Source organism: Archangium sp. (genome assembly GCF_036277355.1).
GTDB lineage: Bacteria > Myxococcota > Myxococcia > Myxococcales > Myxococcaceae > Archangium.
This window is the reverse complement of record NZ_DASUNC010000035.1, coordinates 1-56596: the sequence shown is the minus strand read 5'-3', so window position 1 is coordinate 56596 and position 56596 is coordinate 1. Positions and strand designations below refer to the sequence as shown.

General features: G+C 70.8%; 47 protein-coding genes (1 of these 47 cut by a window edge). 34 read left to right on the top strand and 13 right to left on the bottom strand.

What is annotated here, in order from left to right; all coding sequences use genetic code 11:
- Window positions 1-697 carry the 5' portion of a GTPase family protein gene (locus tag VFZ09_RS08765; protein ID WP_329727048.1) on the bottom strand. It extends 593 nt beyond the left edge of the window, so the window shows 697 of its 1290 coding nt (coding positions 1-697); the start codon lies at window positions 695-697; its stop codon lies beyond the left edge, outside the window.
- A 146-nt stretch (window positions 698-843) separates the two neighbouring features.
- Here VFZ09_RS08765 and VFZ09_RS08760 point away from each other — a divergent pair, with 146 nt between their 5' ends.
- From VFZ09_RS08760 to VFZ09_RS08740, 5 genes are all read left to right on the top strand, one after another.
- Window positions 844-1530 carry a hypothetical protein gene (locus VFZ09_RS08760; protein WP_329727047.1) on the top strand — a complete coding sequence of 229 codons (687 nt, stop codon included), beginning with the start codon at window positions 844-846 and terminating at the stop codon, window positions 1528-1530.
- Window positions 1531-1571: 41 nt separating this feature from the next.
- Window positions 1572-2162, top strand: coding sequence for a Wall-associated protein precursor (locus VFZ09_RS08755; protein WP_329727046.1), 591 nt, complete (start codon window positions 1572-1574; stop codon window positions 2160-2162).
- Window positions 2163-2178: 16 nt separating this feature from the next.
- Window positions 2179-2829: a double-CXXCG motif protein gene (locus VFZ09_RS08750; RefSeq protein ID WP_329727045.1), complete on the top strand. Its 651-nt coding sequence runs from the start codon at window positions 2179-2181 to the stop codon at window positions 2827-2829.
- 40 nt (window positions 2830-2869) lie between these two features.
- Window positions 2870-3142 (top strand): hypothetical protein, encoded by a 273-nt coding sequence (locus tag VFZ09_RS08745; protein ID WP_329727044.1) that lies wholly within the window; start codon window positions 2870-2872, stop codon window positions 3140-3142.
- 134 nt (window positions 3143-3276) lie between these two features.
- Window positions 3277-3909, top strand: coding sequence for a hypothetical protein (locus VFZ09_RS08740; protein ID WP_329727043.1), 633 nt, complete (start codon window positions 3277-3279; stop codon window positions 3907-3909).
- Here VFZ09_RS08740 and VFZ09_RS08735 read toward each other — a convergent pair.
- Window positions 3842-5266 (bottom strand): wax ester/triacylglycerol synthase family O-acyltransferase, encoded by a 1425-nt coding sequence (locus VFZ09_RS08735; protein WP_329727042.1) that lies wholly within the window; start codon window positions 5264-5266, stop codon window positions 3842-3844. The genes VFZ09_RS08740 and VFZ09_RS08735 overlap by 68 nt on opposite strands.
- A 192-nt stretch (window positions 5267-5458) precedes the next feature.
- Between VFZ09_RS08735 and VFZ09_RS08730 the strand changes: the two genes are divergently transcribed.
- On the top strand, window positions 5459-6043 hold the full coding sequence (locus VFZ09_RS08730; RefSeq protein ID WP_329727041.1) for a hypothetical protein: 585 nt from the start codon (window positions 5459-5461) through the stop codon (window positions 6041-6043).
- 185 nt (window positions 6044-6228) lie between these two features.
- Entirely contained in the window at window positions 6229-8631 is a 2403-nt protein-coding gene (locus VFZ09_RS08725; protein ID WP_329727040.1) for a PAS domain S-box protein, read from the top strand.
- Between the two features lie 7 nt (window positions 8632-8638).
- Here the strand turns inward: VFZ09_RS08725 and VFZ09_RS08720 are convergent, their stop codons facing one another.
- Window positions 8639-11428 carry a PAS domain S-box protein gene (locus tag VFZ09_RS08720; RefSeq protein ID WP_329727039.1) on the bottom strand — a complete coding sequence of 930 codons (2790 nt, stop codon included), beginning with the start codon at window positions 11426-11428 and terminating at the stop codon, window positions 8639-8641.
- A gap of 116 nt (window positions 11429-11544) precedes the next feature.
- Between VFZ09_RS08720 and ppsA the strand changes: the two genes are divergently transcribed.
- From ppsA to VFZ09_RS08705, 3 genes are read left to right on the top strand one after another with little or no spacing between them, the layout of a single operon-like run.
- Entirely contained in the window at window positions 11545-13884 is a 2340-nt protein-coding gene (gene ppsA / locus VFZ09_RS08715) for a phosphoenolpyruvate synthase (RefSeq protein ID WP_414640682.1), read from the top strand.
- Between the two features lie 49 nt (window positions 13885-13933).
- Entirely contained in the window at window positions 13934-15931 is a 1998-nt protein-coding gene (locus VFZ09_RS08710) for a CHAT domain-containing protein (RefSeq protein ID WP_329727037.1), read from the top strand.
- A complete protein-coding gene (locus VFZ09_RS08705) occupies window positions 15928-19320 on the top strand; it encodes a hypothetical protein (protein WP_329727036.1) in 3393 nt (1130 codons plus the stop codon). The genes VFZ09_RS08710 and VFZ09_RS08705 overlap by 4 nt, the downstream gene beginning before the upstream one ends.
- A gap of 21 nt (window positions 19321-19341) precedes the next feature.
- Here VFZ09_RS08705 and VFZ09_RS08700 read toward each other — a convergent pair whose 3' ends face one another.
- The 3 genes from VFZ09_RS08700 to VFZ09_RS08690 all read right to left on the bottom strand — a co-directional run bounded on the left by VFZ09_RS08700 (window position 19342) and on the right by VFZ09_RS08690 (window position 22991).
- Window positions 19342-20001, bottom strand: a complete 660-nt coding sequence (locus tag VFZ09_RS08700) for a hypothetical protein (RefSeq protein ID WP_329727035.1) — start codon at window positions 19999-20001, stop codon at window positions 19342-19344.
- Window positions 19998-20888, bottom strand: a complete 891-nt coding sequence (locus VFZ09_RS08695; protein ID WP_329727034.1) for a hypothetical protein — start codon at window positions 20886-20888, stop codon at window positions 19998-20000. Before VFZ09_RS08695 ends, VFZ09_RS08700 begins: the two co-directional genes overlap by 4 nt.
- Window positions 20889-21002: 114 nt before the next feature.
- Window positions 21003-22991, bottom strand: coding sequence for a C1 family peptidase (locus VFZ09_RS08690; RefSeq protein WP_329727033.1), 1989 nt, complete (start codon window positions 22989-22991; stop codon window positions 21003-21005).
- Window positions 22992-23071: 80 nt separating this feature from the next.
- Between VFZ09_RS08690 and VFZ09_RS08685 the strand changes: the two genes are divergently transcribed.
- On the top strand, window positions 23072-25357 hold the full coding sequence (locus VFZ09_RS08685) for a heavy metal translocating P-type ATPase (RefSeq protein ID WP_329727032.1): 2286 nt from the start codon (window positions 23072-23074) through the stop codon (window positions 25355-25357).
- Between the two features lie 11 nt (window positions 25358-25368).
- On the opposite strand, the gene VFZ09_RS08680 is transcribed toward VFZ09_RS08685, so the two are convergent.
- From VFZ09_RS08680 to VFZ09_RS08670, 3 genes are all read right to left on the bottom strand, one after another.
- Window positions 25369-26976 carry an NAD(P)/FAD-dependent oxidoreductase gene (locus tag VFZ09_RS08680; RefSeq protein WP_329727031.1) on the bottom strand — a complete coding sequence of 536 codons (1608 nt, stop codon included), beginning with the start codon at window positions 26974-26976 and terminating at the stop codon, window positions 25369-25371.
- 32 nt (window positions 26977-27008) lie between these two features.
- Window positions 27009-28466, bottom strand: coding sequence for a glutaredoxin family protein (locus VFZ09_RS08675; RefSeq protein WP_329727030.1), 1458 nt, complete (start codon window positions 28464-28466; stop codon window positions 27009-27011).
- Between the two features lie 96 nt (window positions 28467-28562).
- Window positions 28563-29348: a TIGR00730 family Rossman fold protein gene (locus VFZ09_RS08670; protein ID WP_329727029.1), complete on the bottom strand. Its 786-nt coding sequence runs from the start codon at window positions 29346-29348 to the stop codon at window positions 28563-28565.
- A gap of 97 nt (window positions 29349-29445) precedes the next feature.
- Between VFZ09_RS08670 and VFZ09_RS08665 the strand changes: the two genes are divergently transcribed.
- From VFZ09_RS08665 to VFZ09_RS08610, 12 genes are all read left to right on the top strand, one after another.
- Window positions 29446-31812, top strand: a complete 2367-nt coding sequence (locus VFZ09_RS08665; protein WP_329727028.1) for an FtsX-like permease family protein — start codon at window positions 29446-29448, stop codon at window positions 31810-31812.
- A gap of 19 nt (window positions 31813-31831) precedes the next feature.
- Window positions 31832-33043: an efflux RND transporter periplasmic adaptor subunit gene (locus VFZ09_RS08660; RefSeq protein ID WP_329727027.1), complete on the top strand. Its 1212-nt coding sequence runs from the start codon at window positions 31832-31834 to the stop codon at window positions 33041-33043.
- A 196-nt stretch (window positions 33044-33239) separates the two neighbouring features.
- A complete protein-coding gene (locus tag VFZ09_RS08655) occupies window positions 33240-34376 on the top strand; it encodes a 4Fe-4S dicluster domain-containing protein (protein WP_329727026.1) in 1137 nt (378 codons plus the stop codon).
- Between the two features lie 13 nt (window positions 34377-34389).
- A complete protein-coding gene (locus tag VFZ09_RS08650) occupies window positions 34390-34851 on the top strand; it encodes a cyclic nucleotide-binding domain-containing protein (RefSeq protein ID WP_329727025.1) in 462 nt (153 codons plus the stop codon).
- Complete coding sequence (locus VFZ09_RS08645) at window positions 34848-35663, top strand: FAD/NAD(P)-binding protein (RefSeq protein ID WP_329727024.1); 816 nt, start codon at window positions 34848-34850, stop codon at window positions 35661-35663. Before VFZ09_RS08650 ends, VFZ09_RS08645 begins: the two co-directional genes overlap by 4 nt.
- A 1-nt stretch (window position 35664) precedes the next feature.
- Window positions 35665-36441 carry an oxidoreductase gene (locus tag VFZ09_RS08640; RefSeq protein ID WP_329727023.1) on the top strand — a complete coding sequence of 259 codons (777 nt, stop codon included), beginning with the start codon at window positions 35665-35667 and terminating at the stop codon, window positions 36439-36441.
- Complete coding sequence (locus VFZ09_RS08635) at window positions 36431-37726, top strand: Ni/Fe hydrogenase subunit alpha (protein WP_329727022.1); 1296 nt, start codon at window positions 36431-36433, stop codon at window positions 37724-37726. Before VFZ09_RS08640 ends, VFZ09_RS08635 begins: the two co-directional genes overlap by 11 nt.
- The gene (locus VFZ09_RS08630; RefSeq protein ID WP_329727021.1) at window positions 37723-38205 is read left to right on the top strand and encodes a hydrogenase maturation protease; all 483 of its coding nucleotides are present in this window, start codon (window positions 37723-37725) and stop codon (window positions 38203-38205) included. The genes VFZ09_RS08635 and VFZ09_RS08630 overlap by 4 nt, the downstream gene beginning before the upstream one ends.
- The gene (locus VFZ09_RS08625) at window positions 38198-38539 is read left to right on the top strand and encodes a hydrogenase maturation nickel metallochaperone HypA (RefSeq protein ID WP_329727020.1); all 342 of its coding nucleotides are present in this window, start codon (window positions 38198-38200) and stop codon (window positions 38537-38539) included. Before VFZ09_RS08630 ends, VFZ09_RS08625 begins: the two co-directional genes overlap by 8 nt.
- Window positions 38540-38542: 3 nt before the next feature.
- The gene (gene hypF / locus VFZ09_RS08620) at window positions 38543-40864 is read left to right on the top strand and encodes a carbamoyltransferase HypF (RefSeq protein WP_329727019.1); all 2322 of its coding nucleotides are present in this window, start codon (window positions 38543-38545) and stop codon (window positions 40862-40864) included.
- Window positions 40865-40931: 67 nt separating this feature from the next.
- Window positions 40932-41402 (top strand): DUF4265 domain-containing protein, encoded by a 471-nt coding sequence (locus VFZ09_RS08615; protein WP_329727018.1) that lies wholly within the window; start codon window positions 40932-40934, stop codon window positions 41400-41402.
- Between the two features lie 263 nt (window positions 41403-41665).
- Window positions 41666-42454 (top strand): hypothetical protein, encoded by a 789-nt coding sequence (locus VFZ09_RS08610; protein WP_329727017.1) that lies wholly within the window; start codon window positions 41666-41668, stop codon window positions 42452-42454.
- 27 nt (window positions 42455-42481) lie between these two features.
- Here VFZ09_RS08610 and VFZ09_RS08605 read toward each other — a convergent pair whose 3' ends face one another.
- Together VFZ09_RS08605 and VFZ09_RS08600 are read right to left on the bottom strand one after the other, a co-directional pair.
- The gene (locus tag VFZ09_RS08605; protein ID WP_329727016.1) at window positions 42482-43057 is read right to left on the bottom strand and encodes a hypothetical protein; all 576 of its coding nucleotides are present in this window, start codon (window positions 43055-43057) and stop codon (window positions 42482-42484) included.
- Window positions 43054-43314, bottom strand: a complete 261-nt coding sequence (locus tag VFZ09_RS08600) for a hypothetical protein (protein ID WP_329727015.1) — start codon at window positions 43312-43314, stop codon at window positions 43054-43056. Before VFZ09_RS08600 ends, VFZ09_RS08605 begins: the two co-directional genes overlap by 4 nt.
- A 109-nt stretch (window positions 43315-43423) precedes the next feature.
- Here VFZ09_RS08600 and VFZ09_RS08595 point away from each other — a divergent pair, with 109 nt between their 5' ends.
- From VFZ09_RS08595 to VFZ09_RS08580, 4 genes are read left to right on the top strand one after another with little or no spacing between them, the layout of a single operon-like run.
- Complete coding sequence (locus VFZ09_RS08595; protein WP_329727014.1) at window positions 43424-43675, top strand: HypC/HybG/HupF family hydrogenase formation chaperone; 252 nt, start codon at window positions 43424-43426, stop codon at window positions 43673-43675.
- Window positions 43672-44784, top strand: a complete 1113-nt coding sequence (gene hypD / locus VFZ09_RS08590) for a hydrogenase formation protein HypD (protein WP_329727013.1) — start codon at window positions 43672-43674, stop codon at window positions 44782-44784. Before VFZ09_RS08595 ends, hypD begins: the two co-directional genes overlap by 4 nt.
- On the top strand, window positions 44763-45812 hold the full coding sequence (hypE, locus tag VFZ09_RS08585) for a hydrogenase expression/formation protein HypE (RefSeq protein WP_329727012.1): 1050 nt from the start codon (window positions 44763-44765) through the stop codon (window positions 45810-45812). The genes hypD and hypE overlap by 22 nt, the downstream gene beginning before the upstream one ends.
- A 27-nt stretch (window positions 45813-45839) precedes the next feature.
- The gene (locus VFZ09_RS08580) at window positions 45840-46901 is read left to right on the top strand and encodes a medium chain dehydrogenase/reductase family protein (RefSeq protein ID WP_329727011.1); all 1062 of its coding nucleotides are present in this window, start codon (window positions 45840-45842) and stop codon (window positions 46899-46901) included.
- 25 nt (window positions 46902-46926) lie between these two features.
- Here the strand turns inward: VFZ09_RS08580 and VFZ09_RS08575 are convergent, their stop codons facing one another.
- Both VFZ09_RS08575 and VFZ09_RS08570 read right to left on the bottom strand, forming a co-directional pair.
- Complete coding sequence (locus VFZ09_RS08575; RefSeq protein WP_329727010.1) at window positions 46927-47895, bottom strand: CBS domain-containing protein; 969 nt, start codon at window positions 47893-47895, stop codon at window positions 46927-46929.
- Window positions 47896-48036: 141 nt separating this feature from the next.
- The gene (locus tag VFZ09_RS08570; protein ID WP_329727070.1) at window positions 48037-48453 is read right to left on the bottom strand and encodes a LiaF transmembrane domain-containing protein; all 417 of its coding nucleotides are present in this window, start codon (window positions 48451-48453) and stop codon (window positions 48037-48039) included.
- Here VFZ09_RS08570 and acsA point away from each other — a divergent pair.
- From acsA to VFZ09_RS08535, 7 genes are all read left to right on the top strand, one after another.
- On the top strand, window positions 48379-50445 hold the full coding sequence (gene acsA / locus VFZ09_RS08565; RefSeq protein WP_329727009.1) for an acetate--CoA ligase: 2067 nt from the start codon (window positions 48379-48381) through the stop codon (window positions 50443-50445). The genes VFZ09_RS08570 and acsA overlap by 75 nt on opposite strands.
- The gene (gene pdhA, locus VFZ09_RS08560; RefSeq protein ID WP_329727008.1) at window positions 50442-51440 is read left to right on the top strand and encodes a pyruvate dehydrogenase (acetyl-transferring) E1 component subunit alpha; all 999 of its coding nucleotides are present in this window, start codon (window positions 50442-50444) and stop codon (window positions 51438-51440) included. The genes acsA and pdhA overlap by 4 nt, the downstream gene beginning before the upstream one ends.
- Complete coding sequence (locus tag VFZ09_RS08555) at window positions 51437-52450, top strand: alpha-ketoacid dehydrogenase subunit beta (protein WP_329727007.1); 1014 nt, start codon at window positions 51437-51439, stop codon at window positions 52448-52450. Before pdhA ends, VFZ09_RS08555 begins: the two co-directional genes overlap by 4 nt.
- Window positions 52443-53579: a dihydrolipoamide acetyltransferase family protein gene (locus VFZ09_RS08550; RefSeq protein WP_329727006.1), complete on the top strand. Its 1137-nt coding sequence runs from the start codon at window positions 52443-52445 to the stop codon at window positions 53577-53579. Before VFZ09_RS08555 ends, VFZ09_RS08550 begins: the two co-directional genes overlap by 8 nt.
- Entirely contained in the window at window positions 53576-53833 is a 258-nt protein-coding gene (locus tag VFZ09_RS08545; RefSeq protein ID WP_329727005.1) for an acyl carrier protein, read from the top strand. Before VFZ09_RS08550 ends, VFZ09_RS08545 begins: the two co-directional genes overlap by 4 nt.
- 23 nt (window positions 53834-53856) lie before the next feature.
- Window positions 53857-54600, top strand: a complete 744-nt coding sequence (locus VFZ09_RS08540; RefSeq protein ID WP_329727004.1) for an ABC transporter ATP-binding protein — start codon at window positions 53857-53859, stop codon at window positions 54598-54600.
- A 276-nt stretch (window positions 54601-54876) separates the two neighbouring features.
- On the top strand, window positions 54877-56379 hold the full coding sequence (locus VFZ09_RS08535; protein ID WP_329727003.1) for a serine hydrolase: 1503 nt from the start codon (window positions 54877-54879) through the stop codon (window positions 56377-56379).
- Window positions 56380-56596: the final 217 nt, after the last annotated feature.

Here is a 56596-nt window from a genome sequence, read left to right as displayed (position 1 = left end):
CGAGCTCGCCGCGCAGCTCGGGGCGGGAGCGGATCTTGTCGCGCAGCTGGCGCTCGGCGGCCTCGACGTGGCGGAGCTTCTCCTGGAGCTCGGCGGGGTCCTGCGACTCGGAGAGGTGGAGGTCGGTGCGCTTGGGCTCGAGCAGATCGCAGTGGGTGACGACGCCGAGGAGGGGAGGGCGCAGGCCGTGGGCCTGCTCGACGGCGGAGGCGATTCGCGTGAGGACCTCGAGGTCGGCGTCGATGGCGGAGTCGACCTCGGAGGCCTTGATGAGGAAGAGGAGGGCGTCGGGGGCCTTGCGGCGGACCTCGGCGAGGATGGAGTCGAGGGGGGTGTCGGCGGCGTCATGCTCCTCGGGGCGGGAGCCCTCCTGGAGGCCGCGGGTGTCGAGGATGGAGAGGGTGCCGAGCTCGCCCTGGACATCGAACCAGCGGCCCTGGCCGGTCTGGGCCTTGACGTGACCGACCTCGGCGACGCGGGCGCCGAAGAAGGCGTTGATGAGGGAGGACTTGCCGGCGCCGCGGCGGCCCACGAGGACGAGGTTGGGCGAGCGCTGTTCGAGCAGCAGGGCGCGCAGGTGGGCGATCTTCTGGCGGATGTCGCGGGCGAGCGGATCCGGGACGCGGTCGAGCATCTCCTCGAGGCGGCGGATCGTCTCGGAGATTTCGAGGAACGTGGGTTCGGTGGGGTGGGCCATGGGTGCTCCTCGGAGATGGCCATGACATACGGAGGAGGGGAGTCTCCTGCAATGGACCCCTCCTCGCTTTTGGCGAAGTCCTGATAGAGGAAGCGGCGGCTCCCACGCTCCCCCATCATGCGCACCCGGAAACGAACGATTTCGTCATGACCGTTGATGTTGCCAACCCCCAGCGTTTCTTCGTGCTGACAGAGGGGGCAGTCGGCTCCCGTTACGAGACCTGGGTCGACACCGTCGAGCCCGACAATCTCGCGGATGCGCCTCACTGCCCACGGTGTGGTGACGTCATCGGGATGCTGATCTGGCTTCCTCCCTACAGGGTCGAGTTGGAGCTGTACGGGCAGGAGCTCGGCGATTACATGCGCGGCCCTGGATACGAGCGGCTCATCTCCGAGCGGTTCGCGGACGCCTTCCGGGCGGAGGGGCTCACCGGGCTGGAGGGCTTCCACCCCGTGGAGGTCCTCCGGGTGCGTCGCAGGGGGAAGAAGGCGCTCAAACCCCTGACCGTACCCCGCTACTACGTCGTCTGGCCGTGCTTCGGACGAGGAGCAGTGGACGTGGTGCTCAACCGGGTGCGCGTCTCCAAGCCCCCCACCTGCACCGAGTGCCGCTCGACGGGCATTGATGCCATCCATGGCTTCGTCCTGGAGCCGGGGACGTGGAGTGGAGAGGACATCTTCCGCCCTCGAGGTATGCAGGGCGACATCGTCGTCTCCGAGCGCTTCAAGTCCTTCGTCGAGCGGCACGGGCTGACGAACATGGTGCTCACACCCACCGAGCAGTTCGTGTGGGATCCCGGCAAGCGAGGACCCGCCCCCCTGCCCACGACGTGAGCCTCCACGAAGTGCCTGATTCCGTCTGAAGGAGAAGCCTCATGCTTTCGAGTCTGCTGATGGTGTTGCTGACGCAGGTCATGTTCTGCACGCCCGGAGAGATGTCGGTGGTGTGCCATTGCAAGCAGGGCATGGTGAGTGCGTGCGTGACACTCGTCACGGAGGACGCGGTAAGGGCCGCGCAGGTATTGGTCGAGGTTCAGGACGAGCTGGAGGCGCTGGAGCAGGCCTCGCCGATGTCGGGGAAGGGGGACGAGAAGAAGAAGCAGAAGAAGCGGGAGCTTCAGGCTGCGGCGGAGTCCTTGTCCCAGTCGCTGGGGTCCTCGGAGCCGCCCCAATGCAAGGGCCAGGAGCATCACCTCATCTCCCGGCCCATTGCGAAGGCGCTCGATCGGCATTCCGTGCTCAAGGGTCTCTACAAACCTCGGGACCCGCGCTTCAAGACGCGGGCCAAGGACGAGGAGTCGCACTGCGGCTATCAGCAGTGGCACCGCGATGTGGACGAGGAGGTCGTCAACTGGCTCAACAGGAACTCCAAGGCCACGTCCCAGGAGTTCATGGACAAGTTGCGCGAAATCTACAGCCGCCCTGAGATGCTAGCGAGGTTCCCTGATGGTCTCCGAATCCTCTGAGTCCCCACGTTTCTTCGTGCTGACAGAGGGGGCTCTCTGGTCCCGCTATGATGCCGATGTCGACAAGGCCGAGCCCGTCAACCTCGGGGATGCACCTCGCTGCCCAAAGTGCGGCACCTTCATCGGGCTGTTGAAGTGGCTTCCACCCTACCGGGTCGAGTTGGAACTGCATGGGGAGGAGCTCGGGGACTTCATCAAGTGCTCGGCGTATGACCTGCTCATCTCGGAGCGATTCGCCGAGGCCTTCCGGGCGGAGGGGCTCACCGGGCTGGAGGGCTTCCACCCCGTGGAGGTCCTCCGGGTGCGCCGCAAGGGGAAGAGGGCGCTCAAGCCCATCACCGTGCCCCGTTACTACGTCGTCTCGTCCCGTTTCGGCCGGGCGGCGGTGGACCTGGTGCTCAACCGCGTGCGCACGCTCAGGACTCCCACCTGCCCGGAGTGCCGCTCCGGGGGGATCAACGCCATCAACGGCTTTGTCCTGGAGCCAGGGACGTGGAGTGGAGAGGACATCTTCCGCCCTCGCGGCATGCCGGGTGAAAACGTCGTCTCCGAGCGCTTCAAGTCCTTCGTCGAGCGGCACGGGCTGACGAACATGGTGCTCACTCCCACCGAGCAGTTCGTGTGGGATCCCGGCAAGCGCGGCCCGGCCCCCCTGCCCACGGCGTGAGCCTCCACGAAGTGCCTGATTCCGTCTGAAGGAGAAGCCGGTGCTCTCGAGTCTGCTGTTGATGGTGATGACGCAGGTCATGTTCTGCACGCCCGGAGAGATGTCGGTGGTGTGCCACTGCAAGCAGGGCATGGTGAGTGCGTGCGTGTCACTCGTCATGGAGGACGCGGTGAGGGCCGCGCAGGTATTGGTCGAGGTTCAGGACGAGCTGGAGGCGCTGGAGCAGGCCTCGCCGATGTCGGGGAAGGGGGACGAGAAGAAGAAGCAGAAGAAGCGGGAGCTCCAGGCGGCGGCGGAGTCCCTGTCCCAGTAGGAACTCCAATGCCACGCCCGAGGAGTTCCTGGACATGCTGCGTGAGATCTACAGCCGCCCTGAGATGAGAGCGAGGTTCCCCGGTGGTTTCTGAAGCCTCTAGTTCCCTGCGATTCTTCGTCCTGGGGGAAGCAGTGGGCTCCCCGTACGACACCCTGTATGACACGGTCGAGCCCTATAACCTCTCGGAAGATCCCCATTGTCCACGGTGCGGCGAGGGGCTCGGTGCTCTGACGTGGCTCCCTCCTTACCGGGTCGAGCTGGAACTGCATGGGGAGCAACCGGGTGACTATGCCCGAGGCCCTGGATACGAGCGGCTCATCTCCGAGCGGTTCGCGGACGCCTTCCGGGCGGAGGGGCTCACCGGGCTGGAGGGCTTTCACCCCGTGGAGATCCTCCGGGTGCGTCGCAGGGGGAAGCGGGCGCTCAAGCCCATCAACGTGCCCCGCTACCATGTCGTCTCGCCCTGTTTTGGCAGGGGCGCGGTGGACCTGGTGCTCAACCGTGTACGGGTCTCCAAGCCCCCCACCTGTACCGAGTGCCGCTCGACGGGCATCAATGCCATCCATGGCTTCGTTCTGGAGCCGGGGACGTGGGGCGGGGAGGACATCTTCCGCCCCCGTGGCATGCAGGGCGACATCGTCGTCTCCGAGCGCTTCAAGTCCTTCGTCGAGCGGCACGGGCTGACGAACATGGTGCTCACTCCCACCGAGCAGTTCGTGTGGGATCCCGGCAAGCGAGGACCCGCCCCCCTGCCGAACGCGTGAGCCGGGCCCAGCTCCTCTCCATTCCCTCCATCAGCACATCCAGGTCCGGGAACCGTTCCGCGTCCGCGCACACGGAGAGGTTCAACCCGCCCGCGTAGGACAGGATCGCGAACGACAGGCCAATGGTCCCCGCGATGTTGTTCGCGACCGTCACCTCGAGAATCCGCGCGCCGAGCAGATACAGGGGCACCGGCGGCCCCACCACGTCGCTCTCGAAGATGTTCATCGTGTGCTGCCAGCGGGCCAGCAGGCGCATCAACCCGGACATCGACACCCACGAGATGAACTGTCCGGCGCCCGTCGCCAGCTCCCTCTTCTTCATCGCCCGGGTCGACGCGGTGATCGCCTCCAGGCACGCCCCGGGCTCGGGCACGTCCAGCGGCAGGGGCACGAGGATGATGGCCACCTGATTGCCAATGTCTCCGGCCTCCGGCGTGGGCCTCAGCGACACCGCCACCGAGGCCATGAGGGCCACGCCCTCGACCGGCTCGCCGCGATGAAGCAGCAACGCCCTCGCGCCGCCCGCGATCAACGCGAGCATGACATCGTTGATCTTGGCGCCCCGGGCGTGGGCGACCTCCTTCGCCTCGGCCAGCTCCATCCGCAGCACGGCCAGGCGGCGGCTGACTCCAACGGGCGCGTTGAGCGACGTCCTCGGCGCTCTCCCGCTCTCCCGCACGGTCCGCGCCAGCGTCCGCCCGGTGGCCCGTGCGGAGCGGGCGAGCGCGGCCGGATGGGCCAGCCGCTTCACGGCTCGCACCAGGCCCGCCCACCTCGTGGCGAAGTGGTCCACGAACAGCTGCCAGCGGCCCGGTGGAGGCTCGGGTGTCCAGGGCTCCTCCTCCGGGTCGGCGGCGTCCGGCTCCAGGTCGAACAGCGCGCCGAAGATGCGCAGCGCGGCCTGCCCGTCACCGATGGCGTGGTGCAGCTTCACCAACGCGGCGATCCGCCCGGACTCCAGCCCCGTCAGCAGCCACAGCTCCCACAGGGGCCGGGTGCGATCCAGGGGCTTGCTCAGCAGCTTCCCGACGAGGCGAAGGAGCTGCTCTTCTCCACCCGGCGCCGGAATCTCCGCGGGGAGGATGTGCCGCTCCACGGCGAAGGCGGCATCGTCCACCCACAACGGCGGGCCCTGGAGCGGCCCTGGCCGGTACAGCACCTGGCGCAGCGAGGGCACCCGCCGCACCCGGCGTCCCAGGCGGCCCCGGACCTCCTCCAGCCGCAGGTGCCCGGCGGCATCCAGGAGAGGTGAGCCCTCCAGCACCAGCAGCGCCCCGACGTGCGACGTCCTTCGTGCATCATCGAACACCAGGTGCAGCCGGTCCGCGGGACTCAACCGGTGATACCGGGCGCTCATGGTTCCACCTCCGCGAACGGGCTCCGCCCGCCTGGATTCAATCTAATCGCGGCCCGAGGCACCCGGCGGGAGCGCGGCGCCAGCAGCACCAGCCGGCCCGGCGGGCGCTCGCCTTCGCTGGACCGGGGGAGTCACAACGGGCCGCCACGGATTCCGTACATGGGAGCTGTCTTTTCCCGAAGGAGCAGGACCATGTTGGACTCGCGGATTGATCAACGCTTGAAGCGGACGTGGGACTTCTTCCTGGCCAATGCGGAGGGATTGCTGCTCGGGACCCTGGTGGTGCTCGTGGGCTCGCTGCTCGTCATTCCCGCCCCCTGGCTCGCGCTCAACCTGCTGCAGGAGACGCTCGAGTGTTCCCGCAGCGGCCGTCGCGTCCGTTGGCAGGCCGCCTATGACAGACAGGGCAACTTCCTGAAGAGCTGGGGACTCGCCCTGGCCATGGGGATTCCCATCACCATCGGCTACGCGCTGCTCATCGTGCCGGGGGTGCTCCTGTCGCTCTACTGGTTCCACGCGCCGATGCTCGCCGCCGACGGCCGCGGGGTGGGCGACGCGCTCTCCGAGAGCGGCCGCATCTTCCGCGCCCGCAACGACTGGGCGAGCTACCTCCTCAACTGGCTCGTCCTGGCGGTGCTCGGGACGGTGAGCGGCGTGCTCGCCATCCTCGTCGTCCTCACCGTGCCGCTCACGCTCGTCTACCTCGCCCTCTGCTACACGGACGAGACCGGACCCGTGACGCTCACCCCCCTGCCGAAGCGAGAGGTCGTGGTGTGAGTCCCGCCGCGCGAGGGCCCAGGGTTTGCCCAGGCCCTTTGCTTGGTGCTCCTCCCATCTGGACGCGCTCACTTCATCTGAGTGGAAACACTTACAGACAAATCCCCGGTAGGCGTTAACGTCCAAGGATTGTAGAGGGTGGAGCCCGCGTTCTACCCTCTGTCATCTGTCCGGGGGGGCACGACATGCGCACGGAAGAGGAATTCGCGTTGCTGGACGAGGTCCGCGCGCTCGCCGTGGTGTTGGATGAGCACGGCACGGTGTGCTGGTGGAACGCGGCCTGCGGGGTGTTCACCGGCAGCCGGCTCGAGCAGGTGCGGGGCATGCCCCTGTGGCTCACTCCCCTGGCGGCCGACTACTCCGCGCCCCTCCACGAGGCCTTCACCACGGCCCGCGCGGGAGAGCCCACCCGGGTGGAGGCCACCGCCCGCATGCAGAATGGCGAGCGGTGTTGGATTGCCTGGTCCTGCGGACCCCTGGCGCCGCTCGGCGGGCCGGGCCCGCGCATGGTGTGGACGGGCTGCGACATCACCGGGCACAAGCGCCGCGAGGATGGACTGCTCCTGGCCACCCAGGCCCTCCAGCGCAGCGACGAGCGCTTCCGCGCCATCTTCAACCACACCTTCCAGTTCATCGGCCTGCTGTCACCCGACGGCACGCTGCTCGAGGCCAACGCCAGCGCCCTGGACTTCGGCGGCCTGGAGCGCTCGGACGTGGTGGGGCGCCCCTTCTGGGAGGCGCGCTGGTGGACGCTGACGCCCCGCACGCAGGAGCGGCTGCGCCAGGCCATCGCCGAGGCCAGTCAGGGCCGCTTCGTGCGCTATGAGGCCGAGGTGCTCGGGGACGGCGGCCAGGTGGCCACCATCGACTTCTCGCTCAACCCCGTCTTCGAGAATGGCCAGGTGACGTACCTCGTCCCGGAGGGGCGCGACATCACGGAGCGCCTGCGCATGGAGGAGGCCCTGCGCCGCTCCGAGGCGCGCTTCTCGGGCATCTTCTCCCTCGCCTCGGACGCCACCCTCGCCGTGGACGAGCACCAGCACATCCGCCTCTTCAACGACGGGGCGGAGCGCACCTTCGGTTACTCGCGCTCGGAGGTGGTGGGGGCTCCGCTGGACATGTTGCTGCCCGAGCACCACCGGCAGGCGCACCGCCAGCACGTGGAGCGCTTCGGCGAGGCGCCCGCGCACACCCGGCACATGGGCGCGGGGAGCGAGGTGTTCGGCCGGCGCAAGAATGGAGAGGAGTTCCCCGCCGAGGCCTCCATCGCCCGGCTCGGTGACGGCAAGGAGCGCCTCTACATCGTCTCGCTGCGGGACGTGACGGAGCGCCACCGCATCGAGCGCGAGCAACGCTTCCTCTCCGCCGCCGGCGCGCTGCTGGCCGAGTCCATCGACTACGAGGCCACGCTCCGGCAGGTGGCTCGCCTGACGGTGCCGGACCTGGCGGACGCGTGCGTGGTGTACCTGCGCACGCCGGAGGGCCGGGTGGGGATCGCCGCCGTCGAGCACGTGGATCCCCACATGAGCGGGTTCGTCCGGGAGATCCGGCAGCGCTACCCCGTGCGGCTCGACGCCCCGTCGGGTGTGGGGCACGTCATCCGCACCGGGCGGAGCGAGCTGGTGCGCGAGCTCTCCCCGGAGCAGGTGCGCGCGCTCGCCTACGACGAGGAGCACCACCGCATGCTCCTGCGCCTGGGCATGCGCTCGTACCTGTGCGTTCCCCTGTGCGCGCGGGGGGAGGTGCTGGGCGCCATCCTGATGATCATGGTGGAGCAGTCCCAGCGGCGGCAGGGGCCGGAGAGCCTGGCGCTCGCGCAGGAGCTGGCGCGGCGCGCGGCGCTGGCCATCGACAACGCCCGTCTGTACCGCACGGCCCAGGAGGCCACGCGCGCGCGCGACGAGATGCTGGGCGTGGTGGCGCACGATTTGCGCAACCCGCTGCACGCCATCTTGATTCAGGCTCACAGCCTCGGGCGCAAGCTGAAGGCCGCGACGCTCCCCGAGCCGGTGCAGTCGGTGGTGTCGAACATCGAGACGTCGGTGCGGCGCATGGATCGGCTGGTGGAGGATCTGCTCACCGTGACGCGGATGGACGCGGGGAGGCTGTGGGTGCGTCCCACGCGGGAGAGCCCCGAGACGCTGGTGAACGAGGCGCTCGGCGGGGCCCGGCCGCTGGCGGAGCGGCACGTGCTGCGCCAGGCGGTGGCGGCGGAGCTGCCCCAGGTGCTGGCGGACAGGGACCGGGTGCTCCAGGTCTTCTCCAACCTGCTGGGCAATGCCCTCAAGTTCACGCCGCACGAAGGCACCGTGGAGCTGGGGGCGGCGCTCGAGGGGACCCACGTGTGTTTCTGGGTGCGGGACTCCGGCCCTGGCATGTCCCCCGAGCAGCAGCGGCACGTGTTCGATCGCTTCTGGCAGGCGGATGTGCGGGATCAGCGGGGCGCGGGCCTCGGGCTGACCATCTGCAAGGGCCTGGTGGAGGCCCACGGGGGACGCATCTGGGTGGAGAGCACCCCGGGGCAGGGCACCACCTTCCGCTTCACGCTCCCGGTGGCCGCGGCGGCTCCGGAAGTGATGAGCGCCTGAGCCCGCGTCAGGGGTAGCGGCTCAAGGTGCCGGCGGCGTGTGCCGCCGGTACCGTGAAGAAGAACGTCGTTCCATCGCCCACCTGGCTCTCGGCCCAGATGTGTCCCCCATGGGACTCGACGATGCCCTTGGAGATGGCGAGCCCGAGCCCCGCGCCACGCTTGTCCGTCCGGCTGGCCTGCCAGAACCGGTCGAAGAGGTGGGGCAGGTGCTCGGCCGCGATGCCGGGACCGCTGTCGGTGACCCGGAACAAGACCTCACCTTCCCGGGCTTCGGCGCCCACCCGGATGTGTCCTCCCCGCGGGGTGAACTTGAGCGCGTTGCCAATGAGGTTCTCCAGCACCTGGGCGAGCCGGTCCCGATCGCCCCACAGCTCCGGTGGCTCGCCCCGCACGTCGAGCTGGAGGTCCAGGGCTTGCTCCGAGGCGATGGCCACCTGGGTCTCGAGCACCTCGGTCAGGAGCTTCTGGGTGGAGACCCGCGCATGTTGGAGGGAGAGCGTCCCGGCCTCCATTCGCGCCACCTCGAGCAGATCCTGGATGAGCCGGTTCATCCGGAGCGCGTTGCGCTGGATGGCCTCGAGCGCGCGTGGCTCCCGGTGCTCGGCGGGCTGGCCCCGGCGGCGCAGCAATTGGAGGTGCAGGAGGATTCCATTCAGGGGGTTGCGCAGATCGTGGGCGACGATGCCCAGGATCTCGTCGCGTGAGTGCACCGCGCGGCGAAGTGCCTCCTCCGTTTCGTTCAAGTCCGTGACGTCCGCATCCACCGCGAGGGCTCCCGACGGTCTGCCCTGCGCGTCCTGGAGCGGCAGCGCGGACTTCAAGAGGACCTTCCGGCTGCCATCGGGACACTCGATGCGCAGCAGCTCTCCGAGGCAGGTCTCCCCCTTCGTCAGCGCGCGGGTGAGGGGCCAATCCTCCAGGCCCAGGGGCTCGCCGGTATCGGCGTGCCAGCCCTTGTATTCGCGCATGCCGGCGGTGCGCGCGCCGGCCGCACCCCAGATGCGCGAGGCGGCGGGGTTGGTGCGGATGATGCGTCCGGTGGTGTCCGCGACCCGGATCCCCACCGGGATGAGCTCGAAGATGACGCTCAAGAGCTGTTCGCGCGTCCGGAGGGCCTCCTGCGCCTTCATCCGCTCGCTCACGTCCTGGAGCACGCCAATGGCGCCGATGATTCGCCCCTCGGAATTGCGGATGGGGGCCGCGCTCCCGAGGATGGGGAAGCGCGTGCCGTCGGGGCGCTCGACGATGAACTCCGCGCCAATGACGGTCTCCCCGGTTCGAAGCACGCGGGCGGAGACGAGCTGCTCGCGCGGCACGGGGGTGCCGTCGGGATAGAGGACGAGGTTGGCGTATTGGGCGGTGCCCCGCTCGGGCGAGAGCTTGATGCCGAAGAGCTCGTCGGCCCGGGGATTGGAGACGACGTGCCCCTCCGGTCCGATCAGGATCATGCCGAGTGGCACGGTCTCGAGCACCGTGCGAAGCCAGCGCCGCTCCTCGTCGAGCTGTGAATGGAGCCGCTCCCGCTCCTTTTCCCGCGCCTTGCGCGCGGAGATGTCGCGAATGAACATGCTCGTCCACTCCGCGCCGCGCTCGTCGCGGAAGATGGAGGAGGAGAGCTCCACCGGGAAGCACGAGCCATCCTTGCGCTTCATCGTGAGCTCACCGCGGAATCGCCCGCTGCGGCGCCGCTCCTCGAGCGCGGCCTGGAGCCGTGGGTCGGATGAATCGACCACGGCCTGCCGGCTCAGCCTCCTCAGCTCCTCCTCGGAGTAGCCGAACATCGCGGTGGAGGCCTGGTTCGCCATGAAGACGCGCCCATCCGGCGCCGTCAGGAGCACTCCATCCATGCTGTGGTCGAAGATGGCCCTGTAGCGCAGCTCGCTCTCGCGCAGGGCTTCGCGCATCCGCCTGCGCTCGGTCTCGTCATGGAAGGCGACCGAGAGCGCATGGGGCGTGGGATACACGTGGACCTGGAACCACTTGCCGAGAACCGCGGAGAAGGCCTCGAACTCGAGCGTCTTCTGCTCCTGCATGGCCCGGCGGTACTCGCGGCCGAAGGGCGAGCTCCACGCCGCGGGGAACTCTTCCCAGAGCACCTTGCCGAGCAACTGCTCGCGGCCACGCCCGAAGTGCTCCTCCGCGCGCCGGTTGACGTAGGTGAAGCGCCACTGGTCATCCACGGCGAAGAACGCGTCGGAGATGCTCTCGAGGACGCCGGTGATGCGCTCCTCGGAGACCTCGGCCCGGGCCCGTTGGCGCGCGAGCTCCTCATTGGCCTCGCGCAGCTGGCGATTGGCCTCCTGCAGTTGCTGCGCGCGCCGGTAGATCTCCATCTCCATCACCGCGGTCCGCTCGAGTCCCCGCTGCTGGGCGCGGACGAGCTCCGTCACGTCCTCGACGCGGTGGAGGATGCAGGTGACCTGGCCGTGCTCGTCCAGCACCGGCGTGTTCAGCGGGCTCCAGTACCGCTCCTCGAAGCCGCCTTCCCGCCGGGGAATGTCGTACTTCTGGATCGCCATGGCATCCGGTGCACGGCCGTGGAGCACGCGCTCGAGCGAGCTCCGGAGGTTGCTCACACCGGTGGCCGAGGGATCGGCGGGGTTGTCGGGAAAGACCTCGAACAGGGCGCGGCCGAGGATGTCCTGGCGGCGTGTCAGGGTCGCGCGGAGGTAGGCCTCGCTCACCGCGGTGATGGTGAAGCGCGGGGGATCGGGCGCGAGGACGAGGAAGGGCACGGGGGCCGCCTCGAACACGGCTCGGAAGTCAGGGGCACGGCCGCCACCAGGTTCGGACATCGTACGGACCTCCGCTGCCTCGGACTCTAGCGGATTGGCCGCTCGTCCGCCCCGGGCCACCGGGCAGGTCGCCCCGAATCGCTTCCATCCCCACCCATGGTGCAATGGATACGACAGTGCAAGCGGGGCCGCGGCCGGTCCGGGAGGAGCGAGGAGCGCTTCCGGGCGAGCAGGCGCGGCCATGGGTGGTGGGGTTCGACGCGCTCTCGCGGGAGGACGTGGCGCTCGCGGGAGGAAAGGGCGCCAACCTGGGCGAGATGACGCAGGCGGGGCTGCCCGTCCCCCCGGGCTTCGTGGTGACGTCCGAGGCCTTCCAGGCGGCCTTGCGGCCGCTCCGCTCGCGGCTGGAGGAGCTGTGGCGGACCGTGGACGTGGATGATCCGGAGTCGCTGGCGCAACACTCGGCCGAGCTGCGCGAGCAGGTGCTCCAGGTGGAGCTGCCCGCCGGGCTGCGGGACGCCGTGCTCGAGGCCTATCACCAGATGGGGGAGAAGCACTCGGTGGCGGTGCGCTCCTCGGCGACGGACGAGGACACGTCCGCCACCTCGTTCGCCGGCATGCACGAGTCGTATACCCACGTGGTGGGGGACGAGGCCGTGCTGACGCGGCTGCGCGAGTGCTGGGCCTCGGCCTTCGGGCAGCGGGTGGTGTCCTACCGCAAGAGCCAGGGCCTCACCCAACTGCCCTCCCTGGCCGTGGTGGTGCAGGAGATGGTGGACTCGGCGCGCTCGGGGGTGATGTTCACCGCGGACCCGGCCACGGGGGATGTGCGGCGGCTCGTCATCGAGGCGGCCTGGGGGCTGGGCGAGGTGGTGGTGGGCGGCCAGGTGGAGCCGGACACGTACATGGTGGACAAGCAGGGCCCGCGGGTGCGCGAGGTGCGGGTGGGGGACAAGGCCTTCCTGCTGGAGCGCGCGCCGGAGGGGGGAGACCGGCGCGTGGAGCTGGGCGAGGAGCGGGCGCGCAAGCGGGTGCTGGCGGACGAGGAGGTGCTGACGCTGGCGCGGTTGGGCGCGCGGGTGGAGGCGCACTATGGCTCGCCGCAGGACATCGAGTGGGCCGAGCAGGGAGGGCGGTTGTACCTGGTGCAGTCGCGGCCCATCACCACGCTGGGCGGGGCCACGCCCGAGCCGGGGAAGGAGGCGCGCAAGCCGCCGCTGGTGACGGGACTGGGCGCCTCGCCGGGCCGTGTCACCGGGAAGGTGCGGGTGCTGCGCGGCCCCGAGGAAGGCAAGACGCTGCGCAAGGGCGAGGTGCTCGTCGCCGCCATGACGTCACCGGACTGGGTGGCCACCATGCGCCGGGCGGTGGCCATCATCACCGACAGCGGCGGCATGACGAGCCACGCGGCCATCGTCAGCCGAGAGCTGCGCCTGCCCTGCGTGGTGGGCACGCGCAGCGCCACGCGGGTGCTGCGCGACGGCGAGGAGGTGACGGTGGACGGCGGCTCGGGCGAGGTGCTCGAGGGCCGGGTGGAGGAGGTGACCGCGCCCCGGGTGGAGGCGGTGGGGCCGGTGGAGGCGCCCCGGGCCGTCGTGGCCGGTGAGCCCGAGCCCCTGGCGACGAAGCTGTACGTCAACCTGGCCCTGCCAGGGCAGGCGCGCGAGGCGGCCGCGCTGCCGGTGGATGGGGTGGGGCTCCTGCGCGCGGAGTTCCTGCTCACCGATGCGTTCGGCGGCATCCACCCGCGCAAGCTGATCGCCGAGGGACGGCAGCGCGAGTTCCTGGAGCGGATGGTGGCCCCGCTGCGGGAGATCGCCCGGGCCTTCCATCCGCGCCCGGTGGTGTACCGGACGACGGACTTCCGCACCAACGAGTTCCGGGGGCTGGAGGGCGGCGTGGAGTACGAGCCCGTCGAGGCCAATCCGATGATCGGCTTCCGCGGCTGCTACCGCTACCTGCGTGAGCCGGAGGTGTTCCGTCTGGAATTGGAGGCGCTCGCGCGGGTGAGGGAGGAGTCCCCCAACCTGCACGTGATGATTCCCTTCGTGCGCACGCGCTGGGAGCTGGAGGCGTGTCTGGAGTTGTTGGATGCCAGTCCCCTGGGACGTCAGCGCGGGCTGGAGCGGTGGGTGATGGCGGAGGTGCCCTCGGTGGTGTACCGCATCCCCGAGTACGCGAAGCTGGGCGTGACGGGCGTCTCCATCGGCTCGAATGATCTCACGCAGCTCATGCTCGGGGTGGACCGGGACTCGGAGATGTGCGCGGAGCTGTTCAACGAGTCGGACGCGGCGGTGCTGGATGCGATCATCCGCATCATCCACGCCAGCCGGGCGGCGGGGGTGACGTGCTCCCTGTGTGGCCAGGCGCCCTCGAACCGGCCCGAGTTCGCCGAGCACCTGGTGCGGGCGGGCATCACCTCCATCTCGGTGGACCCGGGCGCGGTGGGAGCGGCGCGGCGGGTGGTGGCCGCCGCCGAGCGCCGCCTGCTGCTGGAGGCCGCGCGGACACGGTGAGATTTCGGAGGCTCGCCCCGGTGACGTCGGATGTTGACGAGGGCACGTCATGGCGTTTGAGCAGGATGCGGGTGCGCTGGAGTGCCGCTTCGAGTTGCTCCAGACCGATGCGGGCTTCCAGGTGCGGTTCCTGGCGGGCGACCTTCCGCCCCTCGAGAGGCCCTTTGGCTTCGAGCTGTCCCCCAGCTCCCGGGCCCGGGGCGTCATCGCCCGTATCGAGCAGGGCATCTGCACCCGGTCGGATCTCCAGGACGTGGGCAGCCAGCTGTGGAACGCGTTGCGCCCACCGGGCATCCGCGAGGCCTTCGAGGCGCTGGAGCGCCAGGCGGACGAGTCCCACCCCCTGTTCGTGTGGCTGGACATCCCGCCGGATGCCACGGTGGAGCGCCTGCCGTGGGAGGCCCTGCACGACGAGCTCGCGAGCAGCTTCCTCGGAACGGACCTGCGTTACTGCCTTCTGCGCCCTCCGCCCCGGGGCTCCCCGCGGATCTCCTTGCCCCCCACCGCGCAGCGGCCCCTGCGCGTGCTGGTGGTCATTCCCGAGGGCTCCGGCCTCCAGGTCCAATACGAGTGGAACAACCTGCGCAGCGTGGCCCGGAGCCTGGGCGAGACCTTGCATACCGGGCTGGTGGAAGGGCGGGTGACACCGGATCGGCTCCTGGAGGAGCTGAAGGCCGGGCCCTGGGACGTGCTGCACTACATCGGCCATGGGGAGGTGAGCGAGGAGGGCTTCTCCCTGCGCCTCAACCGGGAAACCTCCGAGCTGGGCGACTTCTGGATGGATGCCGCCACCTTCGCCAGCCTGGTGCAGGGGCAGCACCTGCGGCTCGCGCTGCTCAACTGTTGCCTGGGCGCGTCGCCCTCTGTCTCGAGGACGCTCTCGGGGCTGGGCCCCCTCCTGGTACGCACGGCGCGCGTGCCCGCCGTCATCGCCATGCGGTATGAGATCTCCGACACGGTCTCCATCCGGTTCGCGGACAGCTTCTACCGGGAGCTGCTCACCGGCCATGCCCCCGGACACGTGGCCATCGCGGTCCAGCAGGCGCGGCGCTCGCTGCGCATCAACGCGAGCGGGGACACCGTGCGGGGCTTCATCACCCCCATGCTCTACCTCAGCCCCGGCTGCGAGCGCCTCTTCGACATCCGCCCCGCTCCCGCCCCGGCCCCGCAGCGCGTGGAGCCGGTACAGGCCAGGTCCACGCCGTGGTTGCCGGAGGCGCTGGTGCGCGGCCTGCTCCACGGGCGCTGTCTGCCGGTGGTGGGCCCGGGCCTGCACCGGCTCACCCCGCTGTCGAGGCGGCGTGGCCAGGAGACCCGTCTCCTCGCGCCCACCCTGGGCCAGCTCATCCACCGCCTCGCGCGGGAGTGTGGTTATCCGGAAGAGGAGGAGCTGCTGCGCATGGAGCAAGCCCGGGATTGGTACCTCACCTTGTTGCTGGCCCGCATCTGCCAGCACTACCAGCGCAATGGCCGGCGCTATGAGCTCATCGAGTCGCTCCAGACGGCATGCGAGCACGCGGAGCCGCCCGAGTGCATGCGGCAGCTGGCCACCTGGGACGTGCCGGGCATCTTCTACCTCCACTTCGACGGGCTGATGGAGGAGGCGCTCCAGCGCGCCCGCAAGCTGTCCCGCGTGCTCAACCGGGTGGAGCAGTCCCTGCCGGGCGAGCACGCCGAGCCGCTGCTGGTCAACGTGCTGGGCACCCTCACCCAGGCCTCCTCGCTCGCGCTCACCGAGACCGACCGGGATCATCTCCTCTGGGAGCGGCTGTCCCGCGCGAGCTCGGAGGTGGTGGATCTGATCCACCAGATGGGCCGCGGCTTGCTCTTCCTGGGTGTTTCCCCGCGCGACTCCCTCGCACGGCGCCTGGCGGGCCTGCTCGAGGTGGGCGAGGCGTCGATGCAGGGGCCCTGCTTCTTCGTGTCCACGGAGGCCACGCAGGTGGATGCCGCCTATTGGGCGCCCTTCAATGTCCAATGGATTCGCGAGGAGCCGGCCGCGGTCATCGAGGCGCTGACGGCGCGGTTGGAAGAGGAGGCGCGATGAGACCGTCCGACCCTCCCTACAAGTTCCTCTCCTATTTCGAAGAGCCGGACCAGGGCCGCTTCTCCGGGCGCGAGGACGAAGTGCAGGAGGTCCTGGCCGGGCTCACCCGCGGCCGGACCTTCGTGTTGTATGGCCGCTCGGGGTTGGGCAAGACGTCCCTGCTGCTCGCCGGCCTCTTCCCCCGGCTGCGGCAGCGCGGGTTCCTCCCGCTGCGGATCCGCCTGCTGGAGTCACCGGTGGACGACATCTGCGCCGCCCTGGCCGCCGCGCTCCCGGGCTCGGGGCTGACCGGAGAGAATGCGCCCCGTGCGCCAGAGGAGCGCGTTCAGCGCATGCTCGAGGAACTGTCCACCCGCGCGCCGCTCGTCATCGTCCTGGACCAGTTCGAGGAGTTCTTCGTCCGCTTCCGGGAGCGGCCCGCGGCACGGGCGGAGCTGATGAGGCTGCTGGGCCGCATCTCCCAGGAGCATGCCACCAACCTCCGGCTCGTCTTCAGCCTGCGCGAGGACTACTACGCCGAGCTGCAGGACCTGCGCGCCACCCTGCCCGAGCTGACCCGCTACGGGCTGCGGCTGCTGCCGCTCACCGCCTATGGCGCGCGCCAGGCCATCGTCCGGCCGTTGCAGCACGCGCACGTCACCTACGAGGAAGCCTTCGTCAACCACCTGGTGGATCTGCTGGCGGGCTGGAACTTCGATCCACCCGTGCTCCAGATCGTCTGCACCGAGCTGTATCGCGACGTGGTGGCACGGCGGGGTCTGCCCGTGCACCTGACGCGGGAGGACCTGGAGCGGCTGGGCGGCGTGGACGGCATCCTCGGCGGGTACGTCCACCGGGTGACGAGCGGGCTGGGCGAGAAGCGGATGTTGCTGGTGCGGTTGGTGCTCGACGCCCTCATCTCCTCGGAGCGGACCCGGTATGCCCTGCGCGTGGAGGATCTGCTCGCCGGCCCGGTGCGGGCGGAACAGGGGGAGGTCCGCGCCGTGCTCGAGCACCTCACCGGGCAGGGCCTGCTGCGCGTGGAGCACCGCAAGGGCGAGGAGTGGTTCGAGCTGTTGCACGAGCACCTCATCACCATCGCCAGCTCCTGGCTGTCCGACGACGAGGACTTCGTGCGCTTCCGCGCGACGCGCAACTTCGTGGCCACCCTGAGCGAGGGCTCCCAGTGGCGCACCAACCCCGACTGGCTGCTGACCGCCCCCCAGCTCGAGGACCGGGTGGACCCCTGGAAGGAGCGGCTGAGGCTCGACGAGAAGCAGGCGGAGTTCCTGTTGCGCAGCAGCGTCCACGGGCAGGCGGACTCCGTGGCGTATTGGGCGGCCCGTTATGACGAGTCCGGCGAGGGACGCTCCGTGCGGCTGGTGCTCGGGTTGCTCGAGCACCCGGACCTGTCGGTGCGGCGCGGCGCGGCGGGCTCCTGCGGGAAGCTGCGGGACGGCTCGGGCCAGCTCGCCGCCCGGTGCCTGACGCTGGCCCTGGAGGATCCGGACGAGGTGGTGCGCGGCGCGGCGAGGAAGTCGTTCGTCCAGCTGGCGAAGCCGGATGCGCTCGGGAGGCTCCAGGGCGCGCTGGAGGCCGCGCGGCAGCGGCCGCTCGCGCTGGAGTTGCTGGCGGACCTGCTGGAGGCGGAACGCCCGGCCGAGGGCGTTGCCGAGCACTGGTCGCGCCTCGCGAGAAACATCGTCCGGGAGCGCCGGCTGCGGCGGGAGCAGGTGACCATCCGCGCGCGCATCATCACCGGTGCCCAGGTGGGCGTCGTCTCGGGGCTGGCGTGGAGCCTCACCCTCGGGCTGCTGATCGCGACCTACTGGCTCTATACCAACTACCCCGAGGTGGTGACCGTGCGCTGGCCCACCGTCTTCGAGGGCCAGGTGCTCTGGCTCATCATCGACAATCTCCCGTTCGTCTTCGTCCCCTGGGGGCTGATCCTGGGATGGAGGGTGGCAAGGCGTGCCGCGATCACCGCCGCGGCGGAGGGACGGGAGGACTGGCGTGCCTCGGTGCTGCGCAGCGGGACGCTCATCATCGGTTGCGTGGTGCTCCACCTGGTGGTGCTGATAACGGAGGAGGCCGCGACGCTCCTGAATCAGGAGGCCGAGGTCGCGAGGCTGTTGGGGATCTCCCGGTGGCTCGTCTTCCTCACCGTGCTCCTGGTGGCGTCACTGCTGGAGTGGCTGCTGACCGTAGGCCTCGTCCAGCTCGGCGTGCGCTGCTTCCGCGCGAAGTCGAAGCCTGCCACGGTGTACGCCTTCGCGGTCCTGTGCGGTGCGGTCTTCCCTCACACCCTGGATTGGTTCCTGAGCATGTGGGCGTGGTGGGCCCATCCCTGGCCCGGTGCGCTCCACATGCTGTTCGCCAGTACGGTCGCGAGCGTGTCCATCGTGAGCAATTACCAGACGTTCGTCATCATCTCCGTCCTGGCGGCGGAGCGGTTGCGACGCCCGTCCACACGGCCACGCGAGACCCTCGCGGCCCGGGCCGTCGTCCTGGTTTGCGCCCTGATCTTCTTCCTCATCTACCCACCGTTCCGTGAGGTCGAGACCCTGCCCGGCGTGCGCGGGGACTTCCAGCTCGTCACGGAAGTACCGCTCACGGGGCAGGTCCGGCAGAACGAGAAGAACGCCGAGTACTTCTCCGTGGATGCGCTGTCCGACAGGCCCTTCGCCCTGTCCATCCACGCGGAGAAGTACTCCCGCACCCGGCTGGTCATCGGAGGCCAGGAGCTCTCGAGCGGAATGTTGCTGGTCTCCGCCTGGCCGCGGCTCGCGGGAGCGGTGGTGTCCCTGCCGGGGTTGGACGAGCCGAAGACGGGCTCATCCCGCCAACCCATCCTGACGGACTACGGCTACCAGTTGCGCCGGGAGCCCATCCAGCAGGGGCACCTGGAGGAAGCGCGAAGGGGGGAGTGGAGCCTCGCGATGCTCCCGCTCGAGCAGGTGGCCTCAGGCGCGGGAGAAGGCCCCGCGTGGCGGGTCTCGCTGGGGGGCCGGCTGCCTCCCGCCCTGCGGGACGCCATCCAGGGCGTGTACGTGTTGCCCGTGCTGGTCAACATCGCCGGCCTCGAGCCGGGGGCGTGCATGGGGATCTCGAGCTCCGCCGGTCCCGCCCGGAAGTACATGGACACCGTCGTGATCACGAACCGGGCGGACACCGGAGTCGTGCCGCCGCCGGGCATCCAGATGGAGCTCTTCGCGGAGGGTCTGCGGCTCTGGCCGGGGGCGGATGGGAGCTGGAGCGCCACGCTGACCCTCTCGCCCATCGTGGAGTTCCGGCCCCTGGAATGCGAGCAGCCGTCCGTGGGGCCACTGCCCGGCGGGGACTGGCGGCTGCCGGTTCCGAAGCTGTACGGGGAGCGCCCCAGCCTGCTGGTGGCCGTCATGCTGTATTGAGTGCGCGGGCAGGGGGCTGTCCTACCACTCCGCGGCGAGCAAGAAGATGGTGTAGACGTCCTCCGCCCCCGGGTTGAGGACGTGCACCGCCGCCGAGACGTGCCGGTACGCGAGCCCCAGGAGGAAGCCTCGCGAGAGGTCGAAGCTCGTCGTGACGGTCCTGGTGCGCTCGAAGATGAGGCCCGCGCGCGCCCACTCCACGGGCCAGAGGGAGAGCTCCGTCCAGCTCGAGAAGAAGTTGGCCTCCGGCGCTCCCAGGTCGAAGACGTACTCCATCTCCGAGTACAGCTCGAGCTTCCAGAGGGAGAGGCCGAGCTCGAGGGCGGGCGCCAGCCCGTTCGTCCTGCCAACCATCCCGCCCAGCAGGGGCGTGAGCTCGAGCCGGAGCCTCTCGCCGAAAGCGAAGTTCACGCCGAGGAAGGCGGAGAGGGTATGGAGCGCCTCGGCGTTGTAGCGGGCCTCGAGGTGGAGCAGGCCCCGGTCCGCGAGCGCGCGCCAGAGGACATAGTCGGTGTCGTCGGGGAGGGAGTAGTAGCTTCCCTCGCCCCTGAAGGACCAGCGTGGTGCCCGCTCGCTCGCGGTGGCTTCCTCGCTCGCGGAGGCGGGGGCGGCCCAGAGCATGGCGAGCGCCGCCACGAAGGCGCGCAGGTCCGCGTTCGCGCGGTGTCCACCTGCGCTCACCCCGCCTGCTTCCCCTCGGAAGCGGTGGAGGACGCCAGGATGTCGCACCAGTCGCCGTAGGCCTGCACCGGGGCGCCGCGCTTGAAGAAGTCGCGCAGGGCTTGTTTCAGGTTCTGCCAGAAGCCGCCCACCGTCGCGGTCAGCCAGTGCAGATCGCTGTAGGCCTCCAGGTAGCCTGCGGCGTGGATGGAAGGAGCGCCCTGCTTCACCTCCAGCACCACCGAGAGGTGATGGCCCTCCACTCCCACGCGTTCGGGCGAGCTCGTGTCATCCAGCCGCCAGCGCGCGCTCGTGCCCTCGAACACCTCCGTCTCCACGCAGGTGCGGCGTGCCTGGTAGATGAACGGGCCGATCACGGCCTTGCCGTAGACCCGTGCGGCCACCTCTTCCGTGAGGCTCACTCCCGGCATCACCGGCAGCGGCACGCCCACCTTCGCGCCCACGTCCAGCGCCAGCATGCCCCCCATCTCCGCGTGCGCCAGCACCGTGCTCCGCTCCTCGGGGAAGAGCCTGAGGACGCGGAAGCAGTCCGTGCGCTCGCTGTCCGTGCGGAACTCCACCAGGCACTCCAGCCGGGAGAAGCCCTGGTCCCTCTTGGGGAAGAGCGTCAGCGGGATGTCCACCCGCCACAGCGCGCATCCCGGTGCGCACGGCATGTCCCCCCGGGTGTAGGGGGTGATGAGCAGCCGCTGGTGGAAGGCGATGAGCTCTCCGTGCAGCCGCTCGCGCAGCCGGGCCACGCGCTCTCCCGGGAGCTCCTTCTCTCCGCGGGAGCCGGGCAGCTTCCAGGCCGCCTCGGAGATCTCATCCCAGAGCCGCTCGGTGTCCATGGGCGGATGCCGCGTCACGAGGCTCCTCAGCGCCGGGGTCATCTGCTCGTTCGCCATGCGGCCTCCCTACGGCTGTGGCAGTATTGTAGGAACGTGCCGGGTTCCCGCCTCGCCCACCTCCGGGGATGGGCTGCTGTGCACCAGATGACGCCGCCTCCCCGTTGGCACACCTCACGCCGGGGTGGGGACGGGCACTGGCGGGGCCTTCCCCGTGCCCACCCGCGCCGAGACCTGCTCCATGTACGCGACTGTCGAGCTCAGCGTCGCCGCGTCGTCGTCGAAGCCGCCATGGCTCCTGGCGCGGGACGCGCCGGGCTGATCGAGCGCCACGTCATTGGGGGCGAGCACCCACCGGGCCTTGTCCTGGAAGAGCGCGCGGAGCGTCTCGTCGCGCTGGATGAAGGTGGCCATGCCCAGCAGCGGCTGGCCCCGGGCATCGGCGATGCGCGGGATGCGGGGCGTCGGCTCGAAGGCGTTGGAGATCAGGTAGAGCAGCGACTTGTGATAGAGGCCCAGGCACGTGTCGTCGCGCTCGCCCTCCTCGGTCAGCGTGAACACCGTGAGTTGCTCGATGCCGCCGTTCTCGAGCAGGGGCAGGTACGTCTCCTTGAAGAGCCCCGTGGTGCAGGCTGGCGCCCAGAGCGTGCAGGAGGCGATGGGCAGTCCAAGTCCCGTCTCCCCCTCCAGGGGTCCCTGGCCGATCCGTCCCTGGCTCGCCAGCAGTTGCACCAGCGGGGCGTGGAAGACAGCGCCCGCGCTGTGTCCCACGAGGTGGAGCTCGAGCGAGGGCTCCTTCTTTCGCAGCTCGGCGAGGAGCCCGGCGGCGAACCGGGCCCCGCCGCGCGCCGAGGCCGTTGCCCGCGTGGCGTTCTCCTTCATCTCCTCCCACTGCGCCTTCCCGCCGAGCCGGCGCGCCAGCGGCTCGAGCATGTCGTCGAACCGGTCCTCCATGAGCTCCTTCAGCCCGCGAGGCATCCGCTCGGGTGTGCGCCGGCCGCACGCGTCCCGCAGGAGGTTCTTCAGCGTCGTCAGGAAGTCGCTCCTCCAGACGAACTCCAGCGGGTAGATGTGCCTGCTCAGCAGCTTCTCCCGGTGGAGCGCCACCCGGTATACCGCCGAGGACTCGTCCACCAATCCGCCATGCGCGTAGAGCATCAACCGCTTCTGGGGCCAGTGCCGGGTGATGCGCGGGAAGTCCTGCTCGAGGAGCTGCCGGACATCGGCCCGGCCCGTTCCATAGGTGCCGCCACGGCGCAGGAGGCCGTCGTTGCCGATGCTGATGATGTGCGGGCGCAGCTCGGCGAAGGCATAGCTCTCATGGGCACCGGCGACCGCGGCGCGGGTCTTCCCGGTGACCCGGGCCGCCTGCTCGCGGCTGATGGGGACGCCCAGGCGCAACGCCCAGACATCCGAGCCATTGGCCAGCCAGTCGCCGTAGCCGAGGTGGCAGAACCCCTGCCTGCCGTACCCCGGGCCCCAGGAGTTCTGGATCCAGAAGCCATCCGCGTCATAGCCGACGATGGCGAACGCGTGCCCGCCCTTGAGCTCGGTGCCGCGATGGATGTGGCCATCGCCGCCCACCTCCATCCAGCCCGCGTGCACCGCGCAGGAGGCGTAGAGCACGCCCACCTCCGAGAGCGCGCTGTGCATGCAGACCAGGTCCTTGTGATTGACGCGGTAGTAGGCGCCCAGCGGGTGCATCATGGCGTCGGCCGCGCGCTCATCCGTCAGGACGCCGGGTTGCTCGCAGTGCGGATCGTACGTCCACTTCTCCTCCGCGCAGACGCCGTGTCTGTGCCAGCCCTTGAGGGCCCCGCGGCAGCTGGAGCCTTCGTAGTTCTCTCCCGGCCACTCGTCGTACCGGCGGGCCATCTCGTAGAACATCCTCGGGCTCACGCACGGTGGCTCGGGCCGGGAGCCACTGCCTGGCCTGCGCCCCAGCTTGCGGAACAGGTAGTTGGCGGTGGTGGCCAGGCCGAAGCCCGTGCACGCGCCCTCCTTGCCCTGGTCCAGGATGGGTACGCCGTACGCCTGGTATTCCTCCAGCGGGAGGACGGGGGGCACCTCCACCAGCGTGGCCTCGTAGAGGCGGTCCCGGAAGTCGGGCGTATCCCTGCGGGCGTTGAGGATGGGCTCGAGGACGTTGCCGAGCCAGGCCATGGCGGACTCCTTTCGTCTCCATGGACGATGAGGATGGGAGCCGCCGTCCACCAGCCATCCACGGGTACTAGTTTCCAGGCATGAGGAGTTCCTGGCTCGGGAGCGCGGGGCCGCTGGGGGTATCGGCGGGAGGGCTGCTGGTGGGGTGTCTGGCCTGGTGGCTCGGTCACCCGCGGGTGATGGAGCTCGCCTGGGCGGCCGGCACCGTCCCCGTGCTGCTCGTGGTGGCGGTGTCCATCATCGATGACCTGCGCCGGGGCCGCATGGGGGTGGACATCGTGGCCCTGCTGTCCATGGCGGGGGCGCTGGCGCTCGGACAGTTCCTCGCGGGCATCATCATCGCCCTCATGTTCTCCTCGGGAAGGGCCCTGGAGGAGCATGCCCGCGCCCGCGCGCGGCGGGAGTTGACGGCGCTGCTCGGCCGGGCGCCCAAGGTGGCCACCCGCTACGAGAATGGCGGGCTCGTGCAGGTGCCGGTGGACGCGCTGCGGCCCGGCGAGCGCCTGCTCATCAAGGGGGGCGAGGTGATTCCGGTGGATGGGCTCGTGCTCTCCGCCGAGGCGGTGCTGGACGAGTCCGCCCTCACGGGCGAGTCGCTCCCCGTCTCTCACCCGCAGGGCGAGCGGGTGCGCAGTGGCCCCGTCAACGCCGGCCCGCCCTTCGAGCTGCGCGTCCTCTCCACCGCGGCCGAGAGCACCTACGCGGGGGTGGTCCGGCTGGTGCAATCCGCCCAGGCCTCCAAGGCCCCCTTCGTGCGCATGGCCGATCGCTACGCGCTGCTCTTCGTCCCGCTCACGCTCGCCCTGGCGGCGCTCGCCGGGGTGTTGTCGGGAGATCCGGTGCGCGCGCTTGCCGTGCTGGTGGTGGCCACGCCCTGTCCCCTCATCCTCGCCGCCCCGGTGGCCATCGTCTCCGGCATCTCCCGGGCCGCCCGGCGCGGCGTGCTCATCAAGGACGGGGCGGCCCTGGAGGCGCTCGCCCGCGCCCGTGTCCTGCTGTTCGACAAGACGGGCACCCTCACCACCGGTCAGGCCCGGTTGACGGCCATCGAGACCACGGGAGACGCGCAGCCGGAGGAGCTGCTGCGGCTGAGCGCCTCGCTGGAGCAGGTCTCCCAGCACGTCATGGCCGGTGCCATCGTCTCCGCCGCGCGCGAGCGGGGACTGCGCCTGTCGCTGCCCACCGAGTCCGCGGAGACTCCAGGCGCCGGCATGAGCGGCGTGGTGGAGGGCCATCGGCTGAAGCTCGGGACCCATGCCTGGGTGGAGGGGGCGGGGCCTCTCTCGCCGTGGACGCGCGCGGTGCTGCGGCGCATGGGTTACGAGGGGTGCTCGGGCGTCTTCGTCTCCATCGACGGGAAGCTGGCTGGGGCGCTGCTGCTCGCCGATGAGATCCGCCCTGACACGCCCCGGGCGCTGCGTCTGCTGCGCAAGGCGGGGGTGAAGCGGCTCGTCATGGTGAGCGGGGATCGGGCGGAGGTGGCCGGAATCATCGCCTCGGCGCTGGGCGTGGATGCGGTGCTCGCCGAGCGCAGCCCCCAGGAGAAGGTCCAGGCCGTGCTCAGCGAGCGCACGGCGGGCGTCACCCTGATGGTGGGCGATGGCGTCAACGACGCGCCCGCGCTGGCGGCGGCCGACGTGGGCGTGGCCATGGGGGCGCGCGGCTCCGGGGCGTCCTCGGAGGCCGCGGACGTGGTGGTGCTGGTGGACCGGTTGGATCGGCTCGTGGAGGCGCTGCTCGTGGCCCGCCGTGTCCGCGCCATCGCGTTGCAGAGCGTGCTGCTGGGGATGGGCCTGTCCCTGGTGGCCATGGGCGTCGCGGCCGCCGGCCTGCTGGGTCCGGTGGCGGGGGCCATCCTGCAGGAGGGCATCGACACGGCGGCCATCCTCAACGCCCTGCGCGCGCTGGGCGGGGGCGGCCTGCTCCCGGCGCACCATGCGCTCCCGGCCGAAGCGGTGATCCGGCTGAAGGCCGAGCACCAGGAGCTGCGCCCCGTGCTCGAGCGCATCCAGTCCCTGGCGGATCGGCTGGATGCGCTGGCGCCACGGCAGCAGAAGGCCGAGCTGCTGACGCTGGAAGGGGTGCTGGAGGAGCGGTTGCTCCCCCACGAGCGCAGCGACGAGACCGGGCTCTATCCCACCCTGGCCCGGCTGCTGGGCGGGGAGGATCCGCTGGCCAGCATGAGCCACACGCACCGGGAGATCGCCCACCTCGGACGGCTCCTCCACCGGCGGGTGTCGGACCTGGCCGAGGAGGGCCCGGATGCCGCCGAGCAGCGCGAGCTGCGCCGGCTCCTCTATGGCCTGAGCGCCATCCTCCAGCTCCACTTCGCCCAGGAGGAGGAGCTCTTCGAGGCCGTCTCCTGAGGGGAACGGACTCAGAAGGGAGGGGCATCCGCCTCGGAGTACCACGCCCGTCCCTCGCCCAGGTGGTGGCGGAGCCGGCCGCGCTTCCCGGTGTAGTGCTCGGCGGCATGCGCGGCGAGCCTTCCGGACAGCAGCACCGGAGAGATTCCCATCGACAGCACACCCTGGCCGGCCAGGAAGAGGCCTTCCACGGGCGTGCGCGTGCGGAAGCGGTGGAGTCCGGCCTGCCGCGGCGTCATCGCGGGGCCGTACACGCCTCCATGCGGCGCGCGCAGCGAATCCAGCCAGGTGAGCGGCGTGGCCACCTCCCGCACGGCGATGTCCCCGACGAGGCCTGGGAAGCGCGCCTCCACCTCATCCAGCATCCGGTCCGCGAGTCGCTCCTTGAACGCAGGGTAGTCCTCTCCCCGCGCGCCGGCCGGCAGGGAGGCCCAGCGCTCGAACATCGCCTCGGGGACGAACGTCACCACCTCCAGCGTCGAGCACCCGGGCGGCGCCAGGGAGCCCGTGGGGTCCTTGAGCGAGTTGGACGAGAGGAAGAGCGACAGCTCCGGCGGCAGCTCGCCCCGGCCGAGCGGCTCGAACTGGCCATCGAGGTCCGTGGCCGGGTGGCTCCAGAGGTTCGCGGCGCTCATGCCATGCTGGCGCAGGTCGCGGCGCAGGCCCAGGTAGACGACGGCCATTCCCAACGAGGGCTCGGTGCGGGCCACGCGCGCGCGGAGCCTCGCGGGCAGGTGCTCGGGCCCGACGAGGTGGCCCAGCGTCACGGTGGGATCCACGTCGGACACGACGACGTCCGCCTCGAAGGGCTCTCCGTCCTCCAGCTCCACACCCGTGACGTGCCCCTGAGAGACGAGGATGCGCCGGGCCGCGGCGTGGGTGCGGAACGTGACGCCGTGCCCCCGCGCGGCGTCCACCAGGGCCTGGAGCAGGGCACCGCCGCCGCCCCTGGGGAAGTACGCCCCGTCGGAATAGTCCGCGATGATGCCGAGTGCCGCCAGCGCCGCCACCCGGCCCGGGGGCAGGCCCCAGTCAAAGCACATGGCGGACAGCGCCGCCCGCGCCCGCTCGTCCTTCAGGTGGTGCTGGAGGAGCTCGCCCCACGTCCTCCGGTTCCAGTGCCACAGCGCGGGCACGGCCCGCAGGGGCGCCAGGTCCGACGCATGGAGCCTTCCGTCGTGGGGCCGCACGCCGAGCGCCATCAATTGCCGCACGCGCCCCAGGAGTCCGAAGACCCCGGCCAGCCCCGCCTCCTCTTCCGGGAAGAGCGCCTGGAGACGCGCATGGAAGCGCTCGAGCCCCTTGCAGTTGCGCACCTCGAAGTCCGGGAAGCGGTAGATGTCGAAGCCGTCGGGCTCGAGCTCGCTGAAGAGGGCCGAGCTGTCGAGTCCCAGGGCCGCGAGCTGCCTGGACATGAACTGACCCGGACCGCACTGGCCGACGTAGTGGATGCCGACATCGAAGGTGAAGCCCTGGCGCTCGAAGGGCGCGAGGCTGCCCCCGAGGTGAGGACCCTGCTCCAGGGCCGTGACGTCGAAGCCGGAGCGCGCGAGGAAGCCCGCCGCCGCGAGGCCTCCAGCGCCGGTGCCGATCACCACTGCCTTGCGTGCCGCGTCCATGATGCGCCTCCTGTTCCTCGCCGGGCCCCTGACTAGAACGTAAGCCACTGGGGGCGCAGCAGCAGCAGCAACCCCAGCAGCACCATCACCGAGCCGCTGAGCAGCTTGAGCCAGCGCCCGGCGCGCTCCTGGAGCTTGTGGTGCCCGAGCGTCACCACGGCGAGGAGGACCATCACCGAGTCGTCGAGGATGTAGGCCACGTTGTAGAGGGCGAGGTACCCGTAGTACCCCCAGGTGGGCAGGTGCTGGAGGACGAGCAGCTCGGTATAGACGGCGGGGAGGCCCGCGGTGCAGGCCAGCTCGACGAGGTTGACGAGGAAGGCGAGCACCACCACGCCGCCGAGGGCGGGCAGCAGCGACCTCGCCTGGAGGAGCCGCCGCACGCGGGCATACAGGCCCGGCTTCGCGCTCTCGGGGATGGAGAGGGAGGGCCCGCGCTTGAATGCCAGGAAGTCCTTCACGTTGAGCACGCCGATGACGAGCGCCACCGCTCCCAGCACCACCTGCGTGAGGCGCGAGAGGCCCAGGTACAGGAAGACGTTGAGCCACGCCGCCATGAAGGCGAAGTAGACGAGCCCGCTGGTGAGCACGAAGGTGCCCGCCACGGCGAGCATCTTCCGCCGGCTGCGCAGGTTGACGAGCAGCGAGAGCAGGAACAGCAGCACCCACATGGCGCACGGGTTGAATCCGTCCAGCAGACCGATGAGGAGGGTGAAGGCGGGCAGGCCCCAGTCCTTCAGGCTCACCCGGCCCACCCAGGGCGCTTCGATGGAGTCCAGTGGCCCCCCGGGTGGACACCCGGGGGCTTCCCCGCCCACCGGACACACGGCCGCGTCCGGCGCTCCGGGGGCCTGTCCCTCGAGGAGGGCCACGAGCTGCCGGCCCGTCGTCTCGGGGCCGTTGAAGCCGACCAGCAGCCGCCCCGCCACGTGGAAGGCCGGCACGCCGAGACCTCCCGCGGGCCGCTGTCCGGCCAGCTCCTGGAGCCGGGCGAGTGCCTCGGGGTCCCTCACCACGTCGCGGTAATGCACCTGGAGCCCGGGCCGCTCGGCCTGGAGCTGGGAGAGAAACCGCTTCGCGTCCTCACAGCGCGGACACCCCTCGCGGACGAAGACCTCCAGCTCCACCGGCTCGGCAGGCGCCTTGGCCCGGGCGCCGGACGCGGCCAGCAGTCCCGCCGCGAGCAGTCCGAACACCCGGGCCCGCGGGGGGGAGCGCACGGCGCGAGGCGCGAGGCCCGTGCGGCGCACCCAGGCCTTGCGCGCCTCCTCCAGCAGCAGCATCCCGGCCGCGAAGGGGAGGATGAACAGCCACACGGACGCCGGCAGCGCGGCCGTGCCGAAGAGGAGCTGGCCCGAGGGCCGCTGGGAGTCCGACAGCCGCCGCAGTTGCGCGCCGGTGAGCACGACGGGCGTCTCCAACTGGCGCAGCGAGGCGATGGCGCGCTCGGCCCGGTACTCCTGGAGGAAGGTGAGGGGGTGGAGCTTCATGCCATGCCGAGCGGGTGCTCGAGGAAGCATGGGACGTGTGGCCGGAGCGGGCACCCCGCCCGGGAGGGCTCCCCGCCGTGCCGCTCCGGGCCCGGTTCAGCGCTCGCCGAGCAGCCTGCTCCGCCGGGGTCCGGCACGCAGCAACTCCGGTCTCGCCCCGATGCACTCGCGGATGTACCCGGCCGCCTCCTCCACCGAGTCCGTGATGACGAGCCGCTTCACGTCCTCCGCGTCGATGGCCCCCGCGGCCAGCATCGTCCCGCGCAGGAAGTCCACCAGCGGCTGCCAGTAGTCCCGGCCCATCAACACCAGCGGGAAGCCGCGGATCTTCCCCGTCTGGATGAGCACCGCCGTCTCGAAGATCTCATCCATCGTCCCGAAGCCGCCCGGGAAGGCCACGAAGGCGTACGAGTACTTCACCAGCATCAGCTTGCGGACGAAGAAGTAACGGAACTCGACGAAGGTATCGAGGTACGCGTTGGGCTTCTGCTCATGGGGCAGCTGGATGTTGCAGCCCACCGAGCGGCCGCCCGCCTCGCGCGCCCCCCGGTTCGCCGCCTCCATGATGCCGGGCCCGCCGCCCGTCATCACCGTGAAGCCCTGCCGGGCCATCTCCGCTCCCATGCGCCGCGCCTGCTCGTAGGCCCCATGCTCCGGGCCGAAGCGCGCCGAGCCGAACACCGTCACGCACGGGCCCACGAAGTGCAGCGTGCGGAAGCCCTTGATGCACTCGCCGAAGATGCGCAACGCCCGGGCCAGCTCCGACCCGCGGGGCCGTGCTCCTTCCAGGAAGATGCGCTCCTCGTGGGCGCGTGTCCCCTTGCCCCACTGCGCGTCGGGTGAAGCCGTGGGCTCCGGTCTCCGGGTGTCGTCCGCTGGCACGGCGGGCGAGTGTAGCGCGGCTGTGCGCCATTGAGCGTGTTTCCCTCCCCGGAGCGCAGGAGCCGGAGGGCTCTTCAGTGAACATCTTCCTTCCACCGTGAAGGCGCTCGATCGCAAGCTGCTGAGGGATCTGGGGCTCCTCAAGGGGCAGGTGTTCACCGTGGCCCTGGTGGTGGCCGCGGGCATCGCCGTCTACGTGACGGCGCTGAGCACGTACCAGTCCATGGCCGCCTCGCAACGTGTGTACTACGAGGGCTCGCGCTTCGCGGACGTGTTCGCCCGCCTGGAGCGCGCGCCGGAGCGGGTGCTGGCGGAGCTGGAGACGCTGCCGGGCGTGGCCGAGGTGGAGGCGCGGCTGGTGGAGGAGGTGCTGCTGGACATGCCGGGCATGGCCGAGCCGGTGTCGGGGCGGATCGTCTCCATCCCGGGAGGGCAGGGGCCGCGGCTCAACCGGTTGGACGTGTTGCGCGGCCGCAGGGTGGCGCCGGGCCAGGCCCACGAGGTGCTGGTGAGCGAGGCCTTCGCCAAAGCGCACCGGCTGGAGCCGGGAGACGCCGTGGTCGCGGTGCTGGGCGGCCGGCGGGCGGAGCTGCGCGTGGTGGGGGTGGCCCTGTCTCCCGAGTACATCTACGCCGCGGCGCCCGGAGGGCTCAACGACGATGAGCGGCACTTCGGCGTCTTCTGGATGGATCGCGAGGTGATGGCGCCGGCCTTCCACATGGAGGGGGCCTTCAACGACGTGGTCTTCCGGCTGGCTCCCGGGGCCCGGACGGAGGATGTGCTGGACGCGGTGGACCGGGTGCTCGCGCCCCATGGCGGCGTGGGCGCGTACGGACGTGACCAGCAGCTGTCCCACCGCATCGTGGAGGGCGAGCTGGAGGGCCTGGAGGTCGAGGCCCGGGTGATGCCACTCATCTTCATGGCCGTGGCGGCCTTCCTCGTCAACGTGGTGCTGTCGAGGCTGGTGGGCATCCAGCGCGAGCAGATCGCCGCGCTCAAGGCCGTGGGGTACTCGAACGCGCGGGTGGGGTGGCACTACCTGAAGCTGGTGCTGGGGGTGGTGGGCCTGGGGGCCGGGGTGGGGGTGGGGCTGGGGACGTGGCTGGGGCGGCTCTACACGGGCGTGTACATGGACGTGTTCCACTTCCCGGTGTTCGTCTACCGGCTGGAGTGGAGGACGGTGGCGGGCGCGGTGGCGTTGAACGCCCTGGCCGCGGCGCTGGGGGCGTTGAGCTCGGTGGGCCGGGCGGTGCGGTTGCCGCCCGCGGAGGCCATGCGGCCCGAGTCGCCGCCCCGCTACCGCCCCACCGTGCTGGAGCGGATGGGGTTGCACCGGATGCTCTCGCAGAGCGGGCGCATGGTGCTGCGCGACCTGGAGCGCCGCCCGCTGCGGCTGATGATGTCCGTGCTGGGCATCGCCCTGGCCGTGAGCATTCCCGCCGTCACCCGCTACTTCGTGGACTCCGTCTGCTACGTGATGGATGTGCAGTACGAGCTCGTCCAGCGGGAGGACCTGGTGGTCGTCTTCCGCGAGCCGGTGCCGGCGCGGGCCGTCCACGAGCTGGAGCAACTCCCGGGGGTGCGGCACGGCGAGCCCCTGCGCGAGCTGCCGGTGCGGTTGGAGGCGGGGCCGCTCAGCCGGGAGGTGGTGGTGTCCGGACTGCCCGCGGGAGGAGCGCACCGGCGGGTGCTGGACTCGAAGCTGCGCGAGGTGCCCCTGGAGGGGGGCGGACTGATCCTCGGGAGCGAGCTGGCCCGGCGCCTGGGCGTGGAGGCGGGAGACACCGTGTGGATGCACGTGCTCGAGGGCGAGCGGCAGGTGCTCCAGGTGCGCGTGGCGCGGCTGGTGGATGATTGGATCGGCCTGTCGGCCTACATGGATCTGGACGCGATGGCGCGGCTGCTGGGGGAGGAGCGGACCGTCTCCGCCGCCACCCTGTGGGTGGATCCTCTCCAGCTCGACGCGCTCCAGGCCCGTCTCAAGCAGCTGCCCGGCATCCTGGGCGTCGCGCGCAAGGAGCTGGCGCGGCAGCACTTCGAGGAGACCAACGCCCAGGTCCTGCTCGTCTTCACCCTGGCGTTCTCCATCTTCGCGGTGATCATCTCGGTGGGCATCGTCTACAACAATGCCCGGGTGACGCTCGCGGTGAGGGCCAGGGACCTGGCCACGCTGCGGGTGCTCGGCTTCACCCGCCGGGAGATCTCCTGGGTGCTGCTGGGAGAGCTGGCGGTGAGCCTGTTGCTGGCGCTGCCGGTGGGGCTCCTGCTGGGGCGGTGGATCGCCCGGGCCATGTCCTCCGCGTTGGTGGACACCGAGATGATCCGCCTGCCCACCTTCATCACCCCCGCCTCCTCGGCCTTCGCCGTGCTGGTGGTGCTGGGCGCCGGACTGCTGAGCGCGCTGCTGGTGCGGCGGCGGTTGGATCATCTGGATCTCATCGGCGTGTTGAAGACGCGGGAGTAGGGGGCGCGCGATGAAATGGGTGAAGAGAGGACTCCTGGTGCTGCTGGCCCTCCTGCTGGTGGGGAGCCTCGTGCGGGCCTTCCTGCCCAAGCCGGTGGAGGTGGAGCTGGCGCCGGTGGAGCGGGGCCCCTTCGAGGTGACCGTCACCGAGCCGGGAAGGACGCGGGTGAAGGAGCGGTATGTGCTCTCGGCGCCGCTGGGCGGGCACCTGGAGCGCATCACCCTGGAGCCCGGGGACGAGGTGAAGGCGGGGCGGACGGTGGCGCGGCTGACGGCGCTGGAGCCGCAGTTGTTGGATCCCCGCAGCCGGGCGCAGGCGGAGGCGCGGGTGGGGGCGGCGCGGGCGGCGAGCCGGCAGGCACGGGCCGAGCTGGCGCGGGCGAACGAGGCGCTGAACTTCGCGCGCTCGGAGCTGAAGCGGCAGCGGACGCTGGCGAAGGCGGGCGTCATCCCCTCGCGCACGCTGGAGGAGGCGGAGACGGAGGTGCGCACGCGCGCGCAGGCGCTGGCCTCGGCGCGGGCCGGGGTGCGCGTGGCCGATCAGGAGCTGGCGGGGGCTCGCGCGGCCCTCCTGCGCATGCGGGCCGAGGGCCAGGGCGTAGGCGGCTCGGGCGGGGGGAACGACGAGGTGCTGGAGGTCCGCTCACCGGTGGACGGCTGGGTGTTGAAGGTGACGCAGGAGAGCGAGGGCACGGTGGCGGCCGGGGCGCCCCTGATGGAGGTGGGGGACCCGCGGCGGCTCGAGGTGGTGACGGACGTGCTGACGGAGGACGCGGTCCGTCTGGAGCCCGGGTCCCGGGTGCGCATCCTGCAGTGGGGAGGGGGCTACCCGTTGGAGGGCAAGGTGCTGCGCGTGGAGCCCTCGGCCTTCACGGAGACGTCCGCGCTGGGCGTGGAGGAGCAGCGGGTCAACGTCATCACCTCGCTGGAGGAGCCATTGGAGCGGCGGGCCTCGCTGGGAGATGGCTTCCGGGTGCAGACGCGGATGACGCTGTGGGAAGGCCAGGACGTCGTCAGCGTGCCGGAGAACGCGCTGTTCCGCCGGGGCGAGGGCTGGGCCGTGTTCGTCGCGGACGCGGGCAGGGTGCGGCTGCGGCAGGTGAAGGTGGGGCAGCGCAACGGGCTCCGGGCGCAGATCCTCGAGGGGCTCGAGCCCGGAGCCCAGGTGATCGTCCACCCCGGTGCGAGCGTGAAGGACGGCGTGGCCTATACCCCGCGGCGGGTGGAGTAGGCCGCGGGAGGGAGGAAGCCTCCAGCTCGGGCGCGCGGGCCCTGCCCGGAGGGACGAGGCGGACGTCCAGTGAGTGAAGGGAGAGGCCGCGAGCGTTCGCCGGATGACGGGCGGGCCCGCCGTCGCTCGCGAGCGCACGGGGCCGGTGCCTAGGCTGCCGGGCCGCGCACCCGAGTCCTCGGTTCCCGGAGGCCGTATGCCTGAAGCCGTGAAGGAGCGCTTTGTCCTGTCCGTGGAGGGATTGGAGGCCCTGTTGGTGGCACTGCGGGGCGATGGCTGGCGGTTGATGGGCCCCACCGTGCGGGACGGTGCCATCGACCACGCGGAGATCCGCGGAGTGGTGGATCTGCCCCGGGGCATGACGGAGGTGCAGGAAGCGGGCACCTACCGGCTGGCCCGGCGCGAGGATGGAGCGCTCTTCGGCTATTCGGTGGGCCCCAGGTCCTGGAAGCATCTGCTCTTCCTCCCGAAGCTGCGGCTCTTCCGGGCGCACCGCCAGGAGGAGGGCTTCCAGGTGGAGCCGGAGTCCACCGAGCCGCCCCGGCTGGCGCTCATCGGCGCGCGCTCGTGTGACCTGCACGCCATCGCCGTCCAGGACCGCACCTTCCTGGAGGGGCCCTACAAGGATCCGGACTACGCGGCGCGCCGCGAGCGGCTCTTCGTGGTGGCGGTGAACTGCGGGCAGGCGGGAGGCACCTGCTTCTGTGTCTCGATGAAGACCGGCCCCCGCGTCACCTCCGGCTTCGACGTGGCCCTCACCGAGCTGCTCGAGGGGGGACACCGTTTCCTCGCGGAGCCGGGCAGCGAGCGTGGCGCGGCGTTGCTGGCACGCGTGGGCGCCGTGCCCGCCGGGGAGCCGGACGCACGGGCCGCGGACGCGGTGGTGGAGCGCACCGCCCGGAGCATGGGCCGCGCCATGGACACCACGGACATCAAGGAGCTGCTCTACCGCAACCTGGAGCACCCGCGTTGGGACAACGTGGCCGAGCGCTGCCTGGGCTGCACCAACTGCACCCTGGTGTGCCCCACCTGCTTCTGCTCCACGGTGGAGGACACGACGGACCTGCTCGGCGGCGTGGCCGAGCGCTGGCGGCGCTGGGACTCGTGCTTCACCCTGGACCACTCGCACCTGCACGGCGGCAGCGTCCGTCACGCCACCCGCTCGCGCTACCGGCAGTGGCTCACGCACAAGGTCGCGAGCTGGTGGGATCAATTCGGCACCTCGGGGTGCACCGGCTGCGGGCGCTGCATCACCTGGTGCCCGGTGGGCATCGACATCACCGAGGAGGTGGCCGCCATCCGCGCCACCGACGGGGCCCGGCCCGGCGCGTGACAGGAGACGACCCATGGCTTCCCCGCTGCCGCCCCTCGAGGAGCACCCCTTCCTGCGCGGACTGTCCCCCGAGCAGGTGAAGGCCATTGCCTGTGACGTGCGCGAGGTGTCCTTCCCCGCGGGCGCCTTGCTGCTGCGCGAGGGGGACGAGGCCCACTCGCTCTTCCTGCTGCGCTCCGGCCGCGTGTCGCTGGAACTGACCGTTCCCGGGCAGGGGCCCCGCCAGCTCGAGTCTCTGAAGGCCGGCGACATCCTCGGATTGTCCTGGCTCTTTCCTCCCTACCGCTGGCACCTGGACGCGCGGGCCGTGGAGCCCGTGGAGGCCTTCGCGCTCGGCGCCGCGTGCCTGCGCGGCCCCAGTCCCGAGCACCCCGTGCTGGAGCCCGCCCTGGCCATGCGCCTGCTGCGCCAGCTCTACGAGCGCCTGGAGCGCGTCCGCATGCAGCGGTTGGATGTTTACGAGGCGGCCCGATGATGCCCGAGCCCCTGCGCGTGCGGAGCCTCCGCCGCGAGACGGCGGACACGTTCACCGTGTCGCTGGATGTGTCGGATCGTCCCGGGGGTTTTCCCTTCCAGCCGGGCCAGTTCAACATGCTGTATGCCTTCGGGGTGGGGGAGGTGGCCATCTCCATCAGCGGAGACCCGGCGCGCCCGGGCGAGCTGCTCCACACGATTCGCACGGTGGGCTCCGTCACCGAGGCGCTCCGCCGCGTGGGCCGGGGAGGGCGGATGGGGGTGCGAGGCCCCTATGGCCGGCCGTGGCCCCTGGAGCAGGCGCGGGGCCTGGACGTGGTGGTGGTGGCCGGAGGGCTCGGACTCGCCCCGCTGCGCTCCGCCATCCTCCACCTGCTGCGCCACCGCGAGGCGTACGGCCGGGTGTCCGTGTTGGTGGGGGCTCGCACGCCGGAGGGGCTGCTGTACCGCCGCGAGCTGGACCGCTGGCGGGCGGACCCCCGGTTGAAGGTGCTCGTCACCGTGGACCAGGCGGGCCCTGAGTGGAAGGGCCACGTGGGCGTGGTGCCCGCGCTGCTGCGGGACGTGGAGATGGAGCCGTCGCGCACCGTGGCCCTGATGTGCGGGCCCGAGGTGATGATGCGCTTCACCGTGCGCGAGCTGGAGCGCCAGGGCGTGCCCGACTCGCGCATCCACCTGTCCCTGGAGCGCAACATGAAGTGCGCGGTGGGCTTCTGCGGCCACTGCCAGCTCGTCCCGCTCTTCGTGTGCAAGGACGGGCCGGTGCTCTCCTACGACCGGCTCCGCCCCTTCATCAACCTCCGCGAGGTGTGAGATGGCCCGCCGGAAGAGACCCTCGCTCGCCGTGTGGAAGTTCGCCTCGTGCGACGGGTGCCAGCTCACCGTGTTGGATATGGAGGACGAGCTGCTCGCGCTGGCGGATGCCATGCGCTTCGCGTACTTCGCCGAGGCCACCAGCACGGCGCTGAAGGGGCCCTACGACGTGTCGCTCGTGGATGGCTCCATCACCACCCCCGCGGACGCCGAGCGCATCCGCGAGGTGCGGCGCGTGTCCCGGTACATGGTGAGCATCGGGGCGTGCGCCACGGCGGGCGGCATCCAGGCGCTGCGCAACTTCCGGGACGTGCGCGAGTTCCTCTCCACCGTCTACGCGAAGCCCGAGTACATCGAGACGCTGGCCACCTCCACCGCCATCGCGGACCACGTGCCCGTGGACTTCGAGCTGCGGGGCTGCCCCATCGACAAGCGGCAGTTGCTGGAGGTGCTCAGCGCCTTCCTCAACGGGCGGCGGCCCAACATCCCGGCGCACAGCGTGTGCGTGGAGTGCAAGCTGCGCGGCAACGTGTGTGTGATGGTGACGGGCACGCCTTGTCTGGGGCCGGTGACCCACGCCGGCTGTGGTGCCCTCTGCCCCACGTACCACCGCGGCTGCTACGGCTGCTTCGGGCCCATGGAGGTGCCCAACACGCCCTCGCTGGCGCGGGCCTTCCAGGCGGCGGGGTGCTCGGAGACGGAGCTCGTCCGCTCCTTCCGCAACTTCAACGCCAATGCCCCCGCCTTCCGCGAGGAGAGCGAGCGCCATGACGAATAAGACGCGCACCCTCGATGTGAACTACCTCACGCGCGTGGAGGGCGAGGCCTCGCTCACGGTCCGGCTGGAGGGCGACAAGGCCACGGACGTGCGCCTGGCCATCTTCGAGCCGCCCCGCTTCTTCGAGGCCCTGCTGCGCGGGCGCTCGTACCTGGAGGCGCCCGACATCACCTCGCGCATCTGCGGCATCTGCCCGGTGGCGTACCTGATGAGCGCCTGTCTCGCCGTGGAGGACGCGCTGGGCGTGACGGTGGAGGGGCCGCTCCGCTCGCTGCGCCGCCTCCTCTATTGCGGCGAGTGGATTGAGAGTCACGGGCTGCATGTCTTCCTGCTGCACGCGCCGGACTTCCTCGGCTACCCGGACGCGCTCTCCATGGCGAAGCAGCATGGCGAGTGGGTGCAGCGGGGCCTGCGCATCAAGAAGGCGGGCAACTCGCTCGTCGCCCTCATGGGCGGCAGGTCCATCCACCCCATCAACGTGCGCGTGGGCGGCTTCTACAAGGCCCCCACCCGCGCCGAGCTGGAGCCGCTCCTCCCCGAGCTGCGCTGGGGCCGCGACGCCACCGCCGAGTCACTGGAGTGGATGGCCCGCTTCCCCTTTCCGGAGCTGGAGCGCGCCTACGAGTTCGTCTCGCTGCGCCACCCGAGCGAGTACCCGATCACCGGGGGACGGGTGGTGTCCTCGGAGGGGCTGGACATCGACGTGCGCGAGTGGGACGCGCACTTCGTGGAGGAGCAGGTGCCGTACACGCATGCGCTGCACGCGCGGCGCGTGGGGCGGGGCGCCTACCTGTGCGGCCCGCTGGCCCGCTTCAACCTCAACTTCGACAGGCTGCATCCCTCGGTGCAGGAGGCCGCCCGGAGGGTGGGGCTGTCCGTGCCGTGCCGCAATCCCTTCCGCGCGCTGCTCGTGCGGCTGGTGGAGATGCTCCAGGCCTTCACCGAGGCCATCCGCCTCATCGAGGAGTACGCGGAGCCCACGGTGCCCCACGTGGACACGCCGCCCCGGGCCGCCACGGGCTACGGCGCCACCGAGGCCCCGCGCGGGTTGCTCTACCACCGCTACACGCTCGACGCGGACGGCGCCATCCTGGACGCCCGCATCGTCCCGCCCACCTCGCAGAATCAGCTCTCCATCGAGGACGATCTGCGCGAGCTGGCGCCCCAGCTCGCCTCGCGGGCCCATGCGGAGGCCACCCGGCTGGCCGAGCAGGCCATCCGCAACCACGACCCGTGCATCTCCTGCGCGACGCACTTCCTCACCCTGAAGGTGGAGCGGACATGAGCGGACGGATACGCGTCATCGGACTCGGGCAGGCGGCGGCCGGCGATGATCAGGTGGGGCTCGCCGTCATCGAGCACCTGCGCTCGCGCGGGGCCCCCGGGCACCTGGAGTTGCTGTGCGCCCCCGAGCCGAGCGCGCTCCTGCCGCTGCTGGAGACACCGGCCCCGGTGGTGCTGGTGGACGCGGTGCTGGCCGCCCCCGCGGGCGAGGTGCTCGTGCTGGAGCCGGACGAGCTGGAGCAGCGGGGACTCTCCACGATGTCCACGCACGGGCTCGGGGTGGCGCAGGCGGTGGCGCTGGCGCGGCTGCTGTCGCCCTCGGTGGTGTCGCCGTCCATCCGCGTCGTCGGGGTGAGCATCTCCCGGCCGGAGCGTTTCCGGCGGGGGCTCTCGCCCGAGGTGGCCGCCGCCGTCCCGCGCGCCGCCGAGCAGGTCCTTCGTACCGTCTTCTCTTCCGGCGAGGAGCACCGTCATGCATGAGTCCACGCTTGCCCGGCAGGTGCTCGAGACCGTCCTCCAGCGCTCCATGGCCGAGGGGGCCTCGCGCGTGCGCGTGGTGCGGGGCTGGGTGGCGGAGACCGAGTCCCTGTCCGCCGACAGCCTGTCCTTCCATTTCACCGCCCACGCCCGGGGCACGAGCGCGGAAGGAGCGCGGCTGCTGTTGGACCTCATCCACGTGGAGGCGCGTTGCCGGACGTGTGGCCGCACCTATGCCCCCGAGCACCACCTGCTGCTGTGCCCCGGTTGTGGGAGCACCGAGGGGGAGCAGCTCGGACAGACGGGGCTCGCCATCACCTCCATCGAGGTGGAGTAGGGGATGGTGCGGCGGGCCATCACCGTGCAGGGGGTGGTGCAGGGCGTGGGCTTCCGGCCCTTCGTCCATGGCGCGGCCACGGCCCGGGGGCTGGGCGGCTGGGTCCGCAACCGCACCGATGGGGTCCGCATCGAGGTGGAAGGGCCCGTGACCGCCGTGGAGGATTTCGTGAGGGCCCTCGCGAGTGAGGCCCCACCGGCGGCCCGGCTCACGCGCGTCGACGTCTCCGACGTGCCGCTCCAGCACGAGCACGCCTTCCACATTCTCGAGAGCGACGCGGAGGCTCCTCCGAGGCCGGCCGTGCCCGCGGACCTGGCCACCTGCCCGGAGTGTCTGGCGGAAGTGGCCTCGCCCGGGGAGCGGCGCTTCCGCTATCCGTTCACCAACTGCACGCGCTGCGGGCCTCGCTGGACGCTCATCGAGTCCCTGCCGTACGACCGCTCGCGCACGGCCATGCGGCGCTTCGAGCCCTGCGCGGACTGCGCGGCCGAGTACCGCGACGTGCGGGACCGGCGCTTCCATGCCCAGCCCATCGCGTGCCCGGTATGCGGGCCACGGGTGTCCCTGCTGTCGCCGGACGGGGCGCGGCTCGCGGAGGGAGACGCGGCGCTCCGGGAGGCGGCGGAGACGGTGCGCTCGGGCCGGGTGCTCGCCCTCCGGGGCCTGGGCGGCTTCCAGTTGCTGGTGGATGCCACGAGCCCCGAGGCCGTGGGGCTCCTGCGCCAGCGCAAGCACCGCCCGGAGAAGCCCTTCGCGGTGATGTTTCCCTCCCTGGAGGCGCTGCGCCCGGTGTGCGGAGTGTCCCTGGAGGAAGAGGCGGTGCTGACCTCCTCGGCGGCGCCCATCCTGCTGCTCCGGAGGCGGGCGCCCGGCGTGGCGGGGGAGGGCGTCGTGGAGGACGTGGCCCCCGGCAATCCCTGGCTCGGGGCGCTCCTGCCGTATACGCCGCTGCACCGGTTGTTGCTCGACGCGGTGGGCCGCCCCGTGGTGTGCACCAGCGGGAACCTCTCCGACGAGCCCCTCTGCACCGGCGAGGCGGAGGCCCTGGAGCGGCTGCGCGAGGTGGCGGACTGCTTCCTGATGCATGACCGGCCCATCGTCCGCCCGGTGGATGACTCCGTGGCGCGCATGACGCCCGAGGGGCTGCAGGTGCTGCGGCGTGCCCGCGGGTATGCGCCCCTTCCGCTGCCACTTCCGGGGGCCCCGTGCCTGCTGGGGCTGGGGGGACAGTTGAAGAGCACGGTGGCCCTGTGCGTGGGCGAGCAGGTGGTGGTGAGCCAGCACCTCGGGGATCTCGGCTCGCTGGAGGGCTCGCGGCTCCTGGAGCGGACCGTGGAGGATCTGCTGCGGTTGTTGGAGGCGCGTCCGGTGGCGCTCGCGTGCGACCTCCATCCGGACTACGCCTCCACGCGGCTCGCCGAGCGGCTCTCGGGCGCATGGGGTGTGCCGCTCGTGCGTGTGCAGCATCACCACGCCCATGTGGCGGCCTGCATGGCCGAGCACGGACTCTCGGGTCCAGTGCTCGGCCTCGCCTGGGATGGAGCCGGGCTCGGCACGGATGGCACGTTGTGGGGAGGGGAGGCGCTCGTCGTCGAGGGGGCCGGGTTTCGCCGCGTGGCGCACGTGCGTCCCTTCTCCCTGCCGGGCGGCGAGCGGGCCCTGCGCGAGCCGAGGCGGGCGGCGCTCGGGTTGCTGTACGAGGTGGAAGGGGCGGGGGCCGTCGAGCACCTCCGCGAGGCCTTCGCGGCGCGTGAGGGAGAGGTTCTCCTGACGATGCTCGAGCGGGGCGTGCAGTCCCCGAGGACCACCAGCATGGGCCGGCTGTTCGATGCCGTCGCCGCGCTCTCGGGGATTCGCGCGCGTGCGGGCTTCGAGGGACAGGCGGCCATGGCGCTCGAGTACGCGGCGGGGGAAGGGGAGGCGGAGCCCTATCCACTGCCGCTGGGAGACGGAGCGCCCGCGGTAGCGGATTGGGAGCCGCTCATCCGGGAGCTCCTGGCGGACCGGAAGCGAGGCGTGCCACCGCCGATCATGGCGGCCCGGTTCCATGCCGCGCTGGCCGTGCTCGCCGAGTCCATCGCGGTGCGGGTGGGCCTGCCGCGCGTGGTGCTCTCGGGCGGTTGTTTCCAGAACCCGCGCCTGCTGCGGGATGTCCAGGCGCGGTTGCGTGCGCGGGGCTTCGAGGTGTTTTCACCCCGGCAGTACCCCCCGAATGATGGAGGACTGTCCCTGGGACAGGTCGCGGTCGCGGCCCGCGTTCAAGGCGCTCGCCTGCAGCTTTGTGCTATGCCCGTTCAACTCCATGCGCATGCCCTTCCTCGATAATGGTCAGGTTCTTTGTAGGGATTGCAATCTCAAGAAGAGTGACAAGACCGAGTGAGGAGAGGTTTTCATGTCCGTGCGTCCCTCTACCGCTCACGTCAAGATGCTCGTCCATTTGGAGCAGGATGAGGATGGATATCCACCCACGACCGAGGAAAGCCTGTGGGTCCTTCCCACGGAAGGAGGGCTCTTCCAGGTGGACAACATCCCCTTCTTCGCTTGGGACCTTGCTCTCGGGGATGTGGTGGCGGCCGATCCGGAGGAGGGGGTGTGGCGATTCAGACGGGTCATCCGCCGCTCAGGCCATGCCACCCTCCGGCTGCTCCTCTATGACGTCGCCGAGGTGCCCATGGCCATCGAACGTTTCGCCATGCTGGGGTGTCTGAGCGAGCGAAGTCACATTCCCGGACTCATCGTCCTGGATGTACCACCCTCCACTCCCTGGACTGAGGTGAAGCGGTTGTTGGTCGAGGGTGAAGCCGAAGAGCGTTGGGGGTACGAGGAGGCTTGCGTGCCTGGTCACGCAGTGTCCGTCCCATGACGTTCGGTTGCCCCGGGGCCGGGTGGACTCCAGGGGACGTTGGTGCAGGATGCGCGGATGTGGCGGACCAGAAGCGAGGCGTGCCACCGCCGCTCATGGCGGCCCGGTTCCATGGCGCGTTGGTTTCACTCCCAGTCGCGTTGTCCGGAGGTGGAGTTGACTCCGAAGGATGCGCGGGTGTGAAGTCCGGGCTCGATGTCTACGGTTTTAGAGAATCCAGCCGATGAGTTTTCTCACTGGCCCGCCACGGCGCAGGTGTCGCCGTGACGATCCTCGACACCCTCAACGAGGCACAGGGACTTGTCGGGCGCTATTGGAAGGAGGAGCAGTCTCCCGAGCAGGCACGAATCCTGGGTTGTGCGAGGGATGTCCTGATCTTCATCTCCGCTACCGGTCAACCCTATCGCTTCGAGGATTACCGTGAGCGGCTCCAGGCCGGAAATCCATCTCGCCTCGCCGCGACCACCGAGGAACTCGTACGCAGGGCAGCGGATTTCTTCGAGCAGCTCCGCGGCGAATCCCAGTCAGAGCGAGAGCGAGCGCTTGCCCTGGTCATCATCGACGCGCTCCACTTCATCGACTCGACCGGGCAGCTCGACGACTTCAAGCGCTATTCGCGGGAGCTCGACTCCAACGAGCCACCTCGAGTGGTTGCCTCTTTCGACACACGCGAGCAGGCGGAGGCTTGGCTGAGGAACCACCCGAGTCCTCCCCACTGTGCCAGCATCCTGATCGCGGGCAGGTACCACACCGTCGCGTATGATCGCGAGACGAACGGCCGTTACCTGCCCCCCTCTCGCGAGCTCGAGTACTACCTCGCCAGTCTCGAGCAAGACAGCCCGCCCGCTGCCGTTGCCTCGTTCGACACGCTCCAGGAAGCCGAGGCCTGGCTGAGTGCGCAACCCGCACCACCCAGACGGGCCTGGGTGCGGATCTCCGGTGAAGTCTACCTGGCGGTGTATCACCCCAACGTCAACCACCGGGCCCTCTACCCGTTGTCGCTGGCCGATGGATTCGAGATCAACACGGACGTGGAGCCCGGGAGCGCATAGGCCCAACCCGGCATTCCCGGTGTGGTGTTACCCCGCCTCCGTCATGGCCCGTGCAAGCAACTCTTGTACACCGAGTTGGCGGGCCCACTCCCGCAGATATGTTCCGTCGAGCGCTCCGGCAGCAAGGCGGAGAATCTGCACCACGTCTCGCCATTGGGTACTGGAGACTTCTCCTCCCTCTCGGAACCACAGCAGCTTTCGTAGCACCGAGTCCTCGGGGCTCTTGATGTAGAGCCCCTTACCGTCGGCCGCCAGGACCACCCGGCGGCGGCGAGAGAACTCACTCCTGTCGAATGCACCGGGACGCAGCAGGAAGAGGTCCACCTTGGTCACCGTCGGCAGGTGGAAGATGTTCCAGGACGCCCGGCGCATGACGGCTTCTCGCAGCGCCTCCGCATCGACCTCGAAGTCGCTCCCCAGCGCTTGTTTCAATGCGTCGACCTGGGACGGCTGCAGATCCACGACGAAGTCGATGTCGTTGGTTGCGCGTGGCTCACCTTGAAGGGAACTGGCCAGACTTCCTCCGAGGAAATAGCCCGCATGCACCTGCTCGAAAGCCTCGGCACACTGGAGTGCGACCTGGATGACAGCCGGCTCGCTCATGGCAGCAGGGCGGCGTGTGCGCCGAAGAGGCGACGAGCTATCTCTCGGCCGTAGAGGCGCTCGGCCAGCCGCACCCGCACCTCGGTCTCATCCGCGTTCGGGAAGCGCTGACGGATACCCACCTCCGCCATCCAGCGAGTCGCTTGTGTCAGCGCCGCTGCCTTGCGGAGCCGCTCCGCCGGAGATTGGGCGCGCAGCAGCTCGAAGTACCGCTCACGCTGCCGAGGGTCGGTGTCCTGGTCCATGTCTGGAAGCATAGCGTCCCTCCCTTCGTTCCGCCCTTTCTCCATGACACTGTCCGTCCCATGACGGTCGGTTGCCCCGGGGCCGGATGGACTCCCGGGGACGTTGGTGCAGGATGCGCGGATGTGTCTCGGCATCCCCGGTGAGGTGCTCTCCACGGTGGACGGCCCGCTGCGCATGGGCCGGGTGGCCTTCGGCAAGGTCATCAAGGAAGTGTGTCTGGCCTATGTCCCCGAGGCCGCTCCGGGTGACTTCGTCGTGGTGCACGCCGGCTTCGCCATCAGCCGCGTCGACCCCGAGGGCGCGCGGCGTGTCTTCGCCTACCTGGAGCAGCTCGGCGAGACGGACGCGCTGCGCGAGGAGGAGCCGCGATGAGGTACGTGGACGAGTACCGCGGCGCGGAGGATGCCCGGCGCTATGCGCGCGCCCTCCAGTCCCGGGTGACTCGGCCCTGGACGCTGATGGAGGTGTGTGGCGGCCAGACGCACGCCATCGTCCGCTTCGGCATCGACCAGCTCCTGCCGCCGGGCCTCACGCTCCTCCATGGCCCCGGCTGCCCGGTGTGTGTCACGCCGGTGGAGCTGCTGGACAAGGCCCTGGTCATCGCCTCGCGCCCCGGCGTGGTCTTCTGCTCGTTCGGCGACATGCTCCGGGTGCCCGGCTCGGGGAGGGATCTGCTCTCGGTGAAGGCCGCGGGCGGGGACGTGCGCATCGTCTACTCGCCCATGGACGCGCTGGCCCTGGCCGAGCGGCTGCCGGAGCGCGAGGTCGTCTTCTTCGCCGTGGGCTTCGAGACCACCGCGCCCGCCTGCGCCATGGCCGTCCACGAAGCCAGGCGGCGCGGGCTGCGCAACTTCTCCCTGCTGGTGGCGCACGTCCTGGTGCCCCCGGCGATGGAAGCCATCCTCTCGGTCCCCGGCCGGAAGGTGGATGCGTTCCTGGCCGCGGGCCACGTGTGCACCATCATGGGCATGGAGGCCTACGAGCCCCTCGCCCGTGCGTACCGCGTGCCCATCGTCGCCACGGGCTTCGAGCCGTTGGACCTGTTGCAGGGCATCCACATGTGCGTGGCGCAGCTCGAGTCCGGGCGGGCCGAGGTGGAGAACCAGTACGCCCGTGCCGTCCGCCCGGCCGGCAACGCGAGCGCCCGGGCCATGCTGCGCGAGGTGTTCGAGGTGGTGCCGAGGACGTGGCGTGGCATCGGCCTCATCCCCGCGAGCGGCCTGGGGCTCCGCGCCGCCTTCGCGGACTGGGACGCCGAGCGCAAGTTCGACGTCGTGTCCGTGGGAGGACGCGAGGACGCCGCGTGCCGCAGCGGCCTCGTGCTCCAGGGCCAGCTCAAGCCGCCCGAGTGCCCCGCGTTCGGCACCCGCTGCACCCCCGAGACGCCGCTCGGCGCGACGATGGTGTCGTCCGAGGGCGCGTGCGCCGCCTACTACCGCTACCGGAGGTTCCAGCTCCCATGTCCGCCGACCTCGCCCTGAGCTGCCCCGTGCCGCTCCAGCGTCCCACCACCGTGCAGCTCGCCCACGGTGGGGGAGGGCGCCTCATGCGCCAGCTGCTCGAGGAGCTCTTCCTGGAGGCCTTCCGCGCTCCGGCCCTCGCCGAGCGCCATGACGGCGCGGTGGTGCCGCTCGGAGGGGAGCGGCTGGCCTTCACCACGGACTCCTATGTGGTGACGCCTCGCTTCTTCCCGGGCGGGGACATCGGCAGGCTCGCCGTCCATGGCACGGTGAACGACCTGGCCATGGCCGGCGCGAAACCCCTGTACCTGAGCGCCGGCTTCATCCTCGAGGAGGGGCTCCCGCTGGACGAGCTGCGCCGCGTGGTGGCCTCCATGCGCGACGCCGCGCGGGAGTGCGGCGTGGAGATCGTCACCGGGGACACCAAGGTGGTGGACAGGGGCAAGGCGGACGGGCTCTTCATCAACACCTCGGGCGTGGGCCGTGTCTCCGAGGGCGTGTCCGTCCATCCCCGCCGCGTGAGGCCTGGAGACGCGGTGCTCGTCTCGGGAGACGTGGGGCGGCACGGCATCGCGGTGCTCTCGGTGCGCGAGGGGCTCGCCTTCGAGACGCCCGTGGTGAGTGATTGCGCCTCGCTCGCCCCGTTGGTGGCGGCCCTCCTCGAGGCGGGCGTGGAGGTGCACTGCCTGCGCGATACCACGCGCGGGGGGCTGGCCACCGCGCTCAATGAGATCGCCCTCGATGCCGGGGTGGGGCTCGTGGTGGACGAGCCCGCCGTGCCGGTGGACGAGTCCGTGGCGGGAGCCTGTGAGCTGCTGGGGTTGGATCCGCTCTACGTGGCGTGCGAGGGCCGCATGGTGGTCTTCGTCCCCGAGCCCCAGGCGGAGCGGGCGCGGGAGGTGTTGCGCCGTCATCCCCTCGGGGCCGGGGCCGAGCGCATCGGCCGTGTCACCGAGGGGCCCGCGGGCATGGTCTCCCTGAGGACGCGGCTCGGGGGCCAGCGCTTGTTGGACCTGCTGTCCGGGGAGCAGCTCCCGCGCATCTGTTGAGCGCTGGAGCCGAGAACAGGGGGGGAGATGCGTCCAGGGAATGCGCGGAGCCCGAAGTTCAAGCGGGTGATCGTCACCCGGCCAGGCGGGCCCGAGGTCCTCCAGCTTCGAGAGGAAGCGCTCCCCGAGCCCGGGCCCGGTGAGGTGCGGGTGAAGATCCTGGCGACGGGTGTCTCGTATGCGGATTTGTTGATGCGCGAAGGCGTCCATCCCGAGACACCGCGCACGGTGCCCTTCACCCTGGGGTGGGATCTGGCCGGGGTGGTGGACAAGACAGGGGCGGGCGTCTCCCGGTTCACTCCGGGCCAGCGGGTCGGGGCCCTGCCCGTCACGGGCGGGTATGCCCAGTTCATCTGTCTGCCGCAGGAAGAGCTGGTTCTCGTCCCCGCCGGGTTGGATCCCGCCGAAGTGGTCTGCCTGGTGTTCAACTACATGACGGCCTACCAGATGATGCACCGCGCCGCCCGGGTCCAACCCGGCCAGCGCGTGCTGATCCACGCCGCCTCGGGAGGCATCGGCACGGCCCTGCTCCAGCTGGGACGAGTGGCCGGGCTCGAGATGTACGGGACGGCTTCCGCTGCCGCGCATGAACGGGTGACCGCGCTGGGCGCGACCCCCATCGACTACAAGCACGTGGATTTCGTGGAGGAGATCCGCCGCCTGACGGGAGATGGCGTGGATGTCGTCTTCGATGGCATGGGTGGCTCCCACCTGTGGCGCTCCGTCAGGGCCCTGCGGGCGGGCGGCACGGTGGTGGCCTACGGTTTGACCTCGTCCCTGAGCGGAGGCCAGCTGGCGAGGGGACGGCGTTACCGCTTCCACGGCTTGGCGGTCTTCGGGCTCATCCAGGCCGCCACCCGCCTCATCCCCGGCGGAAGGCGGATGCGGTTCTACAGCGTCCAGAGGCTCAAGCGGCGCAGACCCGGCTGGTACCAGGAGGATCTGACCGTGCTGCTGGACCTGCTCCGTCAGGGGAAGATCCAGCCGATCATCGCGGCACGGCTCCCGCTGGAGGAAGCCGCCCGCGCCCATGAGTTGCTCGGCCGTGGAGGGGTGACAGGCAAGATCGTCCTGCTCTGTGACACCTGAGCGCGCTGCGGATGCCCCGCCCCACCTAATGAGGAGCCAGCGGCTCGCCGCCTTCCCGCCCCCGTGCCCAGGTGGCGTCCAGCCGCTCGCGCAGCCAGCGCAGCAGATCGATGTACGAGAGGATTCCCAACAACCGCCGATCCTCGTCCACCACTGGAAGCGCCCCCACCCGCTCGTCGGTGAAGAGCTCCAGGGCCCGGCCCAGGGACGCACCGGAGCGCAGGAACAGCGGCTCCGGCGTCATCATCTCGCCCACCCGCTCCTCCAGTACCTCGTGAGCGGCACGGGGCCACTCCCGGGCTGTCCCGCCCAGCCGCTGGCGCAGGTCGCGTTCGGAGATGATGCCCAACAGCCGATCCCCCTCGTCCACCACCGGCAGGTGCCGCACGCCCGCGTAGATGAGCGTCCAGGCCGCCTCGTCCAGCCGCGCATCCGGTCCGAGCGCGAGCGGCTCGGGCGTCATCAGCGCATCGACGGGCAGCTCCCACGGGCCGCTCGGCGCGGGCACATGCTCGCCCGCCATGGCGGAGAGCAGATCCCCATCGGTCAGGATGCCCACCATGGAGCCGCTCGCATCCACCACCGCGAGCGAGTGGAGGTGGGCTCCTCGCATCGCCCGCGCGGCCGCGGGAAGCTCCTCGTCCTCGGAGATGCTCTGCACCGGGCAGGACATCAGGTTCCTCACCCGGATCCATCGCTCCCTCCCGGAGTGGAGCGCCTCCTCGAGGACATCCATTCGCGTCAGCATGCCCATGAGCCGGTTGTTCGCCCCGACGACGGGGAGGTGCTGGACATGGCGGAACTTCTTGAGCAGCTCCTCCACGGTCAGCTCCTCGCTCACCCGGAGGGTGGACACGTTCCGGCTCATCACGTCGCGCACGCGCAGCTGGGCTGGCCGGGGGGCGCTGTCATGCTCCCCGGGCTCGGGACGCTCGTGGGAGCTTTCCGTTCCATCCGGGCCGGACCCGGGCGGGTCTGTCTGGTCTTGCGCCATGGTGCCCCTCCTTCGGCGGTGGGCTTTTGCTCCCTGTCGAAGTTCAGGGTGGCGGGCATGCGGCGCAATCCGTCCAGGGCCTCCCGCGCGAGCGCGGCGGACGCCCGCTCCGTCTCCGGGCTCTTCCCGCGAGGACCTGGCTCACACCGGGAGCCGCCTCTCGGGCATGAGGGCACGCACCAGCACGATCAGGCCGACGGCGATCACGGCCATGGGCCCCACCACCGTCCAGCTGATCGCCTCGCCCAGGCCGACCGCCAGCAGGAGGATGGCGAAGATGAGGGTGCCCTGCACCGGCCGCCGGTAGGCCGGTACGAGCAGGCGGACGACGGCTTCCCCGAGGAAGAGCAGTCCGGCCCCGATGAAGATCAACGTCCAGGCATCCCACCGTTCATAGCGGTCCAGGTAGCCCAGGTTCTGGGCCAGCAGCACCACTCCGGACCAGAGCAGGACGAGCGCCCACACCACGCTGCCGAGCGGATCATGGTGCGGCCCATCCGCGGCCGGTCTCCTCTCGTATCCGGGTGCATTCCTCTCTCCGGGAAATGGTTGGGTCATGGTGGCCTCCCCGTGCTCGCAAGAAGCATGTGCATCCCTCCGGGCTTCGTGCTCCCGGGCGAGTTGCCACCCGAGGTAGCCGCCCAGCGCTGCGGCGGCTCCATGGCCGGTACCAGTCTTCATGATTCCTGGCGGAGCGCATGCTTCCAAGCTCGGGCCGCGGGAGGTGGGGGGCAAGCCGGGCCGGGCTTCCTCTCCGAGGGGGCCGGAGTTACCTCACCAGGGGAGGTGAGGCGGGTGGACACACGGATCCTCACGAAGTCACGGACGGGCTGGCGGGTGCCTCCCCTCATGCCTGACTACGAGGCCGCACGTGCCTCCTTCTCGTGGGAGGCGGCCCGGCACGAGCTGGCCGGGCTCCCCGGAGGACGGGGGCTCAACATGGCCCACGAGGCGGTGGACCGGCACTGCCGGGAGGGGCGGGGAGGGCACCCGGCGCTTCTCTGGCTGGGCCGCCACGGCGAGCGCGAGGTCTTCTCCTACGCGGAGCTCTCCGCCTGGACGAGCCGCTTCGCGAACGTGCTCGCCGCGCTGGGCATCGCACCGGGCGAGCGTGTCTTCTCCCTGTTGGGGCGCATCCCCGAGCTGTACTTCACCGTGCTCGGCACCCTGAAGCACCGCGCCGTCTTCTGCCCGCTCTTCTCCGCCTTCGGCCCCGAGCCCATCCGCGCCCGTCTGCAGCGGGGCGAGGCCCGGGTGCTGGTGACGACGTCCGCCCTCTACCGCAAGAAGGTGGCGCCCCTGCGCGACTCCCTGCCTTCGCTCACCCACGTGCTGCTCGTGGACGGCGGCGGCGAGCCGGGCACCCACCCCCTGCATGCCCTCCTGGAGCGGGCCCTGGATACCTATGAGATCGGCCCCACGGCCCCCGAGGACATGGCGCTGCTCCACTTCACCAGTGGCACCACCGGTACGCCCAAGGGCGCCGTCCATGTCCACGGGGCCGTGCTCGCCCACCACGTCACCGGCACGCTCGCGTTGGATCTGCACCCGGAGGACGTCTTCTGGTGCACCGCGGATCCCGGCTGGGTGACGGGCACCTCCTACGGCATCCTCTCCCCGCTCACGCACGGGGTGACGTGCGTGGTGGACGAGGCGGACTTCGATGCCGAGCGCTGGTACCGCATCCTCCAGGACGAGCGCGTCACCGTCTGGTACACCGCGCCCACCGCCGTGCGGATGTTGATGAAGGCCGGCGAGGCGCTGCCCCGGCGCTTCGAGCTGAGGGCCCTGCGCTTCATCGCCAGCGTGGGCGAGCCGCTCAACCCCGAGGCGGTGCTCTGGTCCCAGCGCGTGCTCGGCCTGCCCATCCACGACAACTGGTGGCAGACGGAGACGGGCGGCATCATGGTGGCCAACTACGCCGCCATGGACATCAAGCCGGGCTCCATGGGGCGGCCACTGCCGGGAGTGGAGGCCGCCATCGTCCGGCGCCTTCCCGGCGGCGGGGTGGAGGTGGTGGAGGAGCCGGGCCGCGAGGGCGAGCTGGCGCTGCGTCCCGGCTGGCCCTCCATGTTCCGCGGCTACCTCCACGAGGAGGAGCGCTACCGCCAGTGCTTCGCCCAGGGCTGGTACCTCTCGGGAGATCTCGCCCGCAGGGACTCCGACGGCTACTTCTGGTTCGTGGGCCGTGCCGATGACGTCATCAAGTCCATGGGCCACCTCATCGGCCCCTTCGAGGTGGAGAGCGTGCTGCTCGAGCACCCCGCAGTGGCCGAGGCGGGCGTCATCGGCCGGCCGGAGCCAATCATCGGCGAGGTGGTGAAGGCCTTCGTCTCCCTCAAGGACGGCTACTCCCCGGACGAGCCGCTGCGCCGCGCGCTGCTCGCCCACGCGCGCACCCGCCTGGGCGCGGTGGTGGCGCCCAAGGAGCTGGACTTCCTGCCCACGCTGCCGCGCACGCGCTCGGGGAAGATCATGCGCCGGCTCCTCAAGGCCCGTGAGCTGGGCCTGCCCGAGGGCGACACCTCCACCCTGGAGGCCCCCGCATGAGCCCGGACATGCCCAGCGGCTTCCCGCTCGCGCGGGACGAGGCGCTCGCGTGGCTGCGGCAGATGCAGCTCATCCGGCGCTTCGAGGAGGCGAGCGCCCAGGCGTACTCCGCGGGGAAGATCCGCGGCTTCCTGCACCTCTACATCGGCGAGGAGGCGTGCGCGGTGGGTGCCATCCGCGCGCTGCTGCCGGACGATGCGCTCGTGTCCCACTACCGCGAGCACGGGCACGCGCTGGTGCGCGGCGTGACGGCACGGGCCATCATGGCGGAGATGTTCGGCAAGGCGGAGGGGTGCAGCCGGGGGCGCGGGGGCTCCATGCACCTCTTCGACGTGTCCCGGCGCTTCTACGGCGGCAACGCCATCGTCGCGGGGGGCCTGCCGCTCGCGATCGGCCTGGCGCTGGCGGATCAGCTGCGCGCGCTGCCCCGGGTGACGGCCGCCATCTTCGGTGACGGCGCGGTGGCCGAGGGCGAGTTCCACGAGTCGCTCAACCTCGCCACCCTCTGGAAGCTGCCCGTCCTCTTCCTGTGCGAGAACAACCTCTACGCCATGGGGACGGCGCTCGCCCGGCACGAGTCGCAGACGGACCTCACGGTGAAGGCGGCCGGCTACGGGCTGCCGGCCGAGGCCGTGGATGGGATGGACGCGCTGGCGGTGGCGGACGCGGTGCGGCGCGCGGCGGCCCGGGCCCGCGAGGGCGGAGGGCCCTCCTTCCTGGAGCTGCGCACCTACCGCTTCCGCGCCCACTCCATGTACGACCCGGAGCTCTACCGCGACAAGCGCGAGGTGGAGCAGTGGAAGCAGAAGGATCCCATCATCGGATTCATCTCCCGCATGCGCGAGGCGGGCCTGCTGGCGGAGGGGGACCTGGAGCGCCTGGAGGGTGAGGTGGAAGCCGAGGTGGCGGACGCGCTGGCCTTCGCCGACGCGGGCACGCTCGAGCCGGTGGAGGACCTGACCCGCGACGTCTACACCCCGAGGGAGGCGCCATGAGCGCCGGAGAGAAACGACCGGGCACGGTGCGGATGACGTACCGCGAGGCCGTCCGCGCCGCCGTCCGCGAGGCGCTCCAGCGGGATCCGCGCGTCTTCCTCATGGGCGAGGACGTGGGCGCCTATGGCGGCTGCTACGCGGTGAGCAAGGGGTGTCTGGCCGAGTTCGGCCCCGAGCGCGTGCGCGACACGCCCCTGTCCGAGTCCGCCTTCGTGGGGGCGGGCATCGGCGCCGCCATGGGGGGCATGCGGCCCATCGTGGAGATCATGACGGTCAACTTCGGGCTGCTCGCGTTGGATCAGATCGTCAACAACGCCGCCACCCTGCGCCACATGTCCGGAGGGCAGCTCAGCATCCCCGTGGTCATCCGCCTGGCCACGGGCGCGGGGCGGCAGGTGGCCGCGCAGCACTCGCACAGCTTCGAGGGCTGGTTCGCCCACATCCCCGGCATCCGCATCCTCACCCCCGCCACGCTGGAGGACGCGCGCGGCATGTTGTGGAGCGCGCTCCAGGAGCCGGACCCCGTCCTCATCTTCGAGAACGCGCTGCTCTACGCCATGGAGGGAGATCTGTCCGAGGACGCGGGCGCGGTGGAACTGGAGCACGCGGCCATCCGCCGGCCGGGGCGGGACGTGTCCCTGCTCACGTATGGGGGGAGCCTCTTCAAGACGCTCGCGGCGGCGGAGGCGCTGGCGCGCGAGGGGATCGACGCGGAGGTGGTGGATCTGCGCACGCTGCGGCCGCTCGATGACGCGACGATCCTCGGCTCGGTGGCGCGCACGCGGCGCGCGGTCATCGTGGACGAGGGCTGGCGCACCGGGAGCCTGTCCGCCGAGCTCAGTGCCCGCATCATGGAGCACGTCTTCTACGAGCTGGACGCGCCGGTGCAACGGGTGTGCACCGCGGAGGTGCCCATTCCCTATGCGAAGCACCTGGAGGACGCGGCGCTGCCCCAGCCGCCGGCCATCATCGCGGCGGTGAAGCGGACGCTGGGAGAGGCCCATGGGTGACTTCCGGATGCCCTCGCTGGGGGCGGACATGGAGGCCGGCACGCTCGTCGAGTGGAAGGTGAAGCGCGGCGACGGGGTGAAGCGCGGCGACATCGTGGCGCTCGTGGAGACGCAGAAGGGCATCATCGAGGTGGAGACGTTCGAGGCGGGCACGGTGGAGGCGCTCCTCGTGGAGCCCGGGACGAAGGTGCCGGTGGGCACGGTGCTGGCCCACCTCCGCGGAGAGGGCGAGCCCGCGGTGCCCGAAAAGCCCCCAGCGGTGGAGGTGTCTCCGCCCGTGGGAGGGCACCGGCCCAGGGCCTCTCCGGCGGCGAGGGCCGCGGCGGCGAAGCTGGGGTTGGACCTGGCCGCGGTGGCGGGGACGGGGCCCGGTGGTGCCATCTCCCTCGAGGACGTGGAGCGCGCCGCCCGGGCCGCCCCGGCCGCGCCTCCCGCCTCCGCTCCGGCTGTCTCGGACGAGTCGCGGCGTCTGGCGATGCGGCGGGCCATCGCCGCGGCCATGTCCCGCTCCAAGCGGGAGATTCCGCACTACTACCTCGACACCCGCGTCGACGTGGGGCGCGCGCTGGACTGGCTGCGCCAGGAGAACGAGCGCCTGCCCCTGGCCGAGCGGATGCTCCCGGTGGTGCTCTACCTCAAGGCGGTGGGGCTCGCGGTGCGCCAGTTCCCCGAGCTCAATGGCTTCTGGGTGGACGGCGCCTTCCGGCCCTCGCGGGCGGTGCACCTGGGTGTCGTCATCTCGTTGCGGCAGGGCGGGGTGATGGTGCCCGCGCTGCACGACGTGCCGGACAAGCCGCCCGGTGTGTTGATGCGCGAGCTGGGCGAGCTCATCCAGCGCGCGCGCCGGGGGACGCTGCGCAGCTCGGAGCTGGCGGACTCGACGCTCACCGTCACCAGCCTGGGCGAGCCGGGCGCGGACCGTGTGTTCGGCGTCATCTTCCCCCCGCAGGTGGCCATCATCGGCTTCGGCTCGGCGCGCGAGGTGCCCTGGGTGGTGGAGGGCCGGTGCGTCCCGCGCCCGCTCGTCAGCGTCAGCCTGTCCGCGGACCACCGCGCGAGCGATGGGCACCGCGGGGCCGCCTTCCTGGCGCGCGTGGAGCGCCTGCTGCAGGAGCCGGAGAAGCTATGAACCGCGACGCGTTGAGACAGTCCGTATTGGAGTCCCTGGCCACGGTGGCCCCCGAGATGGAGCCCTCCACCCTGCGCCCGGACGAGCCGCTGCGGGAGCAGCTGGACATCGACTCGTACGACTTCCTCCAGAGCCTCATCGCGCTGGACAAGAAGCTCTCCGTCTCCATTCCCGAGTCGGATTACGGGCGGCTCACCACGCTCGACGCCTGCGTCGACTACCTCTCGCGGCGGCTGGCCGAGCAGGGCCGTTGAGCCAGAAGGGAGGCGTGCCGTCCATGGACATGACACCTTCAGCGCCCACACGGCTGGAGCCCGCGCGGGTGGTGCTCGTGGCGCGCGGCCTCACCAAGGTGTACCGCACCGGCGAGGTGGAGGTGCACGCGCTGCGGGGCGTGGACCTGGACCTGTACGCGGGCGAGTTCATCGTCCTGCTTGGGCCCTCGGGCAGCGGCAAGTCCACGCTCCTCAACATCCTCGGAGGGCTGGACGTGCCCACCGCGGGCGACATCACCTACTACGACCACGACCTGGCCCACGCCGACGAGCGCGAGCTCACCCGCTACCGGCGCGAGCACGTGGGCTTCGTCTTCCAGTTCTATAACCTCATCCCCAGCCTCACCGCCCGCGAGAACGTGGCCCTGGTGACGGAGATCGCCGAGAAGCCCATGCCCCCAGAGGAGGCGCTCGGCCTGGTGGGGCTCGGGCAGCGGCTGGACCACTTCCCCTCGCAGCTCTCCGGTGGCGAGCAGCAGCGGGTGGCCATCGCGCGCGCGGTGGCCAAGCGCCCGGATCTGCTCCTGTGCGACGAGCCCACCGGTGCGCTGGACTACGTCACCGGCAAGCTCGTGCTGGAGACGCTCGCGCGCGTCAACACCGAGCTGGGCACCACCACCGCCGTCATCACCCACAACGCGGCCATCGCGGGCATGGCGGACCGGGTCATCTCCATCGCGGATGGGCGCATCGTGCGGCTCGAGTCCAACCCGCACAAGCTCGGCCCCGGGGAGCTGAGCTGGTGAGGAGGCGCGCTCATCAGGTCCTCTTCCTCGTCCACCTGCCGGTAGAAGGCGATCCGCGTCTCGTCCCACAGGCGCCGCCCCAGCAGCAGCGGGGAGTTGGCGCCCGCGCGAGCTCCTCCGGGAACCATGGGCACGGTGTTTCATTGGCGCCGCCGCTCTCCGTCCCCATGTTTCCTCCAACAGGAGGGAAGTCACATGGCGGATTCCAGAACGTCGAGACCCGGCGGACAGGCGCGCGGTTCGCGCAGAGCGCCCCGTCCTCATCCCGCACCGCGCATGGGCAGGCAGGCCCGAGCCCCTGTCCGGCCCGTCACCCCGGCGCTGCTGCGGGCCCTGCGGGAGGAGGCCGGGCGGCTCCACGTGAAGTACCAGGTGCCGGGCATGGCCTATGCCATCGTCCAGGAGGAGCAGACGCTCACCACCCAGTGCCTGGGGTGCCTGAGAACGAACGACGCGGGCCAGTGTCCCGCCAACGCCTCCCGGGTGAACGCGGACACCGTCTTCGGGATCGGCTCCATCACCAAGAGCTTCACGGCCACCCAGCTCGCCCGGCTCGTCGAGGAAGGCAAGCTGGGCTGGGAGGAGCCCGTCCGGCAGCACCTGCGCGGCTTCACCCTGTTCGATCCCTGGGTGACCCAGGAGTTCCGCGTCTCCGACATCGCCTCCCACCGCAGCGGCCTGCCCGAGTACTGCCTCGATCTGATGAGCGTGCTCGGCTTCGAGCGGGACGCCATGCTCCGGGCCCTGCGCCATGTGGAGCCCGTGGCGAGCTTCCGCGGCACCTATGCCTACCAGAACAGCCTGCTGCTGCTGGCGGGGAAGCTGATCGAGCAGAAGACGGGCCTGGACTGGGAGGAGGCGCTCGCACGGCAGCTCCTCTCGCCGCTCGGGATGTCCCGGAGCACCGCGTCCCCGAAGGTGCTGGCCGGCTGGGACAACGTGGCGTCCGGCCACTTCCTGCTGCCGCTGGAGGAGGGGCAGCCGGAGCGGGCCGTCCCCATGCCCGAGGACTGGCCCTACTTCCCTCTGCTGTTCACGGAGGGGCCCGCGGGCGCCCTCTACTCCTCGGTGAAGGACATGGTCCGGTGGATGCGCTTCCACCTCGGGCGGGGCACGTTCGACGGGAGCACCCTGCTCGGCGAGGAGGGCATGGCGTTCCTCCACTGCCCGAGGATTCCCATGTTCTTCACGCTGCCGGCCATGGCCATGTCCTACGCCACGGGGTGGATCCACACCTCGAGCGCTCCAGCGCCCGTGCTGTGGCACAACGGGGCCACGGCGTTGGGAGGAATGAGTGCCAGCCTCGGTCTCGTTCCCGACGAGCGGACGGGCCTGGTGGTGCTCACCAACATCCTCTCGCCCGCCGCCGACGAGCTCTTGTCGAAGTTCGCCGAGCTCTACCTGGGTGGCCCGGCGGTGGCTCCGAGGGTGCTCCAGGAAGCGGCCCCCGCCCTGCGCCCGCATGCCCCCTCGCCACGCGCCGTCCGGACCCGCGGCCTCGAGGTGGACGCGGTGAAGCTCTGTGGCACGTTCGTCAACCCCGCCTACGGCCCCTTCCGCGTGAAGCAGCAGAAGGACGGGCTGGTGGTGATCATGGGGCCGCTGAAGCTCACCGCGCCCCTGGAGCACCTCGAGGGGCTCCGCTTCCAGGCGCTCCTCCCCGGGACGCCCTTCCTGCTGACCTTCCAGTTCGTCCTGGACGACAAGGGCCGGGCCAAGGAGCTGTGGGGCGAGGACTTCGCGGATGTGGAGCGGGGCCGCTTCCTCCGCCGTGACTGAGCTCCCGGCCCCCCGCTCCGCGTGGGAGCGGGGGGGCCCGGGGCCTCATGCGTAGGCTTGGATGAACGCCTTCTTCTGTTGTCGAGGAAGTCCCGGGCGGTGTCGTCGTAGGCGATGGCCCTGTCACGGAGCGCCGTGGCCACCGTGGTGGAGAAGAGCGAGCGGTGGTAGCCGTGGGACATGGCGCCGTGGACGCGGCCCAGGGGCACGGTGTCCC

Bases quoted from the DNA above. Each gene is read 5' to 3' on its own strand.
- VFZ09_RS08760 (WP_329727047.1), top strand. From the start codon at position 844: ATGACCGTTGATGTTGCCAACCCCCAGCGTTTCTTCGTGCTGACAGAG.
- VFZ09_RS08755 (WP_329727046.1), top strand. From the start codon at position 1,572: ATGCTTTCGAGTCTGCTGATGGTGTTGCTGACGCAGGTCATGTTCTGC.
- VFZ09_RS08735 (WP_329727042.1), bottom strand. From the start codon at position 5,266: ATGAGCGCCCGGTATCACCGGTTGAGTCCCGCGGACCGGCTGCACCTG.
- VFZ09_RS08730 (WP_329727041.1), top strand. From the start codon at position 5,459: ATGTTGGACTCGCGGATTGATCAACGCTTGAAGCGGACGTGGGACTTC.
- VFZ09_RS08725 (WP_329727040.1), top strand. From the start codon at position 6,229: ATGCGCACGGAAGAGGAATTCGCGTTGCTGGACGAGGTCCGCGCGCTC.
- VFZ09_RS08720 (WP_329727039.1), bottom strand. From the start codon at position 11,428: ATGTCCGAACCTGGTGGCGGCCGTGCCCCTGACTTCCGAGCCGTGTTC.
- VFZ09_RS08710 (WP_329727037.1), top strand. From the start codon at position 13,934: ATGGCGTTTGAGCAGGATGCGGGTGCGCTGGAGTGCCGCTTCGAGTTG.
- VFZ09_RS08705 (WP_329727036.1), top strand. From the start codon at position 15,928: ATGAGACCGTCCGACCCTCCCTACAAGTTCCTCTCCTATTTCGAAGAG.
- VFZ09_RS08695 (WP_329727034.1), bottom strand. From the start codon at position 20,888: ATGGCGAACGAGCAGATGACCCCGGCGCTGAGGAGCCTCGTGACGCGG.
- VFZ09_RS08690 (WP_329727033.1), bottom strand. From the start codon at position 22,991: ATGGCCTGGCTCGGCAACGTCCTCGAGCCCATCCTCAACGCCCGCAGG.
- VFZ09_RS08685 (WP_329727032.1), top strand. From the start codon at position 23,072: ATGAGGAGTTCCTGGCTCGGGAGCGCGGGGCCGCTGGGGGTATCGGCG.
- VFZ09_RS08680 (WP_329727031.1), bottom strand. From the start codon at position 26,976: ATGGACGCGGCACGCAAGGCAGTGGTGATCGGCACCGGCGCTGGAGGC.
- VFZ09_RS08675 (WP_329727030.1), bottom strand. From the start codon at position 28,466: ATGAAGCTCCACCCCCTCACCTTCCTCCAGGAGTACCGGGCCGAGCGC.
- VFZ09_RS08655 (WP_329727026.1), top strand. From the start codon at position 33,240: ATGCCTGAAGCCGTGAAGGAGCGCTTTGTCCTGTCCGTGGAGGGATTG.
- VFZ09_RS08650 (WP_329727025.1), top strand. From the start codon at position 34,390: ATGGCTTCCCCGCTGCCGCCCCTCGAGGAGCACCCCTTCCTGCGCGGA.
- VFZ09_RS08645 (WP_329727024.1), top strand. From the start codon at position 34,848: ATGATGCCCGAGCCCCTGCGCGTGCGGAGCCTCCGCCGCGAGACGGCG.
- VFZ09_RS08640 (WP_329727023.1), top strand. From the start codon at position 35,665: ATGGCCCGCCGGAAGAGACCCTCGCTCGCCGTGTGGAAGTTCGCCTCG.
- VFZ09_RS08635 (WP_329727022.1), top strand. From the start codon at position 36,431: ATGACGAATAAGACGCGCACCCTCGATGTGAACTACCTCACGCGCGTG.
- VFZ09_RS08630 (WP_329727021.1), top strand. From the start codon at position 37,723: ATGAGCGGACGGATACGCGTCATCGGACTCGGGCAGGCGGCGGCCGGC.
- VFZ09_RS08625 (WP_329727020.1), top strand. From the start codon at position 38,198: ATGCATGAGTCCACGCTTGCCCGGCAGGTGCTCGAGACCGTCCTCCAG.
- hypF (WP_329727019.1), top strand. From the start codon at position 38,543: ATGGTGCGGCGGGCCATCACCGTGCAGGGGGTGGTGCAGGGCGTGGGC.
- VFZ09_RS08615 (WP_329727018.1), top strand. From the start codon at position 40,932: ATGTCCGTGCGTCCCTCTACCGCTCACGTCAAGATGCTCGTCCATTTG.
- VFZ09_RS08605 (WP_329727016.1), bottom strand. From the start codon at position 43,057: ATGAGCGAGCCGGCTGTCATCCAGGTCGCACTCCAGTGTGCCGAGGCT.
- VFZ09_RS08600 (WP_329727015.1), bottom strand. From the start codon at position 43,314: ATGCTTCCAGACATGGACCAGGACACCGACCCTCGGCAGCGTGAGCGG.
- VFZ09_RS08595 (WP_329727014.1), top strand. From the start codon at position 43,424: ATGTGTCTCGGCATCCCCGGTGAGGTGCTCTCCACGGTGGACGGCCCG.
- hypD (WP_329727013.1), top strand. From the start codon at position 43,672: ATGAGGTACGTGGACGAGTACCGCGGCGCGGAGGATGCCCGGCGCTAT.
- hypE (WP_329727012.1), top strand. From the start codon at position 44,763: ATGTCCGCCGACCTCGCCCTGAGCTGCCCCGTGCCGCTCCAGCGTCCC.
- VFZ09_RS08580 (WP_329727011.1), top strand. From the start codon at position 45,840: ATGCGTCCAGGGAATGCGCGGAGCCCGAAGTTCAAGCGGGTGATCGTC.
- VFZ09_RS08575 (WP_329727010.1), bottom strand. From the start codon at position 47,895: ATGGCGCAAGACCAGACAGACCCGCCCGGGTCCGGCCCGGATGGAACG.
- acsA (WP_329727009.1), top strand. From the start codon at position 48,379: ATGGTGCGGCCCATCCGCGGCCGGTCTCCTCTCGTATCCGGGTGCATT.
- VFZ09_RS08570 (WP_329727070.1), bottom strand. From the start codon at position 48,453: ATGACCCAACCATTTCCCGGAGAGAGGAATGCACCCGGATACGAGAGG.
- pdhA (WP_329727008.1), top strand. From the start codon at position 50,442: ATGAGCCCGGACATGCCCAGCGGCTTCCCGCTCGCGCGGGACGAGGCG.
- VFZ09_RS08555 (WP_329727007.1), top strand. From the start codon at position 51,437: ATGAGCGCCGGAGAGAAACGACCGGGCACGGTGCGGATGACGTACCGC.
- VFZ09_RS08550 (WP_329727006.1), top strand. From the start codon at position 52,443: ATGGGTGACTTCCGGATGCCCTCGCTGGGGGCGGACATGGAGGCCGGC.
- VFZ09_RS08545 (WP_329727005.1), top strand. From the start codon at position 53,576: ATGAACCGCGACGCGTTGAGACAGTCCGTATTGGAGTCCCTGGCCACG.
- VFZ09_RS08540 (WP_329727004.1), top strand. From the start codon at position 53,857: ATGGACATGACACCTTCAGCGCCCACACGGCTGGAGCCCGCGCGGGTG.
- VFZ09_RS08535 (WP_329727003.1), top strand. From the start codon at position 54,877: ATGGGCAGGCAGGCCCGAGCCCCTGTCCGGCCCGTCACCCCGGCGCTG.